The sequence below is a fragment of the Leptolyngbya sp. CCNP1308 genome, assembly GCF_034932455.1.
Classification (GTDB): domain Bacteria; phylum Cyanobacteriota; class Cyanobacteriia; order Phormidesmidales; family Phormidesmidaceae; genus Nodosilinea.
The window spans coordinates 1-57,671 of sequence record NZ_JAYGIH010000006.1 but is presented as its reverse complement, the minus strand read 5'-3'; the positions used below and the strand labels follow the sequence as shown (position 1 = coordinate 57,671).

Below are 57,671 nucleotides of genomic sequence, written 5' to 3'. Positions count from 1 at the left end.
TCGTGAATGACGGCGGCATTGACTACCACTGGAATCGACTCTCCCTGCTTGGTGAGATAGCGCTTTTCCATCTGGTAGGTGCGGGCTGCGCCGCTCATCATGCGCTGAAACCCGGCCCAATCCTCGACCCAGTCGTCGGGATGGGTGATGTCTTTGAAGGTCAGCGCCAGCAGCTCGGCCTCGGTGTAGCCCAGCAGGGTGCAGTAGTAGGCGTTGGCCAGCACAAACTGCCCGGAGGTTGACACCAGCGAAATGCCGTAGGGGGCGTCGTCAAAGGCGCTGCGAAAGCGGGCTTCGCTATGGCGCAGCGCTGCTTCGGTGCGCTTGCTCTCGGTGATATTTTCTACGGTGCCGACCACCCGCACTACCTGGCCCGCCTCGTTAAACAGCGGAAATGCCTTTGACCGCAGCCAGCGCAGGTCGCCCCCGGGGGTGATGTAGCGATACTCCTGATCAAAGTTTTCGCCCCGCCGTTCTCGTTCTAGGGCGGCGATGATGCGATCGCGATCGTCGGGGTGAATGCAGGCGATCCATTGGGCTTCGCTGTCGGGGCCGGGGGCAGCAACGGGGTCTATGCCTCGAATTTCCCAGTAGGCCGAATTGACGTAGGCATAGTGGGCCGTCTCGGTATCGTAGACAAAAAAGCCCTCCTGTACCGCCTCGGCCAGCTGCCGAAAGCGGGTTTCGCTCTCCTGCAGGGCCAACTCTACCTGTTTGCGATCGGTGATATCCATCGAGACGCCCACCAGCTTGACCACCCGCCCCTGGTCGTCGAAGACCGGCTCCCCTCGGGCGTCGAGGTAGTGAACTGAGCCATCGGGATGGATCGGGCGCAGGTCTACCTGATAGGCAAGGCCCTCGGCAATGGCGATTTCTAGGCGCTGGGTGAGGCGATCGCGATCCTCGGTTGGCAGCTTTTGCAGCAGCTCGTCGTAGGTAGGGGCGGCCGAGGCTGGCTCCAGCCCCCAGTTGCGAAAGGTCATCTCCGACCAGGCGATCCCCCGGCTGGCGACGTCAAATTCCCAGTAGCCCACCTGGGCTACCCGCTGGGCCAGAGCCAGCTGCTGCTGACTTTCGCGCAGGGCGGCTTCGGCCCGATGGCGATCGGTGATGTCCCGATGGGTGACAATCAGGCAGTCCTGGCCATCCAAGGCCTGGGCCTCGGCAGAGAGCAGCACGGTTTTAACCTCGCCCGCCTTCGTACTGATTTGAATTTCTAGGTTGCGCACCCGGCCCTGCTGCTCCAGTAGGGCTCGGTAGCGATGGCGCTGGCTCAGGTCGGCCCACAGGTTGAGCTCGATGGCCGTGCGCCCCACCATTTCGTCTCGGGCGTAGCCAAAAAACTCCAGCAGACTGTGGTTGACATCGAGCAGACGGCCCTCGGCCCGAGTGGCAATGGCCATGGGGTCAGGGCTGGTGCGAAAAATGGTGGTGAACTTAGTCTCTGACTCGGTCAGGGTGGTCTGCATGCGCTGAAACGACTGCTGCAGCTGGTCGGCCATCTGGTTGAAGGAGCGCGCCAGGTGGTTAAATTCGCTAATGCGGCTGTTGGTGGGTAACCGCTGGGCCAAATTGCCCGCCGCCAGCTCGCCGCTGACCCGGGCAAACAGCCGCAGGCGGGCCAGTAGTCCCTGGGTAAGCAAGGCCCCAAGGGCGATCGCCCCGGCCAGGGTGAGCAGCGACAGCAGCAAAAATTGGCCCACCCGATCGGGCCACTGCCCAGCCGACAAGTAGCCCACCACCACCATTGCCACCAGCGTAAACACCCCAGCGGCACCGTTAGCACCCAGTGCAGCGGTAGAGGGGGAGGCAGGGGACTCAGTCGGGGCAGGCGCATAGGGTGAGCAGACCGCTAGGATCGCATACATGGTCTAGGGGTCTAGGGCATTGCTCCGGGGCTTTCATAGCTAGGCGATACCGTCTCGTCCCCAGCCGCAAGCAGCAGCGATCGCTTCAGCAGCTCCAGTCGGTTAGTCAGCTGGGGCCGCAGCTGGTGGTGGGGCGCAGAGCGCAGCAGCAGCTCAATCGTCTCCGCCACCGCCGATGCCTGAGTATAGCCAAACAGCCCCAGCCCTCCGGCCAGGCGGTGGGCTTCGGTGATGGCCAACTGCCGCTGTTCAAGGCTGAAGCTGCCAGATTCAAGCGCCTCCATGGCCCTGTCTAAGACCTCCAGCCGCTGCTCAAGGGTAGCTCGAAACCGCTGGGTGGCCTGCTGCATCACCTTGTCCAGGCGGGGCGTGGGCGGGCGAGCCTCGTGGGCCGGGGAAGCCTCAGGCTCGTCTTGGGGAACGGTCTTGAGCCGATAGCCCAGCCCGTAGACTGTCTCAATGGGGCTGGCCACCAGACCCGCCGCCTTCAGCCGCTGGCGCAGGTCTTTGATCAAGTTTGTGACCGAGCCTTCGACCGGGGTGTCGGCCATGGGCCACAGATGATCGATAATGGCGCTGCGGGTCAGCATCCGCTGGGGGTGGCGCAAAAATAGCTCTAGTAATTCGTATTCTTTGGGTCTACAGGCAATGGGCTGGTGGCGGTAGGTCACCTGGGTCAGGGCCGGGTCGAGGCGCAGCTCACCCCAGCTCAGGATCGGCGCGGCAGCGCTGCTGCGGCGCAGCAGTGCCCGCACCCGCGCCAGCAGCTGCGCCGCATCGCAGGATTTAGCCAGGTAGTCATCGGCCCCAGCGTCTAGCCCGGCGACAATGTCGGCGCTGGCCGCCCTGCTCGTCAGCATCAGAATGGGGGTGCGGCTGCCCTGGGCCCGCAGGCGACGACACACTTCGAGCCCGTCTAGGGTGGGCAGCATCCAGTCGACAATCAGCAGATCGTAGGGCCAGCAGCTGGCTAGATCGAGGCCGGTAGCACCGTCGGCGATCGCATCGACGGCGTAGCGATGGGTCGCCAGAGTATCAGCCAGAAAGTCACTGGTGGACGGATCATCCTCTAGCAGCAGTATTTTCATTACAAGGGGGCATCAGCAAAATATATCTAAAGAGAGATGTTATCTTGCCATCTACCATACTCCGGTCGCTCGCAGGCTACAATCCCCTCGTCGACAATGGCAACCGTTTAGACCGGTCTATGGCTATGCTGCTGGATGAATGTTTCGACCTGGTCAGGGGGCAGCGGCGGCGCAATCCAGTAGCCCTGAAACGCGTCACAGCCCAACTGCTCTAGTAGACCGATCTGAAATTCGGTTTCGACCCCTTCGGCGATCACCGTCATGCCCAACGATTTGGCAATCTGAATGATGGCTTTGACAATGCTGACATCATCGTGGTCAACGTCAATATTTTCGACAAACGATTGGTCAATCTTCAGGGTATTGATCGGAAATTGCTTGAGATAGCTGAGGGATGAATAGCCGGTGCCAAAGTCATCAATTTTGATGTCAATGCCCTGGGCCTGAAGGTGCGACAGCGTCGATAGCACGCCCTTTACATTCAGCAACAGCAGCCTTTCCGTCACCTCTAGACCTAAATTAATCGCTGGCAGCGATGTCCGTTCCAGAATGGCCTTGATCTGCTCAAGAAAGTCAGGCTGTTCAAAATGCGCCGCCGCCACATTCACATTCATCGTCAGCCCCTTGGCCACCGGAAACCGATGACACCAATCGGCCATCTGGCGGCAGGCGGTCTCAAAAATCCAATCGCTGAGGGGAATAATCAGCCCCATCTCCTCGGCAAGGGGAATAAATTCGCCGGGGGCAATCAGCCCGCGCTGGGGATGCACCCACCGCACCAGGGCCTCAAACCCCAGCAGCTGCCGAGTGGCCAGGCTGGCGATCGGTTGATAGTAGAGAATGAAGTCTTGGCGCTCTAGGGCCTGGCGCAGATGGGTTTCTAGCTCAAACAGCTCGATCGCGCTGGCGTGCATGGCCGGGTTAAAAACTTCGTAGCCAGCCGCCTGCCCCCTAGCCTTGGCCCGATACATGGCGTTGTCGGCATCTCGCAGCAGGTCTTCGCCCCGGTTGTAGGTGGGGCTAGATAGGGCAATGCCCAGGCTAGCGGAGGTAAAGACCGTGTGGCCCATCAGCGTAAACGGCGCTTTGATGTCTCCCTGAATGCGCTCCACCACCTGGATAGCCTCGTGCAGGCCAGAAATTTGCTCTAGCAGAATGACAAACTCATCGCCCCCCAGGCGGGCCACGGTATCGCTAGCCCTGACGTGGCGTTGCAGAATGTGGGCAATTTGCACCAGCAGCTGATCGCCCACCAGATGCCCCAAACTGTCGTTGATCACCTTGAAGCGGTCTAGGTCGATAAATAAAACGGCAAACAGCTGGTCTGGGTAGCGCTTGACCCGCTGCACCGCCTGATCGAGGCGCTCGGTGAACAGGGTGCGGTTGGGCAGGCCGGTGAGGGCATCGTGCAGGGCCTGGTGGCGCAGTTCTTCTTCGGCTAATTTGCGATCGCTAATATCGATAAAGGTCACCACCACCTGGGTCAGCCCCTGGGCATCGTCAAAGGTGGGAAATGCGTTGACTAAGACCCAGGTGCAGTCTTGGTTTTGGGGGTGACAAACGCCCAGCACATAGTTTTGTAGCGGACTTTGGCTCGCAATCACCTGAGCCGCTGGATGGTGCTCGGCCGTTAACGCCACTCCAGTTTCATCCACAATGGGGCAGGGGTGGTGGACGATTCGCTGGCCCTCCATGGCCTCCATCGGTAGCCCCAAGAGCTGAGCCGCCATCTGGTTACACATCACAATACTGGTATCGGGAGCGTAGACGATTACCCCCGCGTGGAGATGGCTTACCAGCAGGCGATAGTTAGCCTCGCTGTGGCGCAGTTTTTCAAGGGCAACTTCTAAGGAGTGGGTCTGATCTTGCAGCGCTTGATTGGCAGTGGCCAGGGCCTCGGTACGCTGTTCGACCCGCTGCTCTAAGGTTTCTAAGGTTTGCCGCAGCTGGCTCACCATATGGTTAAAGGCCTGGGCCACCGCCGTAAATTCGTTGTCTCCTGCGATCGCCAGGGGCTGGCTCAGGTCTTGCTGGGCAATGCGATCGGCGGCGATCGCCATCAGCGTGAGGGGGGTCATAATCCGCCGACCCAGCAAAACGCTGGCCCAGATCGCCAGGGCCAAGGCAGTTAGGGCCGTGGCCAGCAGGGCGGCGCTGCTCTGGTTAGCAGTGTTGGCTAGTTCAAGTCGGGCCGCAGTGGAGCGGGCGGCCGAGCGATCGCTCACGGTTTGAATAATCTTGTTAATGTCTCGATTGATATTGGCCGCAATGATGCGGTTGACCTGCACCTGCTGATCGAGAAACAGCAGGGCACTGAGGGAGATGCGGTAGGTTTGCATCAGCGCCTGGGCCTCAGGGTCTAATGCCCCAGCTGGCAGCTGCTTCAGGGTGGCAGACAGCTGGTCTAGACCCGATTGCAGATCGTCGAGATAGGCGGAGTCTTGAGTGTTGAGGTAGGTCTGCTGCTGAGCCATCGTCTGCCACACCAGCATCCGTAGGGTCGTAGTCTCTGAGCGCTGGCTGTCGGGTAAGGCGGCGAGCAAATCCTCCAGCTGCTGGTGAACCTCGTGGTTCAGGCTATCCTCCGCATTGCGGCGAGTGGTGGTTTCAAAGGCCGATTCGTAGTTGTTAAACAGCGAGTCCAGCCGGGCAAATTCTTCAGCCAGCTCAGGATTTTGAGCTTCTAATGCCCTCAGATCGGCTAAATGCTGGCGGGCCTGGGCCAAATAGGCCCGGTTTGTTTCTACATGCCCCTGGGCATCAAGGCCAATATTTCCCTCTTGCCAGGTATCAAAATAGGCCTCCTCAGCCTGCCGCGCCAGCAAAAAATTGGTTTTTAGCTCTAAGCTCAGCTCCCGCAGCTGGGCGGCGTTGTCGAGGGTGGTCTGGCTGCGGTGCCGCAGCCGTTGCAAACTGCCGTAGCCAATGGCCGCGCTGATGCCGTGCAGCAGCAAAATGGTGCCAAACCCCAACATCAGCTGGGCCCGAATGGTTTTAAACCACCGCAAACGGTTGATCATGGCGACCCCTCGCCCGCCATCAGCTGCTTCACGGTGGTCTGGAGCTGGTCGGCGGCCAGGGCAGGCTGTGCCCCGTCATAGATTTGGTGAATGGTTGCCGCGATCGCCAGGGCTACCTGGTTCCATTTGGGGTGCAGCACCGCAGTCGGGCGCGAGGTTTGCATCGCGGTTTGCACCGCCAGGGCATAGTCGAAGTTAATCGCCTCGGTGTAAACCGACGGCGTCAACCAGCTCGAAAACCGGGGAGCCCCACCCGTGGCAACGGCAATTTTAGCCTCTACCGCCTGGCTGGTGGCCCATTGAATAAACAGCCAGGCGGCCTGGGGCTGGCTAGACCGCCGGGGAATGCCAAGCCCCCACAGCCAGTGGCCCGTCAGGCTCTGTTGGTGAACCCGAGGCAGCACGGTATAGCCCACCTGACCGGCGATCGCAGAGGTGTCCCCCTGCTCAAAGTCAGGCCCAAACAGACTGGCATCAATGTAAAACGCCGCTTTCCCCGCCTGAAATAGCTGGGTGGCCTCTGGCCAGTCCATCTGTTTGATATTGGCTGGCCCCGCCTGCATCAGCCGGGCATATGTGGTCAGCCCCTCGACAACCCGAGGAGCATTCATGCAGGGCTTTTGCCAGTCGCCGTCGAACCACAGGTTAAAGGGCAGCGGGGTTGGCTCAGCCCCCCAACCGTTGAGCATAATCCCCGATACCGTATCGATAATGGCGTCAGATTTAACCCCGCGCATCACTGCTCCCAACGCCTGGCCGCTCTCGTTAATCTGGGTAGCAGCCTGCACCAACTCGGCCATGGTTTGGGGCACCCGACCCGCCAAAAATTGATTCACCAGGCGCTTGTTATAGAACAAAATATACGCTTCAAAGGTAGCGGGAATGCCAAATAGCTGCTGACTGCTGCGGTTGGGCGGATACATAGCCGCCAGCCGAAATCCTTCGGGGAAATCAAACAGGTTGTAGCTAGCCGTCGTTAGCGTCGGGTTGTTCAGCAACGGCGTTAGCGGTAGCAGCAGATCATCTCCCCACAGACGGTAGGCCGTAGAATCCATCGGCAAGAAAAAGGCATCCGCCTGCACAGGGTCAGCCCGCAGGATGGCTTCCATCTCGGCAAAGTACGCCGGTTCCGCCACCATGCGAGGCTTCAAGGTGATGCCAGTCAAGGCCTCAAATTCTGGCAAGTAAGGCTGAATGCCGCTGGTCCAGGGATGGTCATCCAGCAGTAGTCCAATCTCATCCCCCGCAAACCGTCGCCAGTCAAACTTCTGGCCGAAATCGATCGCAGCCTCCCGGGTAGGGGAACGGGCCAATCGACGGCAGCTGGTGGTCAAGCTCGTCAACATCCCCGACGCCACCGCAAGTTGCATAAATCGACGTCGCCTAAAGCCCCCCGTCGAGGCAGAAAATGGCTTTGGTATCATAGTGACAATTCATCAGGATCGCTGACCAGTGGAAAACTGACCAGCGTTTCCTTAAGAATGCCCCCAATGGGTCAGCGATTGTTTTAAAGGTTCTGTGACATTGTCGGTTTTCAGCAAACTAGAAAATTCCGCTGGCGCATTATGGCGCTTGATGCATGCCTGAAAGCATCCCTGCCTGTCTAGCCCTCACAGCTCTACTGGGCCAAGGCGTATTTGATATCCTCTACCAGCGCATCGATCGCGGCGGTGGTCGTGTTCCAGGCACACATTAGCCGAGCCCCTTCACTGCCAATAAAGGTGTAAAACTTCCACCCTCGGCGGTACAAATTCTCGGTCAACGCCTGGGGCATTTGCACAAACACCCCGTTGGCCTGGCGGGGAAACAGAATTTTCAGCTGGGGAATTTGTCGCAGCTGCTGTTCTAGATAGGCGGCCATGCGGTTGGCGTGGTCGGCGTTGCGCAGCCAGGCACCGGTCTCTAGCAGCCCTAGCCAGGGGGCCGAAATAAAGCGCATCTTTGAGCACAGCTGCCCCGCCTGCTTGCAGCGGTAGGCAAAGTCTTCGGCCAGGGCGCGGTCAAAGAAGAGAATCGCTTCCCCAATGCCCATGCCGTTTTTGGTGCCGCAGCAGCACAGCACATCAATGCCGGCCTGCCAGGTTAGCTCTGCCGGGGTTTTGCCGGAGGCCACCAGGGCGTTGGCAAAGCGCGCCCCATCCATGTGCAGCTTCAGCCCATGGTGGCGCGCTAGGTCGCTGAGGGCCGCTAGCTCGTCGGTGCTGTAGAGGGTGCCCACCTCGGTCGCCTGGGTGAGGCTAATTACCTTGGGTTTGGGGTAGTGGATGTCGGTGCGCTTAGAAATCAGGCGTTCTACATCGGCAGGGTCGAGCTTGCCGTTGTCGCCCTTGGCCAGCAGCAGCTTAGAGCCGTTGCTGGCAAACTCGGGCGCGCCGCACTCGTCGGTTTCGACATGGGCCAGCTCGTGGCAAATGACGCTGTGGTATGACTGGCACAGCGCTGCCAGGGTGAGGGAGTTGGCCGCCGTGCCGTTGAAGACAAAAAAGACCTCGCAGTCGGTCTCAAAGATTTCCCGAAACTTGTCTGCCGCCTTTTGGGTCCATTCGTCGTCGCCGTAGGCGGGTACATCTCCCTGGTTGGCCCGCAGCAGATAGTCCAGGGCTTCGGGGCACATGCCGGAGTAGTTGTCGCTGGCGAACTGAAGGGGACGGGTAGGCGGTGGGGCGGTGAGCATAGTGGGGGCGGGGTAGGAGTGTTTTGAGGATAGCGCGGGGGGTGAGGCGGTGAGGAAGGTGAGGGGTTGGGTGGACAGCATGAGGGAGTGGGCTAGGGGAGAGGCATGGGAGCCGGGGGGATGGAGTAAGATTGGGGGGCTTATGGAAGCATTAAACCGCAACAGAACTGGGTATTGGGCTATGGTGCGTGGGTCTCGCTGGGTTTGGATGGTAGCAGCGGTGGCGGGGGCTTCGGTGGCCCTAGACGGGGGAACCTTGGCGCCCCTCGGCGGGGCACCGGCCCAGGCTCAGGATGGGGGCACCATTACCCTGCGATCGGACATTCAGGAGGCCAATGCCGCCACGGGCATCATCACCGCTCGGGGCAATGTGCAGATTGATTACCCGAGCCGCGGCATTCAGGCCACGTCGGCCCAGGCCGATTATTTCAGCAATGAAGATCGCATTGTGCTCAGCGGCAACGTCGTTGTCACCCAGGAGGGCAACACGCTGCGGGCCGAAGTGGTGACTTACCTAATTGAAGAAGACCGTTTTGTGGCTACCCCTCGCCCCAACGACCAGGTGGAGGCAGTTTACAACCTGCCTGCGTCGCAGTCAGCCCCAGGGCCAAGCGGTGCGGCGGGCGATCGCGCGCCCACCCCCCGCCCCCCAGTGGTGCTAGATGTCAGCCCGGTCGAACCGACTGAACCAGCAGCGCCCTAATTAATTTGTGCGGCACCAGCTTCTCAGTATCGGTTAAATCTTGCAGGGTATAAATCACCGCAAACTTAGGGGCATTTAGATCGGTGAGGGGTCTGGCCCACTTGACGCAAATAATTGCAATGTTACGCTCGATAGGCTGTCTAGGATCGAATTTGCCGATGGGCTGCCAACTATTGTGAAGCTTAAGTTTGTGGAGATGCACTTTATCAAGTTCTTACGAATAGAGGACATTTTGAGAAGTCTTTTCTTGCGATCGCAAGTTACAGACCCAAGACTAGCTAAACTATCTGACAAGCGCACGCAGCAGCAGGCCGGTAGTGAGGTTTAAAGATCGCTAGAGATTAGGTGTTCCGTAGATTATCAAATACTGCTGCATTGTTAACTAGACTGGGTCATTCCCTCCAGAATTAAGCCCGATAAGGTCATCCATGCGTGAAAGAATAATTATGTTTTTAATAAGCCTCTGATGTCGAGCTGCTGAGCCGATACTAAAGCTGTTTTTAGTGTTGGTTAGCTGCTGGCGTCTCGGCTTCCTTTGAATTAATGCAATTCTGGGTCCGAAGGATTTTCAGGCATCGCTGATGCCTAATGGAATTCTTTGCAATTGGAGGCAGTCTCCAGGCCTGTGAAGCGTTGCGAATAGTACTTCTTTATTAAGATCAACATGCTTACCCATTTTCCTCGCGTTCCATTTCTAACGGTGGAGACTCCTGCCGTCAGGCTATTGCAGCGATCGACTAAAAAAATACAGTCCATTCTGCGTCTCCTCTGGGGCGATCCCAGGTTTTTGATGATGAGCTGGCTGGCTCGCTTCATTGCGATCCGCGAGTGGGTCGCCCAGCGGGGCGATTACCTACCCCCAGCGGTGTTTGATGCAACGGTGATTCACGAGGTGGAGGGAGCCTGTCCTTTAGAGAGTCCAGGGCAGGTGGCAAAGCTCATTCAGGCTAACGGCTATTACGTTGGGTTTTCGCTGCAACCCAGCATTTTGAAAGAGTTGCTCACTTTTGCCGAGACTACGCCCTGCTATGCCAACCGCAACCCCTCCCTACCGTTTTATATCAACAACAAAGACCAGATGGCCCAGGAACTGGGGACGCCGCTGCTGGTAGCTGGTTATCTAGATAACCATGAGTCGTGCGATGCCTATCAAAGCATTAAGCATGATCCTTACCTATTAGCGGTGGCGAGTCAGTACCTCAATCACCCGGCGGTTTACCTACGGGGAGAACTGGCCTGGGGGTTTCCGGCTCCCAACACGCTGGCCGATAAAGTTAAAACGGCGCGGGTCTACCACTGCGATATCAACGACTTTAAAACGATCAAATTTTTCTTTTACCTCACCGATGTAGGCGAGGGTGAAGGGCCCCACGTCTATATGAAGGGCACCCACCGCACGCGCAAATTTGGCCACCAGCGCATCGGTCAGGGCTGTGCGGCGATCGCCGATGAAGACCTGGTTCAAACCTACGGTCGCGATCGCGTTCAGGTGGTCACGGGTGCCGCTGGCCTGGGTTTTGTGGGAGACCCCTACTGCCTCCACAAAGGCACTGTGCCCGTCGACAACTCTCGCCTGCTGCTACAGCTAGAGTTTGGCATTATTCCCTACCGAATCTGGTATTTTTAGAGCTGGTTATAAGCGAAATTTCTAGTGCTTATATCGGCAGAAATCTAGCCCGTTTTGCTCTTAGCTTTTATTCAGATATTCAGAAGATGGAACTTACCAACAGTCTTTTCGTCCAGTTTTTTGCCTGTCAATATCAAAACCTATCAGTTGGGAATAGATAGAGATGTCGATCGCTCAACTTAATGCTACTGACCAGGTGCCTAAGACAATAGCCTACCTAGTTAATCAGTACCCTAAGGTTAGCCACAGTTTTATCCGCCGTGAAATTGCTGCCCTAGAGGCCCATGGCATAACGGTAGCTCGGTTCTCAATTCGCTCCTGCGCCGATGAGCTGGTAGATGCCGATGACATTGAAGAGTTAGCCAAAACTCAGGTCGTCTTAGATCAGCGCTGGCCCAGTCTTCTGGCGGGGGTGGGGCGCGTCATAGTGCAGCGCCCGGTGGCCTTTTTGATGGCCCTTAGCTTAGCTTTGAGGCTAGGTTTAAAAGAAGAGTCCGGAGTGTTTTATCATTTGGCCTATTTGGCCGAAGCCTGCGTACTGGTGAGCTGGTTTGAGGCGGCCAATGTCGGCCATGTGCATGCTCACTTTGGCACCAACTCGACGACAGTGGCGATGTTGTGCCGAGCAGTGGGGGGGCCACCCTACAGCTTTACCACCCATGGGCCAGAGGAATTTGATAAGGTGCGCGCCATCTCGTTAGTGGAAAAAATTAAGCGCGCCGAGTTTGTGGTGGCGATCAGCTCCTTTGGCAAGAGTCAGCTATATCGCTGGTCGGCCCTAGAGGACTGGCCAAAAATTCACGTGGTGCGCTGCGGGCTAGACCAGGCGTATTTGTCTCGGGCGTTTGTGCCGATTCCGGAGCAGCCCCACTTTGTCTGCGTGGGCCGACTCAGCGGGCAAAAGGGCCACTTGCTGCTGCTGGAGGCCGTGAGACAGCTAGTGGCGGAGGGCCACCGGCTGACGGTGGCGCTGGTGGGGGATGGCGAGATGCGATCGCAAATCGAGCAGCTCGTGATCGACTACGATCTACAGGCCTGCGTTTCGATTACCGGCTGGGCCTCCAACGACGCAGTTAAGGCTGAGCTGCTGCGGTCTCAGGTGCTGGTGCTGCCCAGCTTTGCCGAAGGGCTGCCGGTGGTGATCATGGAGGCGCTAGCTCTGGGCAGGCCGGTAATCACCACCACCATTGCCGGTATTCCTGAGCTGGTGGAGACGGGCGTCAACGGCTGGCTGGTAGTGCCTGGTTCGGTAGAGTCGCTGCTTGAGGCCATGCGTTCGGCCCTGACTATGGCGGCACCCTCCCTGGAGGCCATGGGGAAGGCGGGGCTTACAAAAGTAGCCCAGCAGCACAATGCTGACCATGAGGCCTCTAGTCTAGCCCGGCTATTTGTCGCTAGCAGCGGTTTTCAGCACCTCAACAGACCCCGCCGTGGAGCCTGGGCCACTCTCCTAACGCCGGGGCAACCGGTCTCGGTTAAGTCCACCTAAGTGACCTGGCTGGGCAGAGCCAACCTTTAGACTGGGCGTCTAGACTGGGCCTCTAGACTGGGCAGCAGCTTTGATACAATTTGCTAAGCTCAGTAGCACTACCTTGGCCCAGGCGCGCCCTTGAAAATCGTACTTGACAACGTTCAAAAGACCTACGGCAAGCGCCAGGTAGTCAACCGGGTCAGCCTGTCAGTGGCCCAGGGCGAAATTGTTGGCCTGCTTGGCCCCAACGGCGCGGGCAAGACCACGACCTTTTATATGGCGACCGGCCTAGAGCGGCCCGACGGCGGCAAAGTTTGCCTCGACCAGATCGACATCACCGATCTGCCCATGCACCAGCGGGCTCGGCTGGGCATTGGCTACCTGGCCCAGGAGCCGAGCATTTTTCGCAATCTGTCGGTGGCCGACAACATTTTGCTGGTGATGCAGCAGACCCGGGTGCCTCCGGAGGAGTACGGCGATCGCCTTCAAAATCTGCTCAAAGAATTTCGTCTGGAGAAGGTCGCCAACACCCTCGGAATTCAGGTGTCGGGCGGAGAACGGCGGCGCACAGAGCTGGCTCGCTCCCTGGCCTCTGGCCCCGAAGGCCCCAGCTTTTTATTTTTGGATGAGCCCTTCGCTGGAGTTGACCCCATCGCCGTGACCGAAATTCAAGAGATTGTGGCTAAGCTGCGCGATCGCGACATGGGCATCCTCATTACCGATCACAACGTGCGCGAAACCCTGCGGATTATCGATCGCGCCTACATTATGAGCGACGGGCAAATTCTCGCCTCGGGCAACGCCGACGACCTCTCCAGCAATCCCCTGGTGCGCGAGCACTACCTGGGCAAAGACTTCGCAATTTAGCCGCCTCCCCCTCTGACTGCTCAGTTTTAGAACCTCAACCGGCAATGGAAACTACGCATCCCTAGCCCCCATTGACCATAATGTAGAGTCAGGTCTCTTACCGTTCCTCTATGGCTTCAGCCTCTTCTCCCGCTACCTTTCCGCGCCCGCGCTCCGGCACCCCGCTGCTGACGGTGATGGATCGCTATATCGCCAAAGAGTTGACCATGCCCTTTTTATTTGGGGTGGGGGCGTTCTCCTCCATTGGCATATCGATTGGGGCACTGTTTGAGCTGATTCGCCGCATCACCGAGTCGGGGCTGGCGATTACCCTAGCGGCGCAGATCTTTCTGCTCAAGCTGCCCGAGTTCATCGTGCTGGCCTTCCCCATGTCAACGCTGTTGGCCACCATGATGACCTACAGCCGTTTTTCCAGCGACAGCGAGCTGATTGCCCTACGGGGGGTGGGGGTGAGCATTCGCCGCATCATTACCCCCGCCGTGGTGCTCAGCCTGCTAGTGACGGGGCTCACCTTTGTGTTTAACGAGCTGATCACCCCCGCCGCCAACTACCGGGCCGCCATCACCCTAGAGCAGGCGCTGAAGTCAGAGCGGCCCCCCTTTCAGGAGCGCAACATTTTTTACCAGGAGTTTCAGCCCGCCAGCGACGACCCCGCCGCCCAAGAGCTGAAGCGCCAGTTCTACGCCCGCCGCTTCGACGGCACCACCATGCACGGGCTGACTATCCTTGATTTTTCCCAGGAGGGGCTCAACCAGGTAGTCAGCGCCGAGTCAGCCAACTGGGATGTGGAGAGCAACGCCTGGACCTTCTACAACGGCACCATCTACGTGGTCGCCCCCGACGGCTCCTTCCGCAACATCATCACCTTTGAGACCCAGGAATTGCAGCTGCCCCGCACGCCCCTAGACCTGGCGGGCCGCACCAAAAACGACACCGAGATGAACATTGCCGAGGCCACCCAGCAGCTGGAGCTGGTGCGCCAGAGCGGCGATGAAAAGATGATCCGCCGCTGGCAAATTCGGATTATGCAGAAGTACGCGCTGCCCTTTGTGTGCGTGGTGTTTGGCCTGGTGGGGGCCTCGATTGGGGTGCTGCCCCAGCGCACCAGCCGCGCCACCAGCTTTGGTATCAGCATTGTGATTATTTTTGGCTATTACCTGCTGTCGTTTATTACCAACGCCATGGGCGAGGTGGGGGTGCTATCGCCCTTTATGTCGGCCTGGCTGCCGACGCTGCTGGGGCTGGCGATCGGCCTATATCTGCTGTTTCGCGCGTCTAAATAGAGGTAGGGGCACAGCATGCTGTGCCCCTACGGAATTCATGGCTGACGAAAGGTTGTACAGAACCTAAAAGAAGAACCCATCCTGCTCGATTTCTTCGATGGTTTGCAGACCCCGCGTGTCGCCCACCTTGAGTAGGGCGGTGCGGGCGTCTTCGCGCACGCCTAGGTCATCTTCTTCGGCGAAGCTTTCGATCAGGGCGTCGATCGCGGTGTGGTAGACCACGTTGGAGGGCAGCTCGCGGCAGAGCTGGCCCACGGCCCAGGCGCAGTTGCTGCGCACCGCCGGTACCGGGTCGCGGCGCAGCCCTTCGATCAGGGGGGGAATAGCGGCGATCACCGACTCGTAGTTGACTTGAGCCATCTGGGCCAGGGCGCTGGCGGCCCACAGCCGCACGGCGGAGATATCGGTGCGCAGGGCTTCGATCAGGGGGGGCAGCGATCGCGCGTCGTGGGCGTTGCCCAAGGCCCACACCAGGCCCTTGCGCACGTAGCCATTCCAGTCGGTGGCGAGCTGGACAATTAGCGGCTCTACCGCCGAGCGATCGGGGTTGCGGCCCAGGGCATAGGCGGCGCTGACCCGCACCAGGGGGCAGAGATCGGTCAGTAGTGCCGTCAGGGGGGCCACTGCCCGCCCGTCTTCTACCTCGCAAAAGGCCCGCGCCGCCAGCATCCGCTGCTGCGGGTCGGTCGCCGTTAGCAGGGGCAACATCGCCTCGGGGTCGAACTGCGGAGTTTGTTCCTCGTCTACGGGGCCAAGGGCATCGAGGGGGTCGGCAAACTCCAGGTCGGGGTTTAGGGTGGAGAGATCGTCATCATACATAGGGCTACTTTATCCGGTTACGCGGCACTTTTAGCGCTGGCAGCGGGCTCTGCAAACTTTCGTTAAGCAGGGGCCAAAGGGCCATGCTCTCTGGGTTGGGTAGTTTTTGAGGGAGGACAATCGCCTGCGATCGCTCGATGCTCCCCCACTCCGCCAAATTTCTCTAACTGCTACGTAAAAAACCGTGTTGGATAGGCCCCCTGGAGGAACCAAGCAATGGTGAAAAGGTGAATTTCCTTCCCCTAGAGAGGGGCAATAACCTACCCCCGAGCAGATTTATCAGCGTTAATTTCCGAAGAATATCCGTAGATACCTGTAGCGTACCCAGGCAGTCGCTAGGATGATGCCATAGACCCAAGCTTGCCGCTTCGCCGCTAAGGAATCTTGGCCGCGCTTCATCCCATCTGATAGAGCACTCTCTACCAGGTCAGCGATGCCCGTTTAGATCGCGGCAGGCTCATCGGCTACATAACCAGGAGTCTCGCAGTTATGGCATCCCAATACGAAGTTAGAAATTTTTTGGCCCACTGGTTCCAGTTGGGCAAACCCGTAGTGCTGGCTGAAAATCGGGGTGCTTGTTTGCCCGACCCGGTCTTTCAAAACGGTGGCTATAGCTCATCCTTTGAAGACTGCTGGCACCGCATTATGGTGACCAGTGGCCAAGACTGCTACCTCCAGGGCACCAGCCAGAGCATTGCCGAGATGCTATCGCCCGCCTGGGATGTGACCCCCTGCGCCCGCTGTGAAATGCCGATCGTTATTCCTACGGCTGGCACAATGACCGAGCTTTGCCCCTGTAATGATCTCCCCACTTGGCCCAATACCGAAGTTCCCATGCCCCGCACGGCTGTAGACAACCAGCAGCAGCTGACGGACTTGCGCCAGCGATTGAGGGTGGTATAGGGCAAACCCGTATCAGAGCCGCCGCCGCCCTATACCGAGGAAGCGGCCAGCACCTTCTCGTCGTGGCGCGGAATGTCGTAGATCATAAAATCGTGGGCCATAGCGGTATTGGGGAAAATGGCCCGCGCCTCGGCCAGTAAATCGGGTAGCTGAATGTCGTTGCCAGGGGCATAGCGGGGGCTGAAGTGGGTCATGATCAGCTGCTTGGCCTGGGCGCTAAGGGCGACCTGGGCCGCCATGGTAGAGGTGGAGTGCAATCGCTGGTAGGCCAGGTCGGCATCGCGGTGGGAGAAGGTGGCCTCGTGGATCAACACATCGGCCTGGGATGCTAGAGCGACGGCGCGATCGCAGTAAATCGTATCGGTACAGTACACCAGCTTTCGCCCCACCAGATCTGGCCCGCAGAGATCAGCTCCGTTGATGGTGCGACCGTCATCTAGCGTTACCCGCTGCCCCTGCTTGAGCTGGCCGTAGATCGGCCCCGAGGGAATGCCCAGGGCTTGAGCGCGTTTAACGTCGAAATGGCCGGGGCGATCGCGCTCCTCAATGCGGTAGCCGTAGGCGGGCACCCGGTGCTCTAGCAGGTCGCAGAACACGCGAAACTCGTCATCCTCAAACACCAGCCCCGGCTCCACCGCGTGAATTTTAATCGGCAGCGAAAAGTGGGTTTGGGAGTAGCGGCGGCTGGCTTGCAGGTAGTCGTTGAGGGGCTTGGGGCCGTAGATATCGATGCGCTGCTGCCGGTTGCCCGCCAGGCCACAGCTGGCCAGCAGCCCCATCAGACCAAAAATATGGTCGCCGTGCATGTGGGTAATAAAAATGCGGCGAATCTGGCTCGATTTAAATTCGCTGCGCAAAAACTGGTGCTGGGTGCCCTCGCCGCAGTCAAACAGCCACACTTCGGCTCGCTGGGGCAGCCGCAGGGCCACGCTCGACACATTGCGGGCGCGGGTTGGCACGCCAGAACTGGTACCCAAAAATGTAATCTGCAATGAAACCGCCTCTGGGGAACTCAATAGGGCATGGGCCGGAGCCCGAAGCCCACCCACCTATCTTGCCATGACCCCGAGCCAATGGCCGGAGCCCGCGGTTGAATCGAAGTCCAGGGAGTATCATCAACACAGCACAATTTGCCCCTGCGCAGGGCACCGATTTGAGGCAGCAACGAGGAAACATCGATGATTTCAATGACCTATTTGCTGACGGCGTTACTAACCGGGCTGGGGCTAGTTGCTACAACTGCCGCCAGCCAGGCAGTTCCGCCCGGCATACACTACGCCTGGCAGGTCTTGGGCATCGACACCGCCCAATGCCTGGGCCAGGCCCGACAGGCACTAGAATCCCAGGGGCTAGAGGCGGTGCAAAACGACGCCACCAGCATAGCCGGGCGCTCTGAGACAGTTACGGCAATGTTTGTGTGTCTCGAGAACCAGCCCGCCACCACCACGGTGATGGTGGTGGTAGCCAGTGACGACGACGCCCAGGCTCTAGCCCTGCGGGAAGCACTCAAGCAAGCCTTCTAAAGCTATGCGCGTCGTCGCCTATTGCTACCGAGAGGTCAATGGCTCGTCTGATCTCTCCCCTGCCCTGGGGGAGGAGATATCGGCAGCGGTGGAACAGGTCTACACCGATGTGGCCCTACCGATGGAGCCGGGATATCGGCCCGAGCGCGATCGCCTGCTGGCCGACCTGCAATCCCAGCCCGCCGATCGGGTTTTGGTGGATACCCTCGCTGCCCTAGGCAACGACCCCGAAGACATTCGCCACTGGGTAAAGGCAATCGAATCTGCCGGGGCTGAAGTGGTCACGGTAGAGAGCGGCGCGATCGACTTAGACAGCATCTTGCAGGGGGCCGATCTCTCTACTGAACAGCGGCGCCGCCGCCTGCGCGAAGGCCATGCCCGCAGCCGCTTGCAGGCTCTACCGCCCCCTGGCAAAGCCCCCTACGGCTACCGCCGCGGCCAGGGCCGCTACCTGATCGATCGCGCCACAGCCCCGGTGGTAACCGCCTTGGTCAACGAATTCTTGCTCTACGGCTCGCTGCGGGGGGCAGTGCGATTCATTGAAGGCAAACTGGGCAAGCGGATTTCGGTGTCCACCGGGCGACGCTGGCTCACCCACCCGGTGTACCGGGGCGATCTGCAATACCAGGATGGCACCGTTCTACGCGACACCCACGCCGCCATCATCAGCCGCGACGAGGCGGCCCAAATCGATCGCCTGCTGCGCCGCAACCGCCCGCTGCCGCCGCGTACCGCTGGGGCACCGCGATCGCTGGCGGGCCTCGTCACCTGCCAGGAGTGCAGTCAACCTCTGACCATTTCCAAAACCGCCCCTCGGGGTCAGGCTAAAACCTACCTCTACCTGCGCCCCAGCGGCTGCCCCAGAACCCCCCGCTGCCCAGCCATTCCCTACGACGACGCGCTCAATCGCATTGTTGATCAAATTTGCCAGGAGTTGCCCCCAGCGGTGGCCCAGTTCACGGCCAAAATTCCCCCTGGTGCCCCTGCCCCCGGTACTGGTTTGCAGGGCGCGATTGCCGCTAAGGAAGCCGCGATCGCCCAGCTACCCACCCTAGAGGAATCTGGCATTCTGGATGCCGAAACCTCAGCTCTACGCCGCTACAAGCTGAGGGGTGAAATTTCGACCCTGCACCAGCAGCTCGCTCAGCTGCCCCCGGTGAACCTGCAAGAGCTATCCCAATCGGTGTCGATTCCCCAGTTCTGGCTTGATCTCTCCGAGACCGAGCGGCGCTTCTTCTTCCGCGAATTCATCCGCGACATCCAGATCGTGCGCGAGAGCGATGATTGGCAGGTGGAATTGGTGTTGGTATTTTGAAGGGGAATCTCTTGGATTTAGCTGCCATTTAGCTTCTGTCACAACGGCAAGTAGAGTACAGTGCCGTTCCACTCGGCTGGCTCGCTGTAGTTGATCAACAGCAGCAGCTCATCAATAGCTTGGCGCATTGGCATGCGATCGTTCACTACAAACATGCCAGCCATTGGCTCTGCTTTTATCAGGCGGGCGTAGGCAAAATCTGGCATAGTAGCCCGGTCGTGGGTCAGAAGAATACGATTATTTGTCACTGCCCAGGCCAAGATTTCTACATCGTCCACCTTTCGCAGACCAACATCTTGAACTCGAATGAGATCAAGGCTGGGACTTCGCAAAAACAGCCCGCGAACTACGTCGCCATTAAAGTTTTCGTCGCTGAGCAAACTTAGCATGACTAATGGTTTCGCTGAGCCAACAAGCGCCTGCGAATTGAGCTTAAATCTGGCTGAACGCTGGCAAGCCGTTGCTGAACCACTTCCGCAAGCTGTTCTCTCTGTTTTAGGTAAGTTTCAACCGCATCTTGATGTCTGAGGTAGTAGCCAATTGTGTTGTAGACATCAGATAGCGAGAGCGTTGAGTACCGCTGAACAATAGATTCCGGCGATGCCCCATCCTGAAACGCTCGAATCACCGTCTCTAGCAATACTCTGGTATGCCCAACACGCATTGCCCCAGTTACATCAGCGTGGAGAGGTGGTGTCTCCTGTTCTAGAACAAGGCTCATGGTTAAATTGCTCTCCTAAAACTCGATGCTGTCGGGGGTGCGAGGGAACGGGATGACATCGCGGATGTTGCCCATGCCGGTCATAAACTGCACCAGGCGCTCAAAGCCGAGGCCAAAGCCCGCGTGGGGAACGGTGCCAAAGCGGCGTAGATCGAGGTACCACCAGTAGTCTTCGATGGGCAACCCGGCCTCCTGGATGCGGCGCTCTAGCACGTCCAGCCGCTCTTCCCGCTGGGAGCCGCCGATGATTTCGCCGACCTTGGGGGCCAGCACGTCCATGGCCGCGACGGTTTCGCCGCCGTCGTTGAGGCGCATGTAGAAGGCTTTGATGCCGGTGGGGTAGTCGGTGACGATCACCGGTTTTTTGAACAGCTCTTCCGCCAGGTAGCGCTCGTGCTCCGATTGCAGGTCAATGCCCCACTCCACAGGGAACTCAAATTTTCGGTCGGTCTTTTCTAGCAGCTTCACCGCCTCGGTGTAGGTGATGCGCTCGAAGGTGTTGTTGATGATGTTGTCGGCGGTGGCCAGTACCGAGTTGTCGATGCGATCGTTAAAGAAGGTCATGTCTTCCGGGCACTGCTCTAGCACCGAGTGGAAGATGTATTTGAGAAATTCTTCGGCCAGATCCATATTGCCTACTAAGTCGCAGAAGGCTTGCTCTGGCTCCACCATCCAAAACTCGGCCAGGTGACGGGAGGTGTTGGAATTTTCGGCCCGAAAGGTGGGGCCAAAGGTATAGACATTGCTAAAGGCCATCGCCATAATTTCGGCTTCGAGCTGGCCGCTGACGGTGAGGTAGGCGGGCTTGCCAAAGAAATCCTGGCTGTAGTCCACGGCCCCCTCTTTGGTTTTGGGCGGGTTCGCCAGGTCTAACCCCGTAACGGCAAACATTTCCCCTGCCCCCTCGCAGTCGCTGGCGGTGATGATCGGGGTGTGCATCCACAAAAAGCCGCGCTCATTGAAGAACTGGTGAATCGCCTGGGCGCAGGCGTTGCGTACGCGAAAGACCGCTCCGAGGGTGTTAGTGCGCGACCTGAGATGCCCCAGCGATCGCAAATACTCGAAGGAATGCCGCTTTTTCTGAAGTGGATAGGTCTCTCCATCCGCCGTGCCGTAGACAGTGATGCTTTCACCCTGGAGTTCCACTCGTTGGCCTTTCCCCGGCGATTCCACTAGGGTGCCGCCAATCTCTACCGACGAGCCGGTGGTCAGGTCTTTGACCACGGTGTCGTAGCCCGCCAGGTCAGCACTCAGCACCACCTGCAACCCAGCCATCGACGAGCCATCGTTGACCTCCACAAAGGTAATGCCCTTGGCCTCGCGCTTGGTGCGCACCCAGCCCTGAATGGCGGTGCTCTGGCCCGGTTCGCCAGCGTGCAGAATGTCTCGAATGCGCGGCATAGCTCTGCTAAATCTGTAGTGGGTTTACGCGGAATGTGATCTATTCTGACCCACGGCGGCGCGGAAAGGGGACTCAGCGCCGACAAAACGGCTGCTCTCTAAACCAGCTGAGGGGTTAAACCGTAGCAGATACCATCTTTACGGAATCCGAATTAACCGGTAAAAGTATTGATAGCTACAAAAGCCCCCTGCCTTTGCCTCTACTATCCATAATGCAAATTTCTATGGGTTTTTAAGACTGATCGCTGGCAGAAACTAATGGATTGCAGTGGTGATTTTTGGATTGTTCCCAGGGCACAGCTTTTCGAGTGTAATGTTGGTTAGATATTGAGGTTTTAATTCCTCAAAGTTAACTGAGGGTGACAGCGTTAACGATGGCTCAAAGAGCGTTAGGTATAGGCCCATGAGCCATTTGCCCTTAGCACTTTTGAGGCATTTATGATTGTCTGAGGGGTTTGTTTAGGCCGCTGAGACAATAAGCATTGTAGACAGAAATTTCCCATTCGTTGGGGTTGCCAGTTTCTGATTTGGCAATGTGGTTTTTCAAGGATGTCTAACAGCTGAGCCTCTCAGGCTTTTCTACTGCATGGGCGATCGCGATGACCCTTTAGGGTCGGTCTTTGACCATCGCCCCCAAGAGCCCATCTTACCTATCTCGGTTTCCATAGCGGGCTTTTCTGATTTCCTCGGTTTAGAGTTGCCCCGCACCAGTGACAGCTTTGCTTAATTTCCCATTTAACTAGGAGACTTCTATGAGCGGAAACGAATTGCGTGCCCAGGCGATCGCCAGTATTGCCTGCCGCCCCAAGGTAGCCGTGAGCACGCCTGGGCGGCTCGAAGACCTGTGGGCCAAGGACGTTTTTAGCCTCAGCAAAATGCAGGAGTGCCTGCCCAAATCGGTGTTTAAATCGGTGCAAAAAACCATCACCACGGGTTCCGCTCTCGACGTATCGGTGGCCGATGTTGTGGCCGTGGCCATGAAAGACTGGGCCATCTCCAAGGGGGCACTCTACTACTCCCACATGTTCTACCCCCTGACCAACGCCACCGCCGAAAAGCACGACGGCTTTATCTCGGTGCAGAGCGATGGTTCAGTAATTTCAGAATTTTCTGGCAAAGTACTGGTGCAGGGTGAGCCAGACGGTTCGTCTTTCCCCAACGGCGGCATTCGCTCCACCTTTGAGGCACGGGGCTACACCGCCTGGGATGTGACCAGTCCCGCCTTCGTCATGGAGACCGAGAACGGTGTCACCCTCTGCATTCCCACCGTGTTCGTCTCTTGGACGGGAGAAGCACTGGATAAGAAAACTCCGCTGCTGCGCTCCAACGCCGCCATGAGCAAGGCCGCCACCCGTGTGCTCAAGCTGCTGGGCCACAGCGAAGTCGCCCCGGTCAACTCTAGCTGCGGCGCTGAGCAAGAGTACTTTTTGGTGGATTCTAGCTTTGCTAGCGTGCGCCCCGACCTGCTACTGGCGGGTCGTACCCTGTTCGGCAAGGCTCCAGCCAAGGGCCAGCAGTTTGACGACCACTATTTCGGGGCTATCCCTGAGCGGGTGCAAATCTTCATGCAGGATGTGGAGGAAAAGCTCTACCGCCTCGGCATTCCGGCAAAAACTCGCCACAACGAAGTGGCTCCCGGACAGTTTGAGATCGCTCCCTTCTTTGAGGCCGCCAACGTCGCCAGCGACCACCAGCAGCTGATTATGACGGTGCTGCGCAACACGGCCAAAAAGCACGGCTTTGTCTGTCTGCTCCACGAAAAGCCTTTCGCGGGCATCAACGGGTCGGGCAAGCACGTCAACTGGTCGGTGGGCAACGCCACCCAGGGCAACCTGCTGGATCCGGGCGATACGCCCCACTCCAACGCGCAGTTTCTGGTGTTTTGCGGCGCGGTGATTCGCGGCGTGCACAAGTATGGGCCGCTGATGCGGGCGGTGATCGCCAGCGCCAGCAACGACCACCGACTGGGGGCCAACGAAGCGCCGCCAGCGATCATCTCGATTTACCTGGGCAGCCAGCTCCAGGATGTGTTTGACCAGATTGCCTCGGGCGAGGTCACCGGCTCCCAGTCGAAGGGCGATATGGATCTGGGCGTGCCCACTCTGCCGGTGTTCCCGAAGGACGCGGGCGATCGCAACCGCACCTCGCCCTTTGCCTTTACCGGCAACCGGTTTGAGTTTCGCGCCGTGGGCTCGGGCCAGTCGGTCTCGGGGCCACTGGTGGCCATGAACACCATTCTGGCCGACTCCTTAGACTGGATGGCCGACCAGCTTGAGGCCAAACTGGGCAGCGGCGTCGAACTCAACGTCGCCATCCACGACATTCTACGCGATGTGATTCGCGACCACGGGGCCGTGGTGTTTAACGGCAACGGCTACTCTAGCGAGTGGCACGAAATGGCCGTCAACGAGCGTGGACTGCTCAACCTACGCACCACCGCCGACGCCCTGCCCGTGCTGCGCGAGCAGTACATCGAAGATCTGTTTTCTAAAGAGAATGTGCTTACCCCGGTGGAGCTAGGCAGCCGCTTTGAGGCCTACTCTGAGCAGTACATCCAGCACATTGAGGTCGAAGCCAAGCTGGTGATCAGCATGGCCAAGACCATCATTTACCCCGCTGCCGTGCGGTATATGGGTGAACTGGCCAAGACCATCGATAGCCTCAGTGAGATTGGCGTTGAGTTTGGCAAAGATAGCGTCGTCAAGGTAGCAGAACTCACCAAGTCGATGATGGCCTCGGTGGGTGAGCTAGATGACATGCTGACCAAGCACTTCATGTCGGTGGAAGAGCACATGCAGTTCTGCGCCCAAACCATTCGCCCCCTGATGGATCAGGTGCGCGAGTACGCCGATGCCCTGGAGGGTGAAGTGGCCGACGACCTCTGGCCTCTGCCCACCTACCAGGAGATGCTGTTCATCAAGTAGGGGCAAAGCAACAAAGAATGAGGGGTTGAAGATACTGGGTATCAGGTTCAGGGCATACCCCTTGAACCTGATACCTTTTACTTTGACCCCTTTTTTTGACGTTTCAGAGATCTACCGTTGCCCTGTGAGCAAGACCAACGCCGCCCGCATTCTCGATCGCCTCAAGCTGCCTTACCAAATTCTGGAGTACGAGGTGGATCCTGACGACCTGGCCGCTGAGAGCACCGCCGAGAAGCTGGGACTGCCATCAGAGCAGGTGTTTAAGACTTTGGTCGCCAAGGGCGATCGCAACGGGGTGTGTCTCGCTGTTATCCCCGGCAGTGCCCAGCTCGACCTCAAGGCGTTGGCGGTGTTGGCGGGCGATCGCAAAACCGATACCGTGCCCCTCAAAGATGTGCAGCCCCTTACCGGCTACATTCGCGGCGGCGTCACCGCCCTGGGCACCAAAAAAGCCTACCCCGTCTACGTGGATGACTCAATCCTCACCTTTGAGACCGTGGCGGTATCGGCGGGCAAGCGGGGCCTGATGCTGTGGCTCACGCCCCAGGCTTACCTGACCGCTACTCAGGGGCATCTAGGGGCGCTGACCAAAGGCTAGTACCGGCTTCTGACAGGCCAATCCATCGGGCTTACGACCCAGCACTTTTTGCCTGGTGGGCATTTACCAGAGCGCACGCGCTGCCTGCTCTAGAGCTTTGAGCCCCCGCAGGGATCCACGGATGAAGGTTGCAGCGGCCAGCGGGTTTTTGAGAAAACTCAGGGCTAGAACGACGGGCTGCAGATTGCCGTCTGGGCCGATCGCCCCCGCAATATCCGGCAAATCATGGCCACAGTCGTCACTGATTACCCGCAGAATGGTGACCTTGGCCTCAGGCATGACGGCCAGCAGAACGGCGCTTTCCATATCCACCACATCGGCCTGGTAGCGATCGCCCAGCTGCCACTTTTCTGTGACTGTGGTGATGATGCGATCGCACGTTACCCCCGTCCCAATGGGAACCTTGAGCCGCTGGGCTAGGGAATCGGTAAGGGCGCGATCGCAGAAGTAGTCTTGCAAACTACCCCCCCCAGCAGCATCCCAAACCTGCTCAAGTAGGATAGCGTCGCCTGCTGAATGCCTGGGCGACAGGCTGCCGCCCAGGCCCATCAGCAGAATTTCCTGGTTGGCAAAGCGCGATCGATCTTTCCAAGTTTTCAAGAACGCTCGAAACGCCATTGGCCCCGCCGGAACAGCCACCACCGGGGGCGCATGGGGAACCGCCTTCAGGCCCCTCATCACCGCCTGATATTCGGCCCCAGCAGGTACAAGAATCACCTGAATTGGCATCAGGCCGACCGCTTAGTGAGCTTAAGCCAGCCATCTTCGAGCAGGGTGTAGAGTACCGGCACCACCACCAGACTCAGCAGGGTTGAGGTCAGCAGCCCGCCAATGATGGCTACGGCCATCGGCTGCCGCAGCTCGGCCCCAGCCCCAAGGCCGATCGCGATTGGCACCATGCCCAGCACCGTTGAGGCGGTGGTCATGAGAATGGGGCGCAGCCGCACCAGGCCCGTTTTCATAATCGCGTCGGTGCGATCGACACCGGCACGGCGCAGCTGGTTGATGTAGTCCATCAGCAAAACGGCGTTTTTGTCGAGTAGGCCCAGCAAAAACAGCAGGCCTAGCAGCGAAACAATGCCAAAGTCGCTGCGGGTAATCCACAGGGCTAGCATGGCACCCACGATCGAGAGCGGCAGCGACAGGCCCACCACCGCTGGTTCTAACAGCCGCCCAAAGGGCACCAGCAGCACGAGCATCATGCAAATCACGGCCAGAATTAAAATGCGGCCAAAGCTGCCCAGCACCTCACCCGCTCGCGCCGAGTCGCCCGCCAGATCAATGCGCACACCGGGGGGCACTACCGTTTCCGCAATGGCTACCACCTGGGCGGTGGCGTCGCCCAGGGCCTTGCCGTCACTCAGGTTGGCGCTGACGATCGCGATCCGCTCGCCATTCTGCCGGTTGACCTCCACGATCGCATCGGCGGTATTTTCCGCCCCCGAAATGCGCACATCAGCAAAACCGGGCAGCGCTTCCATCTGGGCCTGAATCTCAGCGGCGGCGGTTTGCAGCGCCGTCAGGTCGTCGCCCACCAGGGCCACCTGGAGGGGCTTTTCGCCGCCGGTATCGACAAACTGAAGGTCTTCAACGCTAGTTTCTAGGCCCGCCCGCGTGGGCAAATCTTGGCGTAGCTGAGCCTGCACGGCGGCGGTGTCGCGATCGCGCCCCTCCCGCAGCTGAATGTAGAGACTGCCTTCGTTGGGTCGCCCCCGACCGCCCACGGTAGTCAATACTGACTCGACCTCGGGCAGCTGGGCCACCGCTGCCTCCAGATCATCGGCCTGCTGAAGGGTTTGCTGCAAGAGCTGCGATCGCCCTGCGGCAGCGGCGGCCTCTGCGGCGGCGGCAGCCTGGGGTGCGCTCAGCCCTGGCGGTAGCTGTCCGGCTGACGGTAGCTGAGCCCCGGCGGGGCGCTGGGGCAGGGGCACCCGGTAGTTCAGCAAAAACTGGCCCTGGTCGAGCTGGGGAATAAACCCCTGGGGAATCAGCGGAATGATGGCAATGCCTGCGACTAGGCTGGCGATCGCCAGCCCCACCACAATCCAGCGATGGTGCAGCGACCAGGCCAGCAACTGGCTGTACCGCTGCTCTAGCCAGGAGTCTGCCACTGTCTCTGCCAGGGGCGCGGGGACGATATCAGCAGCGGGGTCAGAGGTCGTGGGGTCAGAGGTCTGGGGCGAGTGGGGAGACTTTAGCCAATAGACCGCTAGCACTGGCGTCAGGGTGCGCGCCACCAGCAGCGAGAACAGCACCGCCGCCGACACCGTTAGGCCAAAGGGTTTGAAGAACTGCCCCACGGTGCCGCCCATCAGCGCCACAGGCAAAAACACGGCCACGATGGTCAGCGTCGAGGCCGACACCGTGAGCGCAATCTCGTCCGTTGCCCGCAGAGCCGCCTGTTGCGGAGTCGCGCCTGCTTCCATGTGGCGCATGATGTTCTCGATTTCGACGATCGCATCATCGACAATGATGCCAATCACGATCGCCAGCGCCAGCAGCGTAATCGTCTCTAGGTTAAAGCCGTAAATGGCCATGACGATGGCTGTGCCCAGCACCGACAGCGGAATCGCCAGCGCCGTAATCACCGTGGCTCGCCAGCTGCGCAAAAAGCCCAAAATCACCAGCACCGCCAGCACGATTGCCCCCACCAGCGCATCGATGGTGGCCTGGGTTGACGAGCGAATGAAGTCGGCCTGGGTGGCGGCCAGGGCAATCTCGACTTGGGGCTGCTGGTCACGGATTTGCGCGATCGCCGCCTCGACGCGATCGACCACCTCCAGGGTGTTGGCCGCGCCCTGCTTCACCACCTGCACCGCCAGCGCCGCTTCGCCATTGAACCGAATTAGCGTCGGTGGGTTTTGGAGCTCCGCCAAAAAACCGCCACCGCTGCTGGCGGTGGCCTGGGTGCCGGTGCCGCGCAGATCGACCCGCAGCACGCCGGGAATGTCCCGCAGGGTCGGCAAGATCTCCGACTCTACCAGCGCCGCCAGGTCGGCTGGGGGCAGCGCCTCACTGGTCAGGGCGTAGCTAATCGCCGTCGCCTCATTCAAATTGAGCGGAATGATCTCATAGTCAAACCCGGTGGCCAGGTCAGTCTGGGCGATCGCCTGCTCAACCGCTGCCGTGGTTTCTTCCAGAGCCGTGTTCACCTCAAAATTAAGCCGCAGAATGGCCCGCCCCGGAGAGGTGGTGGAGTTGAGTTTGGTCAACCCGGCCAGGGGTTGCAGCTGGGCCTCTAGGGGCACGGTGAGCTGGGCTTCGGTGTCTAGCGCCGTTTCGGCTGGAGCAGTGGCGTTGACCAGCACCACCGGAAAGGTGATGTCGGGAAACAAGGCATACTTCAGAGAGCTAAAGGCAAACAGCCCGGCCACCCCAATCACGATCCAGCAGAAAATTGTCAGCCCCCGGTTTCGCAGGGCCAATCGAGAGATATTGAGTTGTTCTCGCAGCTGGTTGAGGTTGGGGCGAGGCATCTTAATGAGGAGAACAGAAACGCAGATATCATAGCTTGTTCGACCTGCCGATCAGCCCAGGCCTGTGCCTGTCACCCCCAGCGCCGATCGCCCGTCAGAGCGAACCACCATCGTCAGGCGTATCCTCCGAGTTGCGAGACTGCCATGAGCTTACTGTTATTTCTCTTGCAGACCTCTGGGCCAGCCCTGGGGATTGCCCTGGCCACCGGCCTGGTGAGTGGCGGCTGTAGTGCGGCGCTGATTGCGCTGATCAGCTACACCATCGCCCAGGGGGTGACCGGGGGATTGGTGGCGGCGGCGTTTGTGGGCCTGGGGGCGATCGCCCTGATCACGGCGATGGTGTCGCGCATTTTGCTGGTGCGGTTTTCTCAGGCGGCGGTGGTTGAGCTTCAGCTCCAGCTCTGTCGTCAAATTTTAGCGGCGGAGCTGAAGTCTCTAGAAAACCTCGGCCTGCCCAGCCTGCTGGTGCTGCTGACTGAGGATATTCAGGCGATCGCCGCCGCCGCCAGCATCCTACCCGTTTTGATGATCAACATTGCGGGCACCGTCGGCTGCATGGTTTACGTGTCGTGGCTGTCGTGGCAGGTGCTGGCCTTAGTGCTGCTGATTACCCTGGTGGCCTCGGTTAGCTGCCGCTGGTTTTTGGTGGCGGGGCGGCGCGGTCTAGCCGCTGCCCGCGACCACCAAGAGCGGCTGTTTCAGCATTTCCGCAGTTTAATCGACGGCATTAAAGAGCTCAAGCTGCACTATCTGGGCCGCCAAGACTTTTTTGCGATCGATCTTCAGCCCACCGCGCTTCAGGTCAAGCGCTACAACCAGCGGGGGCTTAGTCTGTTTGCCGTGCTCGATAGCTGGGGCAAGTTCATCTACTTTTTTGCGGTGGGGCTGGTGCTGTTTGCCCTGCCCCACTGGGTGGGCATTAGCCCCAATACGCGGGTCGCCTACGTGCTCACCTTTACCTACCTGCTGGGGCCGATGGAAAACCTGGTGAACAAGCTGCCGCTGCTGGGCCAGGCTAGCGTCGCCCTCGACAAGCTCAAAGCCCTGGGCCTGAGCATCGATGCCGCGATCGCCACGGCCCCCGTGCCGCCCATCGACCCAGGCTGGCAGCAGCTAACGCTCAAGGGGGTCACCCACAGCTATCGCACCGATCGCGACGCCACCGAATTTACCCTGGGGCCGGTGAATCTCACCGTGCACCCCGGCGAGCTGATTTTTATCATCGGCGGCAACGGCAGCGGCAAATCGACCCTGGCAAAGGTGCTCACCGGCCTCTATCAGCCCCAGTCGGGCGAAATCTGGCTCGATCAGCAGCCTATCGATGAGCACAATCAAGAGTGGTATCGGCAGCATTTTGCGGCGGTGTTTGCCGATTTTTACCTGTTTGAGCGGCTGCTGGGGCTAAGTGGCGAGGCCGACGACAGCAAAGCCCAGGGCTATTTAGACCAGCTCCAGCTCAGCCACAAGGTGAGCATCGACCAGGGCAAATTTTCGACGGTGAATCTCTCCCAGGGGCAGCGCAAACGCCTGGCTTTGCTAAGCGCCTACATGGAGAATCGCCCCATTTATCTATTTGACGAATGGGCTGCTGACCAAGACCCCGCCTTCAAGCAGGTGTTTTACACCCAGTTTTTGCCCGATCTAAAGGCGCAGGGCAAGACAGTGTTTGTGATCAGCCACGACGATCACTATTTCTATGTGGGCGATCGCATTCTCAAGCTCGACTACGGTCAAATTGAATTTGAGCAGAGCCCGGCATCGACCAAAAATCTGTCCTGAAGACAGCCTTCGCCTTAAACACTTACAAACACCTGGTTTCGCCCATTCTTTTTAGCCCTGTACAGAGCCACATCTGCCATTTCTAGAATGTTGTCAAAGTTTATGTAATCATTCATTGGAGCTACCCCTATACTTACGGTTATAGTGATGGTGTTTTGATTCGTTTTGATGGGGCATGCTTTTATTTTTCTTCGGACGCGATTGAGCACATCAACAGCTTCTTCAATCGGCGTTTCTCGCAGGATAACGGCAAATTCATCACCACCGATTCGGCCAAAAATGTCAGATTCACGCAATTCACTAGAACAGACCTGAACCAAATGGACTAAGGCTTTGTCACCCATAGCGTGTCCATAGGTATCGTTGATGGTCTTGAAATGATCGATGTCAAACAGAGCTACGGCAAGCGTTCTCCCATTGCGCCTGTGAACGGCCATCTCCTGCTGACACAACGTCATAAATTGCCGACGATTGCTAATGTTCGTGAGTGGATCACATGTAGCTTCTTTGTACAATCGCTCTTCAAAGGCAATCCGGTCAGCATAATCCAGTTTCAGAAAATGTCGGGTCAAGAATATAGCCAAACAGAAAAACGGTGTCACGATGCCAATAACCTTCGGTGCAATGAGCAGACTTGGCTTTTCCACAAACCACGTCAGACATCCAATGGCTTGATTGGAGGCATCAAGCAGCACCTTAGAGTTCATAGGGCCTTCTATCTTGTTAGCAAGGCGCAGACCTGGAAGCTCATAGGAAGATTCAAGTTTCCCAATATATTCGGCATCCAGCCGTCTACCCAGAGACAAGTAGCTATCAGGCCTAATTTCCTCGGTTTTCTCATCTTTGAACGGGCTCAGGGCGACTAAATAGATATCAGTCCCGGCAAGAACATATCCAGCAACCGAACCCTCATCGCCTTCTTGATTTTGCAAAGACTCCTCAATCAGATCTTCCAGTCCACCTGACATAAGTCTTGCAAACTCAAGTCCCTCAACTTCGTCGTTGATACTCAGGTTTGCCAGTTGCCTGTTTGCCTTGATGGCCAGAGTGAAATCAAACCCATGTTGATTGAGTAGGTATTGGCCAGAATTACCTTCGATCCAGGTTTCGTCCAGATCAACAATGAGATTCTCGTAAGCCTCATCCCAGCCGGAGTACTCGAGTAAGATCGCTTTCAAATAACGGGTTTCCAAATTCAGGGCTATATCTACCTGTTTGGATCGAGCCAGCTTGGCTGCTTGATCCAGAGAAGTTAGCAAAAAAAGGATGCTGAACACAACTGCAAAGCCAGTCGCAATATAAAGCCCACTGATTAAGGCAATAACAGATTCGGTTGTGACGAAATTTTTTGAATCAGGCATTTTTTGAATCAGCCGTAAAGATAAAGGCCATATATTCTGAAGTGTTTCTTCACTAAGTTTTGCAAATAAGCTTGATTCATTAAGTAAAACCGCCTCGTATGCTGCACAACTATGTTTTGAAAATTTAGATCTAACGCTTAAGATTCCCCATGCTCCATATTATTCACCATTTCTGGAAAGCAATATTTCAGCACTTAAAGTATTGATCATAATTTTAAAGATTAAGCTAAGTTTCAGGAAAGCACCCCACTTTCGATGAAACAGTCAGCTGGCGAACTGCTTATCGAGGTAGGCATAGCGCAGGCTCAACATGGCATTAACGGATGTAGTCTCGTCATGGGCGATCGGACTCCGCGAGGTTACGTAGACGGACTTTGCCGCCATCAAGGCTGACTCCCCTGACGCCTTGATTGGCCTCGGCGCACTCGAAAATTTCTGCTGTACGAGCTTCCAATTGCTTTTGGTCTTCAGGTGTGATGGCGAGTGCAGCCCTGGGGCTACTCTTCCATTCTCCCTCTTCGCACTGTTTTCGTGAAAGTGGGATGCTCCCAAAAGAGTCTGGCAGGCTGCAAGACTCTGCTGATTAGAAAAACTTGGCAAGTAATGCTCAAACTAGAGCTCCAAAAGACGAGTTAACTCCTATCTAAGAAAGCCACCCTAGCTGTACCGTTGTTAACGAAAAGCAGACTTTCTTAAAAGAGCCTATAAGCTGTAATCCCAGCGTTGAATGTAGGGAAACCAAGCATTCTCGATCGCATTAACCGTCTCAGCATCTAGAGAATACTGGTTCTGCTGGTAGTCTTCTAGCCCCGCTAAATAGGTTTCAAAATAGGGGCGTGCCGCCTCAAAATCAGGCAGTTCTAGTTGCTCAAACAGAGTCTTTAACTCCCCCGGCGGATCGCTCTGAAAATCTTCAAAGCTGAGTTCGGCAAATTGATTGGGGGGCAGATCTGCCGTATCGGTTTTGAGGGCGTCCAAAAGAAACGGGTAGCTTTCTAACACCAGCGACTCAATCGGCAGGTCGCCGTAGTCTTGCAGTGCCAACTCAGGCAGCAGCCGCGTAAAGTAGTGCCGCGCCGAGACAAATACCCGGTAAGGGTTGCGGTAGATGTGAATGAACTTCGCCCCCGGCCACAGCTCTCGCAGATGGCGAATATAGCCCGTGTAGACCGGGTTTTTAATCAGCAGCGGACAGTGCCCCTGGTGCACCGAAACCTTTCGCAGCAGGTGGCGATGCAGGCGTTTCCACCGTTCCACATCGGCCTCTTCGACTTCCCCAAATACATCCCGCCGAAAGTGAGTTTCAAACTGCCGGGGAAAATACATGCCGTGGTAGTAGGAGGCCGCCCCCATCGTCGCCAGGGGAATGGAATCTTCCTGGGGCGAGGTGGGCGTGACCGCCACATTATCGACGTAGCGATCCTGGGGCAGGGCCTGCTCTAGAAGCGGTTCCAGCGATCGCACTATCCCCAAAATATCCCACGGCATTCCCGTGGCCAGCGGCGTAATGTAGCCAAAGGCCGGGCACTGGGCCATCACATTGTGCAGGTGGGTGGTGCCCGATCGCCAGTAGCCCAATATAAAGACGGGGTCGGGCATCGGCTGCTGGGGTGCCAGCGCAAACGCCACCTGTTCCGCCGTCGAAAAGGGCCAGCGGGCCAGCGACACCGCCAGGGCCAGAGCCACCTGGGGGCAGCGGTTAGCCGCAGGCAATCCATTTTGGAGCAGCAGCCTGAGCAGGGTCGGCGGGTTGCTGCCGCACAGCGGATGAAACAAGCTCGCCATGGCTGAGGCTACCGGGCTCCGGCTTTGGTTTTCATCGCCTGGGTGGCCAGGGTTTTGCCAAATTCCCAAGCGGCACCCGGCACCCGATGGGCATCGGCTACTACATCGGTGACGGCCTCGACAATCCAGCGGCGATCGCTCTCCTGCAAAGTCAAAGGCGGAATAAACTTGACCACGTTCATGCCATAGCCCGCCACCTGCGACAAAATCCGGTGGCGGGTGAACAGCGGCACCGTAATGATTTGAGAAAACAGGCCCCGGTTGGCGGTTTCGAGCATCTTCCACGACATTTTTAGCGTCAGGCTCTTGGGTTCGCCAAATTCCAGCGCCATCATCATGCCTAGACCCCGCACCGCTTTCAGGCACTCGTACTGGCCGACTAGCGGCTGCAAATCGGCCACAATCTGCCGCCCCATCTGGGCCGCGTGGTTAATCCAGCCCTCGGTTTCGAGCACGTCGAGGGTGGCCAGACCGGCGGCCATGGCCAGGTTGTTTTTGCCAAAGGTGCTGCCATGCACCACGGCACGGTCCATGCGGTTAAACACTTTGTCGAAAATCCACGACCGACAGGCCACGGCCCCCACCGGCACAAACCCGCCGGATAGAGCCTTGGCCATGCAGAGCAGATCGGGCTCGACGCCAAAGTGCTCGACCGCCCACCATTTGCCCGTGCGGCCCAGCCCGGTCTGCACCTCGTCGGCGATGAATAGGCTGCCGTATTGGCGGCAGAGCGCTGCCGCCCCCGGTAGGTAACTGGCCTCCGGAATCCATACCCCGTGGCCCTGGATGGGCTCGGTGATAAAGGCAGCCACGTCTTTGCGAGACAGGGCCTTTTCCAGAGCAGCCAAATCCCCAAACGGCACTTCGATAAAGTCGGGCAGAAAGGGGCCGAAACCCTCCCGAAAATGCGGATCCCCCGTGGCCGATAGGGATCCTAGGGTGAGGCCATGGTAGCCCCCTTCGCAGTAGACAATCTTGCTGCGCCCGGTGGCGTAGCGGCTAAATTTAATCGCCGCCTCAACGCTTTCGGTGCCGGAGTTGGCGAAGAAGATGCGGTCTAGCCCCGGCGGTGTGATCTGCTGAAGCTTTTCGGCCAGCAGCCCCGACAGAACCGACACATCCAGCTGCACCAGGTTGGGCAGTTCTGCCGTCAGTACATCCAGCAACGCCTGGACGACTTTGGGATGGTTGCGCCCCAGGGCAAAGACGCCAAACCCGCTGAGCAGGTCGAGGTAGCGATCGCCCTGGTCGTCAAACAAATAAGGTCCCTCGGCGCGCACATAGTGGCGATCGAACCCAATCGTCTTGAGCACGTTGACCATCTGCGGGTTGAGGTACTGGGCGTGCAGCGAGAAATTGTCTCGCTGCCGCTCGGCGATGCGATCGAGAATGTTCATTCACTAGCGAGGTAAGGGGGGCCGTAGTCGAGCTAAGAGGATGTTTGAAAAGTCTTGTTTCTTGTAGCAAAAGTGGAGATCCCCCTAAATCCCCCTACCCTGCGGGAAGCCGCAAGCGTCTATAAAAAGGGGGACTTTTAACCCCCCTTTTTAAGGGGGGCAGGGGGGATCAGCTGGTGACTCAAGCTACAGCAATTCACTTTTCAAACACCCTTTAACTAGACTTTAGTCATAAGTTCGATCGATTTGCCAACACCGAGCAGCGGCGTCACGATCGCCATCACATCGGCTCGGCTGAGCTTCTCGCGGCCCTGGGCTAGGGCATCAATGGTAGCAGTAGCCAAGGCGAGGGGAATGCGGCAAAACAGCAGGGCTGGCCCCTTGGGCAGGGCCTGGGTATAGGCATCGGCCATCTCGAGGTTGCGGCGGGCGTAGCGCTGCATGTCGTCCGCCGTCCAGCCCTCCGGGAAAAAGTCGACGCCGCGATCTTTGTCTTCCAGGTGGTTGCGCAAAATATTCACCGATTGCAGGCCGCGCCCAAAGCCGATCGCCTCCATGCGGCTGGTTTCGGTGCCGTCGTACCAGGCCCAGAGGTCAGACAGCATCAGCCCCACGGCCCCGGCCACGCTAAAGGTGTAGCGATCGAGATCAGTCTCGGTTTTGATCCGCCAGTTTTGCTCGGCCCAGTAGGCCATGCGATCGGCCATAGAGGCCGTGGCATCCCAGATGCGAGGGGCGATGGTGCTGGGGGCCAGCAGAGCCCATTCGCCAAGGCGCAGAGTCACTTCCTCCAGCTCGCCGCTGTAGCCATCGAGCCCTGCCGCAAAATCAGCCACCGCTGAGGCTTCTGTGCCCGCTTGCAGGTTGAGGCTAATTTGGCGCAGCAGCCTGGTTTTGGTGCCGCTGTCTAGGGTGGGATGATCCTCAACCTGGTCGATCGCCCGCATGCACAGGTAGGCAGAGGCCACCGCTTCCTGAAGCCCAGGGGGGAGCAGGCTGATGGGGATAAAGAACGTTCGGCTGGTTTCCTTTAGCAAGTCCAACGCAGATTTAATAGACGGCATTGATCGCTCTCCTCACGTGGCTTTGGCTTTCAACCATACTGGTTGACGTTCACTCTGGCGGCATTAATAGAGCATTAACGATGAATAAATTCGCGTGGATGGTGTCCAGGGCTACTAAGCATCTGGGGCACCTGTAGGCAACCTCGCGGCCAGGGCAAGGTCAACCGGATCTTACACCGTCAACCCTGGCAACGTGTCATGGGGGCAGGCCACATACCAGGGCGATAGAGAGCCTGCTCTGAAGACAACTGTTTTTGCAAAAATGAATTACGGTAGTTGGGTATCAACATCGGGGTTCGAAGCATCGGCACCCGTCGTGGCCTAGGCGCGACCCAGCCCGGCCCTGCTTTCGGATTCTCCCCAACCGAGGAGTGAAGAGAAATGGCAATCAGTTTGCAGCAGGCCCTGGGCGTGGGGCAATATCTTGTCACTCAGCGCCTTAGAGGACGCAAGCAGTATCCTCTGGTGTTGATGCTAGAACCGCTGTTTCGCTGCAATTTGGCCTGCTCGGGCTGCGGCAAGATTCAGCATCCCAAAGAAATCTTGAAGCAGAATCTGTCGCCCGCAGACTGCTTTGCGGCAGCGGAAGAATGCGGTGCCCCGGTGGTTTCGATTCCCGGCGGGGAGCCGCTGCTGCACCCCCAGATTGACGAGATTGTGCAGGGTCTGGTAGCGCGCAAAAAGTTTGTTTACCTCTGCACCAATGGCCTGCTGCTCGAAAAAAGTCTCGATAAGTTTACGCCGTCGCCCTACCTCTCGTTCAGCGTGCACCTAGACGGCATGAAGGATCTGCACGATCGCTGCGTCGATCGCAATGGCGTCTTCGATATTGCCATCAGCGCCATCCGAGCCGCCAAAGCGCGGGGCTTCCGCGTCACCACCAACACCACCGTGTTTGAGGGCACCGACCCCCAGGAAATCCAGTCTCTGTTTGACTATCTCACCGAGCTGAAAGTAGACGGCATGATGGTGTCGCCGGGCTACAGCTATGATTGGGCCCCCAATCAGGAGCACTTCCTCAAGCGTGACCAGACCAAGGCGCTGTTTCGAGAAATCTTGGCCCCGTTTACGGCGGGCAAAAAGAAGTGGGAATTTAACCACAATCCGCTCTTCTTAGACTTTCTGACCGGGCAAAAAGACTACGACTGCACCCCCTGGGGCAGCCCCAGCTACAGCGTGCTGGGTTGGCAAAAGCCCTGCTACTTGCTGAACGAAGGCCACTACGAAACCTTCCAAGAACTGCTCGACAACACCGACTGGGAAAAGTACGGCCACAAGAGCGGCAACCCCGAATGCGCCGACTGCATGGTGCACTGCGGCTACGAGCCGACGGCGGCAGAGGCGGCCCTCCAGCCGCAAAACATGCTGCGAGCGATGGGCAGCCTCTTTTAGGAAGCTAGGCAGCGATCGCCCCACACCTATGCCCCACTGGTGGTAGAGGTGCCGGGCGATCGGCGGATCATTGCCGACAAAACGTCGTGATGCCTAATGATGTCGGCTGTGGCTATATCAGCGACTCCGTCAACTGATGGCAGAGATCTACGGGGTGGCGATCGCTGAAGGGGCAGTTGCAAATCTGCCCTGGTTCGCTGCAATGTATCTGGTTTCTCATGCCTGCGGTACAGGTCAAGGGCAGGGTGCTCTGCCTAGGATGAGGAGTATTTGCCTTGGAGGAGCAAGTGATTCTCGATCAACTTCCGGTATCCCGCGTGAACGCTCGTAAGACCGATGCCTTTGATATTCACAATAGTCGGCTCTGTGAGGGCAGCAATCCTTACTTAGATACGGCGGCATTCGTTTTTGACTTCGCCCTTACCGGAAACAGCGACCCACTGCCGATCGAAGCCTATGTCGATGCGGTGGGCGATCGCTATCCTCACCTCAGCGATCGCACCTACGAATCCTATGCCCATCTCTTTGCCCAGGTGGCCGCCGAGGTCAACCAGCTCGATATTGGGCTACACCTGCACCAGTGGAGCGTGACCCAGCGGGGCGCTCGCTGCTGCTTGGCGGTCGAGGCGCTGCACGGGCGCACAACGCGATCGGTGATCTATGCCGTGTGGGATTGGTTTGAGGCGATCACCCAAGGCCAGCGCTTTTACATCGAAGACCAAATTGAGATGTTTCAGCAGGTCTTTCGGCAGTCGGTCTATGGCGGCCCCACGGTGTATGCCCTGCTGCGCACCGCCCACGAAAAGGGCATTCCCACGTTTTACCTGTGGGATGAGGGCTTAATGCAGTACGGCTACGGCAAAAAGCTGGTGCGCGGCGTAGCCACTACCTTTGACACCGACAGCCACCTAGACTCAGACTTCACCACCCGCAAAGACGACTGCAAAGCCTTTCTCAGCACCCTGGGGTTTCCGGTACCCAGCGGAGAGATTGTAGTAACTCGCAGCGAGGCTCTAGCCGCTGCCGATCGCATCGGCTACCCCATTGCGGTGAAGCCGGTGTCGGGGCATAAGGGAGAAGGGGTCACCGCCGACGTAGGCGACAGTGAAGAGCTAGAAGCCGCCTTCGATCGCGCCGTTGAGGCCATTCCTGGTGACCAGCCGGTGGAGGTGATTGTCGAAACGAGTATCGCTGGCTCCGACTTTCGAATTTTGTGCGTCAACGGTCGATTTGTGGCGGCCATGGAGCGCAAACCCGCTTCGGTCACCGGGGATGGCCAATCGACCATCAGCGAACTGATTCGCGACGCAAACCGAGCTGCCGCCCGCAGCGACACCCCAACCTCTCCCCTGGGCAAAATCAAAGCCGACAATGCCATGGAGGTCTATCTAGATCAGCAGGGGTTCACGCTAGAGAGCATATTGGAGGAAGACCGCACCGTCTACCTGCGCAAGGTGGCCAACCTGTCTGCCGGGGGGGTCAGCATTGACGCCACCCCCACTATTCACCCCGACAATGTGATTTTGGCGCAGGATATTGCGCAACACTTTCGGTTGACCTGCTTGGGCATTGATGCGATTACCCGCGATCTGTCGCGATCGTGGAAAGACGGCAATTTTGGCATTCTTGAAATCAACTCGGCCCCAGGGATTTCGATGCACCTCAACCCGTCGGTGGGCGATCGCGTCGATGTCACCTCACCCATTTTAGAAACCTTCTTCCCCGCCGAAACCAGCCCCCGAATTCCCATCGTGACCTTTAACCGGGTTTCCATGGGCGATTTGCAAATGTTGATTGACCATCTCCTGTTGCAGTACCCCAACTGGGTGATCGGGGCGGTGTGTCGGGATGGGGTGCTGATCAACCGCTCTGAAAAGGTTTTGAGCCCAACCTACAACGTCAATGTGAGCAACCTGCTGCGCAACCCCCGACTCGACCTGTTGATTGCAGAATATCGCGGCGAGACCTTTGAGCAAGATGGGGTGTTCTACTCGGGCAGCGACATGGTTGTCTTAGACAATCCCACCGAAACGGAAGCCCTGCTCACCCGCGATGTATTTCCCCATTCGACGGTGGTGGTGCGCGAGGGGGGCAATGTCTCGATTCGCCGCCAGGGGCTGATTGAGCAATACCGTTTGGGCGGCAGCGAACCCTTTAGCCGTGTTTACCTCAAGGAGATTGGGACAATCTTGGCCTAAGGATTCTAGTAACCACCATCTCGGGAAATTCAACGCTGAGTCGGGACGAGAGCCCAGCCTGCGATCTCGTGCTCTAACCAGGTTGGCAGACGAAGGCCAGCAGTCGCTATCTGGAACGGCAGGGCGATACAATAGGCTCTGCTTCCAGGCGCAGGCTGATACGAAATCCGATTTGGGAGCCCCCGATTCATGATCAGGAACCCCGTAGGGGCGCAGCAGACTAAGCCTCTAGAAATCGGGGGTATTCATTCGGGATTTGGGCTGAGAGTTCAATCTGGGCTGCTTATCTTCTTTTAATCAAGAGCAGTCCCTGATGCAATTTAATGATCTCTACAGGCAAAATTTTTCTATAGAGAGAGAAGACGGGCATGAATAGATTCCGCCTCAAAGGCTGGCTGAGCGCTTGGCTGGTTGGATTGCTGGCTCTGGTTGTTGTCGTGGCCTGTGCGCCCCCGTCCGACAACCAAACCGCTGCGGATTCGGCCCCTGAGGTGACGCTGGCGGAGCTCAAGTTTGGCGTTGGGCCTTACTTCCCCACCCCCAATGAGAACCGCAAGCAGTTTGAGCCGCTGTTTGAGGAAGTGGCTCAGCAGCTAGATTTACCCGCCGATGTAACCGTGGCCGACGACTGGATTGGCATCTCTGAGGCGCTGCGATCGGGCACCCTGGATGTCGCCTGGCTGGGGCCTTGGGGCTATGTGCTGGCCCACCACAACGAGCCGGCGCTGGAGGCGATCGCCACCGTCAAGTACAAAGACAAACCCACCTACTCCTCGGTGCTAATGGCCAAAGCCGACGCGCCCTTTGACACGCTCGATGAGGCTATTGCCCTCAGTCAGCAGGGGCAAAAGCTCAAGCTCAGCCTGGCCGACGTGGGGTCAACCTCGGGCTGGCTGATTCCCCAGGCGGAGTTTAAGCGGCGGGGGCTAGACCCCGAAGCGGTGTTTGACTACAGCGAAGGGGCCAGCCACGCGGCCCAGGCGATCGCAGTTTTGAGCGATCAGACCGATATCGCCTCTGACTACGATCGCAACCTGGACGTGCTGACCGATCAGGGCAGAATCGACAAAAGCCAGCTCAAGATCATCTGGCAGTCTGAGCCCCTGCCCAATGACCCCATCGTCGTACGGGGCGGCTTTCCCGCCGAGCTAAAGACCAGGCTGCAAGATGCCCTGGTCAACCTCACCCCAGAGCAGACCCAAACCCTGTTGCCCAAAAACTACACCGGCTTTGTCGTCTCCGACGGCAGCAACTACAGCCCAATCGAGACGGCTGGCAAATCCGTAGGCAAGCTGGAGTGATGGAGCCACCCGCCAACAACGGCAGCAGCCCTGTCACCGATTTTGACACGCTCTTGCAGCGCGAGTGGCAGCGCCAGGGTGGCCTCTGGCGCATGCTCCACCAGGGCTTTTGGGGGGTGCTGGCGGTGGCGGTGGTCATCGCCAGTGCCCACGGGGCCGAGGTCGATGTGCAGCAGTTTTGGTCGCGGCTGCCTCAGCTGGGCGACTGGCTGGGGCGGCTGTTTCCCCCCGATTTTTCAGAGCTGACCAGCTTTTTGGGGGCAATTTGGGAGACGCTGGCAATCGCCATCATCGGTACCGGCGCGGCCATGGTGGCGGCGCTGCCCCTGGCGGTAATGGTGGCTCGCAACGTCACCCCGTTTAGGCTGTTAGCTCTGCCCTTACGGAGCCTGCTCAACCTGCTGCGGGGCATTGACACCGCCATTTTTGCCCTGTTCTTTGTCTCAATTGTGGGCCTGGGACCCTTTGCCGGGGCGCTGGGGGTGGCGCTGCACACCACCGGGTCGATGGCCAAGCTCTACGCCGAGGTGCTAGAGACCCTGCCGCCCGAGCCGATCGAGGCGGTAGAGGCGACGGGGTGCGATCGCTTTCGGACCTTTACCTTCGCTGTATTGCCCGAAGCCTTGCCCGGCCTGATCGGCATCAGCCTCTATCTGTGGGAGTTCAACGTGCGATCGTCGGTAATTTTGGGCATCGTCGGCGCGGGCGGCATTGGCTATGAGCTGCTAGTCAGTCTAAAGCTGCTGGATTTTCCTCGGCTCTGCACCATTTTGCTGCTGATTTTGGCCATGGTGACGCTGATCGATGCCCTGAGTGCCCGACTGCGGCAGCGGTTAGGATGACACTATGCTGAGCATTGAGCACCTTTCTAAGGTTTATGACCGCAACCGCACGGCCCTGGACGACATTAGCTTTGAGATTGAACCCCACACCTTCACCGCCATTTTGGGGCCGAGCGGGGCGGGCAAAACGACGCTGATGCGCTGCATTCTTCAGCTGATCAAGCCGACCCAGGGCCAGGTGTGCTTTCAGGGCCAGAACCTGACCACCTGCTCAGCCCGTGAACTGCGGCAGGCTCGTACCCAAATGGCCACCATTGCCCAGCAGTTCAACCTGGTGCGTCGCCGCACAGCGCTGGAAAACTGTCTGGGCGGACGCCTGCCGGAGCTGCCCCTCTGGCGCTGCTGGCTCAACCAGTTTCCGCCGGAGTTGCTGCGGGAGGGCATGGCAGCCTTAGAGCGGGTGCAGCTCTTGGATGCGGCCTTTCAGCGGGCCGATCGGCTCTCGGGCGGACAGCAGCAGCGGGTGGCGATCGCCCGCGCCCTCACCCAGCGAGCCAGCCTGATTTTGGCCGATGAACCCGTGGCCAGCCTCGACCCCGAAATAGCCCACACGGTGCTGGGGCTGCTGCGATCGCTCTGCCGCAACGAAGGGCTAACCGTGGTGTGCAACCTGCACCAGGTCGATCTGGCACTGAAATACGGCGATCGCATCCTCGGCATCCAGGCGGGGAAATTGGTGCTCGATCGCCCCACCAGCCAGGTCAATGCCACCAGCCTAGATTTGATCTACAAACCCTAAAACCAAAACCATCCCCCGGCCGCCTATAACTTCGCCAGATCGATGATGCGGATGGTGTCTCGGGCCTCCTCGGGCTTAACCTCTAGCTCGGCTCGTCCGGCGATCGCATCAGCGATGTTCTGATAATGAATCGGGGTTTTCCAAATCGGATTTCGTATAAACCCTATCCTGACTATCAGATCTGGCTATCGGAAAGTGGCCAGTAGATCCTGCGCTGAGGCCAGGGTATCGGCCTCGGCGGCGGGCTTGTCTTTGCGCCAGCGCAGAATGCGGGGAAAGCGCACCGAAATACCCGACTTGTGGCGGGTCGATGCAGCAATACCCTCAAAGCCAATCTCAAACACGTGAATCGGCTCGACCGATCGCACTGGCCCAAACCGCTCCGTCGTGTGGCGACGAATCCACTTGTCTAGCGCGTCAATCTCCGCATTGTCCAGACCGCTGTAGGCTTTGGCGAAGGGCACCAGGGTGTCGCCCTGCCAAAGGGCAAAGGTGTAGTCGGTAAAGAGGTTGGCCCGTTTGCCGCTGCCCGCCTGGGCGTAGATCAGCACCGCGTCGAGGCTCATGGGGTCAACCTTGTACTTCCACCAGTAGCCGCGCTTGCGGCCCACCAGGTAGGGGCTGTCGATCGCCTTCACCACCAGCCCCTCGGCCCCCTGCTGGCGAGAGCTTTCGCGCAGGGCCGCCAGCTCGGCAAAGGAGCTGAAGGGGAAAAGAGTGGACTGGTGCAGGTTGGGGGCGGTGTGAACGGCCAAAAGGGTGGAAAGGGATTGGGTGCGATCGCCCCAGCTTTTCTCCCGAATATCCACCCCACCGTACTCCAGCAGGTCGTAGGCGATGAAATGCACCGGGCTTTCTTCCATCACCTTTTTGCTGACCTTCTTGCGGCCCAGGCGCTTTTGCAGATGGTTAAACGACAGCGGCCTGTCGTCTTGCCAGCAAAGAATTTCCCCATCCATCACAATGCCGTTGGGGAACGAGGCCATCATCGCCTCTACTTCCGGGAACTGGGCCGTGACTAAATCTTCGCCCCGCGACCAGACAAACACCTGATCGTCCCGCTTAATCACCTGGGCGCGAATGCCGTCCCACTTCCACTCCGCCCGCCAGCGAGAAAAGTCCTCCGTTTGAAATTTTTCCTCATCCAGCGACGTGGCGAGAAAGAAGGGGTAAGGCTGGCTAGGGGCATTCTGGGTGGCCTCCTCACTGGTGAGGTTGGTGTAGAACTCCACCGTGGGGCTAAAGTCGCCCATCAGCCGGTGGGTGAGCACGGCTTCGGAAATACCCGTGGCGGCGGCAAGCCCCTTAATCACCAGCTTGGCCGACGCGCCGACGCGAAAGGCCCCGGTGAGAATTTTGTTGAGCACAAAGATCTCGGTGTTATCCAGCGCCGCCCACCAGGAGACGATTAAGTCGCGCCGCTCGTCGTCGGTCTCCACCGCCTTGTACATGGGGATAACCTCCTCCATCCACTGATGCAGGGGGATGGGGGCCGCAGGAGGTTGGTTCTCAGCATGGCCTGGGGTAGGGGCGCAGCATGATGCGCCCCTGCGGGGCAAATCCACATCGCGCAGCAGCAGGGCGATCACCTCCGCCGAGTCGCCCACCTGGGCGTAGCAGTCTTTAAATAGCCATTCGGGAATGTCGGAAATTTGCAGAAACACATCCCGCAGCACCCGTGAGGTCACTGTGCGGCGACGGGTTTTGCCCAGCAGCAGGTAGAGAGCCCAGACCTTGTCGGCGGGGTCGGCCTCTTGCGTTTGGAAGTAGGCTTGCAGCGATCGCACCTTCTCATTGGTCGAGGTGGTGGCATCAATATCCAAAAAAAGCTGGGTAAAGCGCTGCATAGAAAAGTTTGCGTCTCGGCTCAAAAAACTCAGCGGTGCAGAATCTGAACCCGTCAGCTTTTCTACGTCGCTTTTCTTTTTTCGTTTTTCGTTCTTCAGCTATATCCTACTGTTCTGGCTCAATCGCTGCCCTCACACTGGCGACATGGACTAAGGCATCGCCCTGGTTGACCAGCGGGTTTTGGCCGTGGCCGATGACAATGCCCGCCATGGGGCTACGCACCTGCACCGGCTTATCCCCAAAGGTGTCGCTGATAAAGCCCAGGGGCTGGCGCTGCTTGACCTCGTCGCCTAGGGCGATCGCCCGGTGCCAGATGCCGCCGCGCGAGGCCCGCACCCAGCGGGTTTCTTGCGCTTCTACCGAGGGGGGGGGCGGCGTGCCGGGCGGGGCGTACATGCCCAGGTAGGCCATCACCCGGTAAATGCCATCGACCCCGGTTTGAATGGCCTCTTCGTCAAACCGCAGGGCTTCGCCTGCCTCATAGAGCAGGGTGGGAATGTGGCGCTTGGCAGCGGCCTGGCGCAAAGAGCCGTCGCGGTGGGAGGCATGGAGAATCACCGGAGCCCCAAAGGCCTGGGCAAAGGCGTAGGTGGCCGGGTCTTGCAGGTCGGCCCGCACCTGGGGCAGGTTGATGCGATGGATCGCCGCCGTGTGCAGGTCGATGCCGTGGGTGCAGTGGCTGACCACCTCGCGCATAAACAGCGCCGCCAGCCGACTGGCCATCGACCCCCGCGCCGAGCCCGGAAACGAGCGGTTGAGATCGCGGCGATCGGGCAGGTAGCGCGATTGCTCTAGCAGGCCAAAGATATTCACCACTGGCACGGCAATCACCGCCCCGTGGAGCCGGTGGGGCTGAATCGCCCTGGCCACTCGACGAATAATATCGACCCCGTTGAGTTCGTCACCGTGGATGGCCGCGCTGAGCCACAGACGCGGCCCCGGCTTTTTACCGTTGATCACCGTCACTGGCAGCGGCAGCATGGTGCCAGTGGGCAGGCGAGCCACCGGCAAGTCGAGCCGCACCCGCTTGCCCCGGGGAATATTTTCGCCCCCAATCACCAGCGGAGTGGGGGGAGCCGCATCGGAAGGCATAAGCAGCGGGCTAGCGGTACCAACGCGCCGGAGAGAATCTGGCGTAGGTTTTACCATGGTGACTATCAACCAGGGGCAGCCCTAGCTAGGCGGGGCAGTGTCTCGCCACTATAGCCAATTCGCCTAGGGATAGGATCAGCAGATTTCTGATTTTGGCCTGATTTCTGAATATGGCAGACCACAAAGATAGCAAAAGAATGGAGCGTGAAAACCACAGGGCTCTGGGGGCGCAACACAGACTAAAGGACGGGGCCAACGGATTTGAACCTGGTTACTTAAACCTGGCCCAGCCGATTGCTGACCTTCCACAGCAGTAGGTCAGCATCTTAGGAGACTTTTGAAAAAGAGTTTCCCTAATGGTGGGCAGTGCCCACCCTACAGCGGCTATAGTCGCTGGATTGAAGCTGATATCTTCTTTCCTAGAAATCTCCTTAGCTCGGCCTCCTTACAACGCTTGACAAATTGCTGCAAATCTCGTTAACTTGAAGTCATTACGATTATGACTAAGCAGTTAAGAGGTATGTCATGGTGAAGTTTGTGGGCATTGCCGGAAGTTTGCGGCCCAATTCTTACAGTCAGCTGGCGCTGGGGCTAGTGGGCGATCGCCTCCGCGCGTTGGGTGCCGAATTCGAACTGCTCGATCTGCGCGAGATGAACCTGCCCCTCTGCCACGGCGGCAAAGATTACCCCGACCATCCCGATGTCGAGCGTCTGCGCCAGGCCTTTCTAGAAGCCGATGGTTTTGTGCTGGTCACCCCCGAGTACCATGGCAGCGTCAGCGGCGTACTCAAAAATGCGCTCGATCTGATGAGCTTTGACCAACTCGATGGCAAAGTTGCCGGAGCGGTCAGCATTCTCGGCGGCCAGTCTAACAACAATGCTCTCAATGACCTGCGCACCATTCTGCGCTGGGTGCACACCTGGGTGGTGCCTGAGCAAGTGGCGATCGGCCAGGCCTGGCAAGCCTTTGACGACCAGGGCAAAATCGTCGACGAAAAACTCTCCCAGCGTCTCGATGGCCTGGCCCAGAGTCTCTACGACAACACTCGCAAACTGCGCGGAGTAGACTGATCGCCGTCTTCCCTTGTAAAGAGTTCTCGTCTACCTTGCTCACAGGAATGATGCTTTTGTTACTCAAAGCAAAATTTGCTTTAACCTCTAGTCACGCCAGAGGTTAAAGCAAATTTGTGGTTGCGGTATACAGAAATACCTTTGCTTATTTACTGATGCTTAGTCGCCTCACTGCGCTTATCGACGATGATGACTTCTGGCTCACCATCGCTGTCGATATCCCGAGTCCCCACAGAGGCACTGTGCCCAGGGGTGGTCTGCTTGCTTTGCGCCAGGTCAGGGGCATCGTAGACGCCCAACTCCTCAGCGCGGCGATCGCGCAAAATAGACGCGACCTGGCGCAAATTGTCAGGCGTGCCGTCGACCATCAGCAGGTAATCTCCAGCCTCAAAACGCTGGTTGTAAACCTTGGCTTTGTCTTCAGGAATGCCAGCCCCAACTAGGGCACCTACAAGTCCACCACTGGCGGCACCAATACCGGCACCAGCCAGAGTTGCTGCAATCTCAGAGATGCCAGCACCTGCGGCTAACACAGGCCCCACCCCCGGAATTGCCAAAACTCCGGCACCAATGAGAAAACCACCAATGCCACCTAAGACGGTACCCGTAGTAGCGCCAATGCCAGCACCTTCCTTAGCCTCGTTGCCTTCGCCATCGCTAATCTCCTCAGCACCTTTGACATCTTCTATATGTCTGGCTAGAAGAGAAATTCTCTCTTTTTCAACACCAGCATCTTTCAATGCTTGAAGCGCGCTTTCAAGATCTTCGCGTCGCTTAAAGACACCCATTACTCGCTTGTACTGAGTGTTATTTTGATTGGCTATTGTGCGTACCATACTTTCCTTTAGATTATCATCAGGTTTGACATGGGCAAATCTGCCTGCGTCAATGCGGGGTATTGTTGCCTTGCCCCGCAGTTTTCAGGCTAGCGGCCTGAAAAAAACTCTCTGCTACTCGTCGAGCTGAACTGCTTTCGTCAGACGCTAGGGTGGGGCGGCACCGCCGACGGATAAATTTGTTCAGCGATAATTACAGGCCGATTTTCATACCTCGACAAGAACTCTTGAATTTGGTCATCGTCCCAGCCAAATTCTGCCTCTCTCAGCAAATTTTCATCTAGCTGTCGTGCCTGCCCTGTAACCACAATGTTCTCACCAGCCTCTAGGTCTGCGGCATCTACTAATTGCCCCACTCCAATGATCAAAACTCCGGTATCACTAACCCAGCCTTCTTCAAACAAGGCAAAGGCATTTGCCGATTCCTCTAAAGGTCGCAGATCGCCCTCAACGGCAATTATTTCTTCGTAGTATTCATCGGGAGCATTCCAAAGATCTTGGGGCCGGGGTGCCAAGGCAAAATTGTCGGCGATAATTACCGGCTGCTGATCATACTCATCATAAAGTTCAGGTTCTAACTCTATCCCGTACTGCTCGGCTGAGTCAGCGGCACTAAAGGTATCTAGCTGCCCAGTCACTTGAATAGGAATAGCCGCTTCGGGCTGAGTGAAAGGGGTGCCCGTGCGGTTGATGACTAAAATTAAATCGCCGTTGTTAGATTCCATGACGAAACCATTATCATCCAGCGTTTCAACTACGCCACTTCTGATAGTGACTAGTTGCCCAAGGGCAGGATCTCCGGCCTCAATCTGGGTGACATCATCAGATGTTACGTTGTCTTGCTCTGCCTGATTGGTTTGGGTCTGCCCGTTACAAGCTGACAGTACGGAAAGGGATAGACCTAGGGCAACCACTCCTTTCCACAATCCATTCTTTGAAATCGGCTTCAAAGACTTGATGTTGCGACTATTCTTCATTGAGCTAAGCTCCTTTTTTCTAGATAACTCTCTTCAAAGGATTTAGCTTCAGAATCTATATGTGGCTTTGAGAGGCTGAGCAACTCAATACCTTAAGAAGAGATGAAAATCTTAAATAGTGAGTGCAGCCGTGGGGTAACTTGCACTTATATCTAGACGTCCTTATTACTCACCGTAGAGCCAATCTGGCAAAACCATCTCTGTCAGAGGGAGTCATTTAACCTCTGGCCAATGAGGGATACTTAATCATTAATGCTTTTATGCCTGTAAAAAGTAATTCAAAAGTAATACCCGGGGTGCGGCACTCTGGCGCGACGCAGGATGCATACAACGGCTAAGAAGACTTCCCTTCCTACCTGTGCCAGCTATTGCGGGATTTTCGCTTCAGAGAGGGGCAATCGCGCTAGGCTGAAAAGCGGCCCTTACCCACGTTTCCATGCCGACCACCGAGTCTTCAGCGCCCCCCGCTTGGCCTACTGCCGCTAGTGTTGCTAACGGGTTCGACACCCAGCACCCCCCTGACCCCAAGCTAATCGATGCCTGCGTGCACTGCGGCTTTTGCCTCACCACCTGCCCCAGCTACCGCGTGCTCGGCACCGAAATGGACTCACCTCGGGGCCGGATCTATCTAATGGATGCGATCAATACGGGCGAAGCACCCCTGTCGGCCACCTCGGCCAAGCATTTTGACTCCTGCCTGGGCTGCCTGGCCTGTACTACAGCCTGCCCCTCCGGCGTCCAGTACGACCAGCTAATTGCGGCGGTGCGGCCCCAGGTAGAGCGCCACCATCAACGTTCCTTGGCAGAACGGGCGGTGCGATCGCTGATCTTCAGCCTCTTTCCCTACCCCACCCGGCTGCGGGCGATCGCCGGGCCGCTGTACCTGTACCAAAAGCTGGGGATTTCTAAGCTGGTGCAGAAGACCGGGCTACTGACCAAACTCTCCCCCAGCCTGGCGGCGATGGAGTCGCTGCTGCCCCCGATCACCGCCGAGAGCTTTCAGGACGATCTGCCAGAGCTGATCCCCGCCGTGGGCAACCAGCGCTATCGGGTGGGCATGGTGCTGGGCTGCGTGCAGCGGGTGTTTTTCTCCGATGTCAATGCCGCCACGGCGCGGGTGCTGAGCGCCAACGGCTGCGAAGTGGTGATTCCCCACGAGCAGGGCTGCTGCTCGGCGCTGCCCGCCCACCAGGGGCAAGAGGCCCAGGCCCAGGCGCTAGCCCGCCGCATGATCGACTGCTTCGAGGCCGCCGAGGTCGATTTTGTGGTGATCAACGCTGCAGGCTGCGGTCACACCCTGAAGGAGTACCACCACATCTTGCAGGATGACCCGGAGTATTCTGAACGGGCCAAGACCTTTGTGGCCAGAGTCCGCGACGTGCAAGAGTTTCTCGCCCAGGTGGGTTTGGTCACCCCGCTGCATCCCATCACCGAGGGCACTTTGCCGATCGTGTATCAAGATGCCTGCCACCTGCTCCACGGCCAGAAAATCAGCCTTCAGCCCCGGCAGTTGCTCAAACAAATTCCCGGTGTCACCCTGCGAGAACCTCTGGATGCGGCCCTCTGCTGCGGCAGCGCCGGAGTCTACAACATGCTGCACCCCGAGGTAGCCACCGAGCTGGGCCAGATGAAGGTGAGAAACCTGCTGAATACCGGTGCTGTCCTGGTCGCCTCCCCGAACCCTGGCTGCTCGCTGCAAATTCAGCAGCATATGGCTGGGCAGGCGCGGGCCATCCCTCTGTTTCACCCGATGGAGCTGCTCGATTTCTCGATTCGCAACCTGCCGCTGCCGCTAGAGACGACTGTTTGACTTGACGGGGGTATTCTAAGAGGGTGTTTGAAAAGTGAGTCGCTATAGCTTTAGTCACCGGCTGATCCACCCTGCCCCCCTTAAAAAGGGGGGTAAATGTTCCCCTTTTTAAGGGGGATTGAGGGGGATCTTCACGTTTGCTACAAGAAGGATAACTTTTCAAACGTCGTCTAAAACTCTAGGCCCAAGTCAGGCCATCCCCTTCGTTTCCTGCTGCTATGACTCCTGTTCATCACCGTCGCCTTCAGCTCAAAATCCAGCTTTTCCAGCAGATCGACCGGCTAGAGCCCGAAGAGGCCATTCTGCCCGCCGAGCACCCGACGATCGACCAAATTATCTGCGAGTTAGAGACGCTCAACCCTATCGATCAGCCCCTGCGGCCAGAGCACTGGCCTCTGCTGCTGGGGTCTTGGGCACTGGTCTATGCCTCGCGGGGCACGGTGGTCACGCGCCGCATCAATCGCCAGTTTCCTCTCCCCGTGGGCATTCGCCGGGTATGGCAGCGGTTGAACAACCCCGAAGGCCACAGCGCCGAAATTGCCACTGAAAATGGGGCCGTGCTCTCAATCCCCTTTTTTGGCGAACTCACCGCCACGGCCCAGGGCATTTGGAAGCCCTATGAAGAAGGCGAAAGCGCCCAGGTCAGCTTTGGAGCGTTTACGGTGCAAGCCACCCGTCTGCTGGGCATTGCTGGGCTAAACCTGCCCCAGATCACCGTGCCCGTGCTCGAGTTTCTCCGCCAAGAGGCGCTATGGATCACCTCTTACCTGGACGAAGACCTGCGGTTTGGACGCGGGGCCACGGGCAACTTGTTTGTGTTTCGGCGGTAGGTAGCGATCGCCCCATCCCGTGATCTATCTAGCTCTCGTTTCCCTGCGATCGCCCTTTATCCACCATCGACCGCAGACTGGGTCAGCGAACCGAGCAAACTACAGTCGCCGCAGTAGACTGGGGCCGTGGGTATCGGTGCCGCAGGTGGTGAGCAGGCCGTGGTCTCGGGCCAATTGCTCCACGGTGGGGGTATGGCGGGGGCAGGGCACCCAGTCTTCGGGGTTGGCATAGGCGTAGTAGGTTTCGACCCCATCAATGCCGAGGCTAGCCGCGACGGGCACCAGGGTTTTAGCTGAAGTGCGGTAGCGCGCGGGGTGGGCCAGCACGGCTATTCCCCCCGCCAACTGAATTGCCGCAATGACGGCCCCCGCGAGTTTGGCATCGCCCCGAGGCGCATGGCCCTGCAGGTAGGGCGCGATCGCATCGTGGCTGGGCGCAAAGCCGTAGCCCAAAATGTGCACTTCGGTCTCGGCCAAAATGGCGGTGATTTCTACGCCGGTAAACAGCCGGGGTACAGCTCCCGCTCTGCCCCGCTGGCGGCTGCGCAGGGAGGTGGGGTTGCGCCACTGCCAATCTTCGAGCCAGGCCTTGGCCTGCTTGTAGCCTCTGACGGTGTGGTGGTCGGTAATGGCAAAGGCGTTGAGGCCAATATCAACCACCTGCTCCATTAGACCAGCGGGGGTGAGCTTGCCGTCGGAGCAAGCAGTGTGCATGTGAAAATTGTAGGTGTAGGGGCAGCTGGTTGCGTCTACAGCGGCGAAAATTTTTCTCAGCGATTCCGCATCCCCGGTGCGGGGGCGCTGGCTAAGGGTGCTGAGACTAGGAGTGGCAACCATGAATCTTGAGGATGAATGCTGCGTTTTACCAAAGGTTCTTTATTAAATATATAACTTTGCCCCGTTGACGGAGGAAAATTCTGTGCCTAGAAGACTGTTATGGCGTAAATTTTTGATCTAGACGGGCGTTTTCGGAGAATTACATAGAATCCAACTTATTGCGTTGTATTCCCATTTACCCTAGCGAAAGTAACGCTGCCAAAGTGTTCGTCGCTGACCAATAGCAGAGATACTGTGGGAAAATTTTGCCTATTGCCCCGGTTTTCAGGCTTTGACCCATGGCCAGCGCCCCGCAAAGCGACCCGTTCCAGAATCGCTCCAACAATGCCTTCGCCTTCGATCAAACTACCCAGTTTCAGGCGATCTATTGGCAGCGGGCTCCCACCGACAATACTGACTCTATGCTGCGAGCCACAGGTTATCTCAGCGTGCTGCGCGATCTGTCGATCGAACCCGGCTGGATTAGCCTGGCCCATGTTGCCGACCCGCCGGGGGAAGCCCTGATCTGGATCGGCCAACACATTCACCGGGTAAACCAGCGCCTCCAGGCCATCTTAAACGACCTGCTGGGCTGTTTTGAGCCAGCGTTGCGCCCCAGCGTACAAATTTTTGCCGCCCCCATTGGCCCCCAGGCGGGGGTAGACGGATTTTGCTGCAATGTCCCCAACGTAGCTTTCCGGCGCGATTCCCCAAGGGGGACGCCTTGCGAACGCCCCAGCACTATCACCCTGATGGTCGATCCGGGGCGGATTGTGCCCGCCGACTGGCCGGGGCTGGTGGCCCACGAGCTGGCCCACGGCATTGCCAGACTACCGGGGCACGGGGCCGAATTTCGCCGTGCGATCGCCCATCTGTGCCTGGCCCAAGACCTGCCGCTGCCGCCCCCCCCGCTCGATGCCGAGGGCCTAAGCTCTTGGCCCCCCTGCCGCCACAACCCCCAGCCCGAGCTGTTTTGGCTCGGGCAACTGCCCTTTTAAGCGGCCTGGGGACTCGCCCTGGGTTAAGCCACTCTGGGTACCCCCCAGGTACCCCATTGAGTGGGAGAATAGCCAAGACCCGCCTTACAGGACTTGCTGCCGACTATGAAACGTCTACTGGCCATGCTGGCCCTCGCCCTCATGATTTGGGGCCTGAGCTTTGCCCCCGCCAAAGCCGCCATTCCCGACGATGTACAAAAGCTGCTCGACACCAAAAAGTGCCCGGTGTGCATTCTCAACGAGGCCGACCTCAGCAACACCGACCTCAGTGGTGCCAACCTCAAAATTGCGGTGCTCACCAGGGCCAATCTAGCTGGGGCTGACCTAGACAAGGCCAACCTCATGCTCAGCGAAATGGAAGGGGCCAACCTCAGCGGTGCCCATCTTGTAGGTGCTCAGATGAACGGTGCCAACTTGCCCAGTGCCAACCTATCTGGGGCCGATCTCTCGAACGTAGAAATGACCCAGGCCAACCTTACCGACGCCGACCTCACCGACACCAACCTCAGCGGGGCGGTCATGCTCAGCGTCACCCTCGGCAGTGCCAATCTCAGGGGGGCCAATCTCAAGGGCGCTAACCTGCGCGGCGTCAACCGCAGCATGGTGCTGTTTTGCAATACCACCATGCCTGACGGTGCGATCGAAAACCGCGACTGCTAAATCTCGCTCGACAACATTGCCCTAAAAACAGCCGCTGGCTTCGCCTCCGCTCGGTCAGCAGCTGTTTTTGGGCAGGGTGGTATGTTTTTTTTGCCCAGGCTAGTTACGAACAGTCAGGGATTCTCTTTGCCGTAGGCCTGCCAGGCCAGGTCTACCAAACCATTGACGATCGCAGCGGCGACCACAGGGCTACCCTTTCGCCCATTGATCGTCACGTAGGGCACCATCGTGTCTTTCAGACGGTCTTTGATCACAGCGGTTTCAATAAACCCGGCGGGGGTTGCCACTACCAGAGCCGGGCGCACCTTCTCGGCGTCGATTAAATCTACCAGACTAGACAGGGCCGCCTCTGAAGCCCCAATCACAAAGATGCCTTCGGGGTAGCGCTGGGCCAGGGTTTCTACTCCCCACGAGGCCTGGCTTTTGCCCTTCTGGGGCCGAGTCAGGGCATCCATGCTGCAATAGACCGGGTTGGCAAAAGTGTGCTGAATGGCGGGGGTAATGCCCACCTGCACCATAGGCACATCCACAATGATGGTGGTGCGGGCCGCTAGGGCTGCGGCCCCAGACTGTAGCGCCTGATCAGAGAAATGGATGTGGTCTTTAAAGTCAAAGTCGGCGGTGGCGTAGATTACCCGGCGCACAATTTCGTATTCCGACGGCGAGAAGCTGTGGTCGCCAATTTCGGAATCGATCACTCGCAGACTTTGGGCATCGGTCACATGCCATTCCATAAGGCGGCTGGGTAAGGGTCGGTTTGCTGGGCTTAAGTGTATCCAGGTCTGGGGTGCAGCGCAATGGGTAAAAGGCGATGGAAACCCGCAGGTTTTGCCCCGTCACGCGTTGCCCTCAACAATGGCACGAATTGCCTCCACCAGCCGCTCAATCTGAGGCGGCTCGATCCAGTAGTGGGTGACGGCTCGCAGACGGCGATTGCCGTAGCCGCCGATATGTAGCCCGTACTCAGCCCTTAGCGTTTTAATCAGCGCTTCGGGAGAAATGGCTACCTCCTCGGCCAGGTCAAAAAACACCATATTGGTTTCGACTACCACCGGGGCGATCGCAATGCCTGGAATGGTCGCCAACCCCTGGGCCAGAGCCTGGGCGTTGTCGTGGTCGGTCTGCAATCGCTGGGTCATGGTCTTGAGGGCGATGATGCCCGCCGCCGCCAACCCCCCGGCCTGGCGCATACCGCCGCCCAGCAGCTTGCGGTGGCGACGGGCCTGGTGAATAAACGCCTCGCTGCCCACCAGCACAGAACCCACCGGAGCGCACAGCCCTTTGCTCAGGCACACGCTCACCGAATCGACGTGGGCCGTAATCGCCGTTGGGGCAGTCCCTAGGGCGGTGACGGCGTTGAATAGGCGCGCCCCATCCAGATGCACCTTGAGCTGATGCGCCTGGGCTAGGGTGCCGATGGCGGCGAAGTAGCCGGGCTCGATCGCCGCGCCGTTGTTGCCGCCGGAGCTGTTCTCTAGCAATATCAACCGACTGTGGGGCAGGTGCGGGTTATCCACTCGAATTGCCGATTTGATCTGATCGATCGCCATGCGACCCCGGCTGTCGGTGGGCAGCGGGCGGGTGGCAATGCCGCCCAGTACGGCGATGCCACCCGCCTCCCAGCAGAAGGTGTGGGCGTCTTCGCCGAGGATGGCTTCGTCGCCGCGCTGGGCGTGGGTGAGGGCGGCAATTAGATTGCCCTGGGTGCCGCTGGTGACGAACAACCCCGCCTCTTTGCCCAAGAGGGTGGCAGCCAGGGTTTCTAGCTCGTTGACGGTGGGGTCTTCGCCGTAGACGTCATCCCCCAGTTCGGCGGCGGCCATGGCTTCGAGCATGGCCGGGGTGGGCCAGGTGACGGTGTCGGAGCGGAAGTCGGTGGCGGGGTGGATGGTAGCCATGGGAGAGGTAGTGGGGGGGAGGGGAGTTGGGTTAAGGGGGGAGATCTCGTTGTGAGTCGGAATGCGTTGAAGGTAGGCCGCCCAAGGTGATCTAGAGCGTACTACGGTAGTCATCCCTGGCGCAGCGGCGGTGCCCAGCGGGCTAATTACGCCTGCTAGCACGATTGCGGTTCAGGCAATGGTGAGTGCGATCGCGGCAGGTCTGGTCGGCGAGTCCCAGATTTGTTCCCTAAAGTTCCTTAACGGATGCTTTGCTTTGCTTTGCAAGATATTAATGCAGAGCTGAAGGCGTTAGCTGGCTTGCCCCAGAACTATACTTTGGGCCTGCAACATCACACTGCCATACCAGTGAAGCTTACTGCGGGGTCAGTAAGCTTCACTGCGGGGTCAATATGCTTGATTTCCCAAAGCTGATTGCACCCGCTAAGCACTATTGTTAAAACCTTGGACAAAGTCACTTAATTACTTAGGGATGCCTTAATGAACTATATGATGCTCGACACTTGCGTCCTATTGGATATATCCACTCGGAAAAGTGATCTTCCTGTAGTGTCAGCGCTAGAGGAGCTAGTGTCGAGTGGCAACGTCAGACTTCTCATCCCGGATATCGTCGTCACTGAGTTTGCCAGGAATAAAGATAATATTGCAAATAAAACGAGAAGGCGGTTATCTCAAGAATTCAAGCAAGTTCGAAGTGTTGTTGAAGAGTTTGGCGGCGATAACAAAGATGACGCCATAGAAGTTCTTAAGGAGGTAGGAGCTAGGCTCCCCCTGCTATCAGAGGCTAATTATACAACAATCTCAAGGGTTGAGAATCTGATAGAAAATTCTCTGAAGGTTGCTGTAACAGACAATGCGAAGCTAGCGGCGTTAACAAGAGGGCTTGATAAGCGAGCTCCGTTTCATATCAGCAAGAACTCCACAGCAGACGCAGTTATTATTGAAATGTTTGCTGAGTTCGTTTGTAGTGGTCGAACCGGCGCGGAGGCTTTTATTTTTGTTACGCACAATCATAACGATTTTTCTTCCAAAGATCATCGTGAACCTCATCAGGATTTTGCTGAGATTTTTTCTGGCGACAACGTCCACTACTTCAGCACTATATCAACAGCCATCAAATTTTTGGATGAAGATATATTAGATGATGCGCAGTTCGAGCATGACTTTACAGAGGAAACTCGTAGTCTCCAAGAAATTCTTTCCGCAATGGACGAGCTAGTAGACAAGGTATGGTACAACCGTCATTGCAATTGGGCTTATCACATAGAAGATGGCACCATTCAGATCATTCCTGACGACGAAAAGAGATACGGCGATGATGTAATCCATAAGAGCATATGGAGAGGCGCTCTAGCGGCAGCTAAGAAGATCGAGGAGAAATATGAGGACACGGGGCCATGGGATGACTTCGAATGGGGGATGTTAAACGGGAAACTATCAGCACTTCGCTGGGTCTTGGGTGACGAGTGGGATATGTTAGATACCTGATATGCTTGCGTCAATTGTAGTCTTCTAACAAAAGAAGAACCCGACAATCCCTCCATGCCCTTCGGGCGATCCGGTTTGTTCAGTGTTATGTCAGAGGATCATTTATGAAAGCGATCGCATGTACAGAATATGGATCACCCGAAGTTCTTCAACTAAAGGAGGTAGAGAAACCTACCCCAAAAGAAAATGAAGTACTGATTAAAGTCTATGCAACAACCGTTACTTCAGCAGACATACGCATCCGTAGGGCTGACCCATTTGGTGTCAGATTGTTCTATGGTTTCAGAAAACCTAACAAGAACACAATATTGGGGGGTGAACTCGCTGGAGAAATTGAGGCAGTTGGTAAGAATGTAAAACAGTTCGACATTGGCGATCAGGTATTTGCTGGAGCAGGAACCAGCCTTGGTGCTAATGCCGAATACATTTGCCTGCCCGAAACGGGGGCCATTGTACTAAAGCCAAGCAACATGACCTACGAGGAAGCTGCTGCTGTGCCTTTTGGGGGAACAACTGCACTGATTTTCCTAAAAAATAAAGGAAAGATTCAAAAAGGACAAAGCGTTTTGATTTACGGGGCTTCTGGATCTCTAGGTACCGCCGCTGTGCAACTTGCCAAAGCTTTTGGAGCAGACGTTACCGGGGTATGTAGCACAGCAAAGCTGGAGTTAGTGAAATCTCTGGGAGCCGACGAAGTTATTGACTACACCAGAGAAGATTTTACCAAAAGCAACAAGACCTACGATATTATTTTTGACACAACAGGCAAGAGTTCGTTTTCAGGCTGTTTAAAGTCACTTAATCAAAATGGAATCTATCTCAGAGCTGTTCACATAGACTTGCTCTCGATACTTCGAGGGCTATGGGTTTCAACGACAACTAGTCAGAAAGTCATTGGTGGTGTAGCGATCGAGCGAAAAGAAGATTTGCTTTTCCTCAAAGAGCTAATTGAGACAGGGAAATTTAAAACGGTCGTAGATCGGTGTTATTCGTTGGAACAGACGGCTGATGCTCACAGCTATGTCGAACAAGGACTCAAGAAAGGAAATGTAGTGATCACCGTGCAACACAGCGGCAAAGCCTAAGAGGGTGTTTGAAAAGTTAGGGCTTGAGTAAAAAAGCTCACTCCGTATAAGTTGCAGATGAATGTCAGCAATGCCGGAGTGAGACGATGAGTAAAGACTACCCCAGCAACCTAACCCGAGACC

General features: G+C 57.7%; 46 protein-coding genes (1 of these 46 running past the window's edge). 23 read left to right on the top strand and 23 right to left on the bottom strand.

The features are described 5' to 3' along the window. From VB780_RS04725 to VB780_RS04705, 5 genes are all read right to left on the bottom strand, one after another. Positions 1-1,868, bottom strand: partial view of a PAS domain S-box protein gene (locus VB780_RS04725; RefSeq protein ID WP_323349986.1) — the 5' portion only. Its footprint begins 784 nt before the window's first position; 1,868 of the gene's 2,652 nt are visible here — the first part of the coding sequence; its start codon is at positions 1,866-1,868; its stop codon lies off the left edge, out of view. Between the two features lie 11 nt (positions 1,869-1,879). Then, positions 1,880-2,956, bottom strand: a complete 1,077-nt coding sequence (locus tag VB780_RS04720; protein WP_323349985.1) for a response regulator — start codon at positions 2,954-2,956, stop codon at positions 1,880-1,882. Between the two features lie 107 nt (positions 2,957-3,063). After that, positions 3,064-5,976, bottom strand: a complete 2,913-nt coding sequence (locus VB780_RS04715; protein WP_323349984.1) for an EAL domain-containing protein — start codon at positions 5,974-5,976, stop codon at positions 3,064-3,066. Further along, entirely contained in the window at positions 5,973-7,322 is a 1,350-nt protein-coding gene (locus VB780_RS04710) for an extracellular solute-binding protein (protein ID WP_323349983.1), read from the bottom strand. The genes VB780_RS04715 and VB780_RS04710 overlap by 4 nt, the downstream gene beginning before the upstream one ends. 272 nt (positions 7,323-7,594) lie before the next feature. Then, positions 7,595-8,731: a low specificity L-threonine aldolase gene (locus VB780_RS04705; RefSeq protein ID WP_323349982.1), complete on the bottom strand. Its 1,137-nt coding sequence runs from the start codon at positions 8,729-8,731 to the stop codon at positions 7,595-7,597. Between the two features lie 100 nt (positions 8,732-8,831). Between VB780_RS04705 and VB780_RS04700 the strand changes: the two genes are divergently transcribed. The 5 genes from VB780_RS04700 (at position 8,832) to VB780_RS04680 (ending at position 14,601) form a co-directional block, all read left to right on the top strand. Beyond that, a complete protein-coding gene (locus VB780_RS04700) occupies positions 8,832-9,353 on the top strand; it encodes an LptA/OstA family protein (RefSeq protein WP_323349981.1) in 522 nt (173 codons plus the stop codon). A 664-nt stretch (positions 9,354-10,017) separates the two neighbouring features. After that, complete coding sequence (locus VB780_RS04695; RefSeq protein ID WP_323349980.1) at positions 10,018-10,980, top strand: hypothetical protein; 963 nt, start codon at positions 10,018-10,020, stop codon at positions 10,978-10,980. A 163-nt stretch (positions 10,981-11,143) separates the two neighbouring features. Next, positions 11,144-12,469: a glycosyltransferase gene (locus tag VB780_RS04690; protein WP_323349979.1), complete on the top strand. Its 1,326-nt coding sequence runs from the start codon at positions 11,144-11,146 to the stop codon at positions 12,467-12,469. Between the two features lie 120 nt (positions 12,470-12,589). Then, complete coding sequence (lptB, locus tag VB780_RS04685; protein WP_323349978.1) at positions 12,590-13,318, top strand: LPS export ABC transporter ATP-binding protein; 729 nt, start codon at positions 12,590-12,592, stop codon at positions 13,316-13,318. A 110-nt stretch (positions 13,319-13,428) separates the two neighbouring features. Next, entirely contained in the window at positions 13,429-14,601 is a 1,173-nt protein-coding gene (locus VB780_RS04680; protein WP_323349977.1) for an LptF/LptG family permease, read from the top strand. Between the two features lie 63 nt (positions 14,602-14,664). Here the strand turns inward: VB780_RS04680 and VB780_RS04675 are convergent, their stop codons facing one another. Next, on the bottom strand, positions 14,665-15,420 hold the full coding sequence (locus VB780_RS04675) for a HEAT repeat domain-containing protein (protein ID WP_323349976.1): 756 nt from the start codon (positions 15,418-15,420) through the stop codon (positions 14,665-14,667). 489 nt (positions 15,421-15,909) lie between these two features. Here VB780_RS04675 and VB780_RS04670 point away from each other — a divergent pair, with 489 nt between their 5' ends. Next, positions 15,910-16,323 carry a hypothetical protein gene (locus VB780_RS04670; protein ID WP_323349975.1) on the top strand — a complete coding sequence of 138 codons (414 nt, stop codon included), beginning with the start codon at positions 15,910-15,912 and terminating at the stop codon, positions 16,321-16,323. Between the two features lie 29 nt (positions 16,324-16,352). Here VB780_RS04670 and VB780_RS04665 read toward each other — a convergent pair whose 3' ends face one another. Further along, on the bottom strand, positions 16,353-17,372 hold the full coding sequence (locus VB780_RS04665) for a ribonuclease Z (RefSeq protein WP_323349974.1): 1,020 nt from the start codon (positions 17,370-17,372) through the stop codon (positions 16,353-16,355). Positions 17,373-17,501: 129 nt separating this feature from the next. Here VB780_RS04665 and VB780_RS04660 point away from each other — a divergent pair, with 129 nt between their 5' ends. Together VB780_RS04660 and VB780_RS04655 are read left to right on the top strand one after the other, a co-directional pair. Continuing rightward, positions 17,502-17,846, top strand: a complete 345-nt coding sequence (locus VB780_RS04660; RefSeq protein ID WP_323349973.1) for a hypothetical protein — start codon at positions 17,502-17,504, stop codon at positions 17,844-17,846. 4 nt (positions 17,847-17,850) lie between these two features. Continuing rightward, entirely contained in the window at positions 17,851-19,161 is a 1,311-nt protein-coding gene (locus VB780_RS04655; RefSeq protein ID WP_323349972.1) for a recombinase family protein, read from the top strand. A gap of 38 nt (positions 19,162-19,199) precedes the next feature. On the opposite strand, the gene VB780_RS04650 is transcribed toward VB780_RS04655, so the two are convergent. From VB780_RS04650 to asnS, 3 genes are read right to left on the bottom strand one after another with little or no spacing between them, the layout of a single operon-like run. Continuing rightward, complete coding sequence (locus tag VB780_RS04650) at positions 19,200-19,550, bottom strand: DUF5615 family PIN-like protein (RefSeq protein WP_323349971.1); 351 nt, start codon at positions 19,548-19,550, stop codon at positions 19,200-19,202. A gap of 2 nt (positions 19,551-19,552) precedes the next feature. Continuing rightward, positions 19,553-19,882: a DUF433 domain-containing protein gene (locus tag VB780_RS04645; protein ID WP_323349970.1), complete on the bottom strand. Its 330-nt coding sequence runs from the start codon at positions 19,880-19,882 to the stop codon at positions 19,553-19,555. A 15-nt stretch (positions 19,883-19,897) separates the two neighbouring features. After that, entirely contained in the window at positions 19,898-21,283 is a 1,386-nt protein-coding gene (gene asnS, locus VB780_RS04640) for an asparagine--tRNA ligase (protein ID WP_323349969.1), read from the bottom strand. Positions 21,284-22,035: 752 nt separating this feature from the next. Here asnS and VB780_RS04635 point away from each other — a divergent pair. Together VB780_RS04635 and ybaK are read left to right on the top strand one after the other, a co-directional pair. After that, on the top strand, positions 22,036-24,207 hold the full coding sequence (locus tag VB780_RS04635) for a glutamine synthetase III (protein WP_323349968.1): 2,172 nt from the start codon (positions 22,036-22,038) through the stop codon (positions 24,205-24,207). A 124-nt stretch (positions 24,208-24,331) separates the two neighbouring features. Then, positions 24,332-24,805 (top strand): Cys-tRNA(Pro) deacylase, encoded by a 474-nt coding sequence (gene ybaK / locus VB780_RS04630; RefSeq protein ID WP_323349967.1) that lies wholly within the window; start codon positions 24,332-24,334, stop codon positions 24,803-24,805. 63 nt (positions 24,806-24,868) lie between these two features. On the opposite strand, the gene VB780_RS04625 is transcribed toward ybaK, so the two are convergent. Both VB780_RS04625 and VB780_RS04620 read right to left on the bottom strand, forming a co-directional pair. Further along, positions 24,869-25,534, bottom strand: coding sequence for a phosphorylase (locus tag VB780_RS04625; protein WP_323349966.1), 666 nt, complete (start codon positions 25,532-25,534; stop codon positions 24,869-24,871). Then, positions 25,534-28,281: an efflux RND transporter permease subunit gene (locus tag VB780_RS04620; protein WP_323349965.1), complete on the bottom strand. Its 2,748-nt coding sequence runs from the start codon at positions 28,279-28,281 to the stop codon at positions 25,534-25,536. Before VB780_RS04620 ends, VB780_RS04625 begins: the two co-directional genes overlap by 1 nt. Positions 28,282-28,425: 144 nt before the next feature. On the opposite strand from VB780_RS04620, the gene VB780_RS04615 reads away from it, so the two are divergent. Beyond that, positions 28,426-30,060: a cyclic peptide export ABC transporter gene (locus tag VB780_RS04615; protein ID WP_323349964.1), complete on the top strand. Its 1,635-nt coding sequence runs from the start codon at positions 28,426-28,428 to the stop codon at positions 30,058-30,060. A 14-nt stretch (positions 30,061-30,074) separates the two neighbouring features. On the opposite strand, the gene VB780_RS04610 is transcribed toward VB780_RS04615, so the two are convergent. The 4 genes from VB780_RS04610 to VB780_RS04595 form a co-directional block, all read right to left on the bottom strand. Further along, the gene (locus tag VB780_RS04610) at positions 30,075-31,421 is read right to left on the bottom strand and encodes a diguanylate cyclase (protein ID WP_323349963.1); all 1,347 of its coding nucleotides are present in this window, start codon (positions 31,419-31,421) and stop codon (positions 30,075-30,077) included. Between the two features lie 702 nt (positions 31,422-32,123). Then, positions 32,124-33,206 (bottom strand): sulfotransferase, encoded by a 1,083-nt coding sequence (locus tag VB780_RS04605; RefSeq protein ID WP_323349962.1) that lies wholly within the window; start codon positions 33,204-33,206, stop codon positions 32,124-32,126. Positions 33,207-33,214: 8 nt separating this feature from the next. Beyond that, on the bottom strand, positions 33,215-34,603 hold the full coding sequence (locus VB780_RS04600) for an aspartate aminotransferase family protein (protein ID WP_323349961.1): 1,389 nt from the start codon (positions 34,601-34,603) through the stop codon (positions 33,215-33,217). A gap of 218 nt (positions 34,604-34,821) precedes the next feature. Then, on the bottom strand, positions 34,822-35,667 hold the full coding sequence (locus VB780_RS04595; protein WP_323349960.1) for a phytoene/squalene synthase family protein: 846 nt from the start codon (positions 35,665-35,667) through the stop codon (positions 34,822-34,824). Positions 35,668-36,048: 381 nt separating this feature from the next. On the opposite strand from VB780_RS04595, the gene hpnH reads away from it, so the two are divergent. From hpnH to phnC, 5 genes are all read left to right on the top strand, one after another. Next, entirely contained in the window at positions 36,049-37,059 is a 1,011-nt protein-coding gene (gene hpnH / locus VB780_RS04590) for an adenosyl-hopene transferase HpnH (RefSeq protein ID WP_323349959.1), read from the top strand. Between the two features lie 275 nt (positions 37,060-37,334). Continuing rightward, on the top strand, positions 37,335-39,257 hold the full coding sequence (locus VB780_RS04585; protein WP_323349958.1) for an acetate--CoA ligase family protein: 1,923 nt from the start codon (positions 37,335-37,337) through the stop codon (positions 39,255-39,257). Positions 39,258-39,625: 368 nt separating this feature from the next. Continuing rightward, complete coding sequence (locus VB780_RS04580) at positions 39,626-40,558, top strand: phosphate/phosphite/phosphonate ABC transporter substrate-binding protein (RefSeq protein WP_323349957.1); 933 nt, start codon at positions 39,626-39,628, stop codon at positions 40,556-40,558. Beyond that, positions 40,558-41,400, top strand: a complete 843-nt coding sequence (gene phnE / locus VB780_RS04575) for a phosphonate ABC transporter, permease protein PhnE (RefSeq protein WP_323349956.1) — start codon at positions 40,558-40,560, stop codon at positions 41,398-41,400. The genes VB780_RS04580 and phnE overlap by 1 nt, the downstream gene beginning before the upstream one ends. Positions 41,401-41,404: 4 nt before the next feature. Then, the gene (gene phnC / locus VB780_RS04570) at positions 41,405-42,139 is read left to right on the top strand and encodes a phosphonate ABC transporter ATP-binding protein (RefSeq protein ID WP_323349955.1); all 735 of its coding nucleotides are present in this window, start codon (positions 41,405-41,407) and stop codon (positions 42,137-42,139) included. A gap of 185 nt (positions 42,140-42,324) precedes the next feature. Here the strand turns inward: phnC and VB780_RS04565 are convergent, their stop codons facing one another. Then, positions 42,325-43,986, bottom strand: coding sequence for an ATP-dependent DNA ligase (locus VB780_RS04565; RefSeq protein WP_323349954.1), 1,662 nt, complete (start codon positions 43,984-43,986; stop codon positions 42,325-42,327). Positions 43,987-44,092: 106 nt separating this feature from the next. After that, entirely contained in the window at positions 44,093-45,136 is a 1,044-nt protein-coding gene (locus tag VB780_RS04560; protein WP_323349953.1) for a succinylglutamate desuccinylase/aspartoacylase family protein, read from the bottom strand. A gap of 468 nt (positions 45,137-45,604) precedes the next feature. Here VB780_RS04560 and VB780_RS04555 point away from each other — a divergent pair, with 468 nt between their 5' ends. Further along, the gene (locus tag VB780_RS04555; protein WP_323349952.1) at positions 45,605-46,150 is read left to right on the top strand and encodes an NAD(P)H-dependent oxidoreductase; all 546 of its coding nucleotides are present in this window, start codon (positions 45,605-45,607) and stop codon (positions 46,148-46,150) included. Positions 46,151-46,299: 149 nt separating this feature from the next. On the opposite strand, the gene VB780_RS04550 is transcribed toward VB780_RS04555, so the two are convergent. Together VB780_RS04550 and VB780_RS04545 are read right to left on the bottom strand one after the other, a co-directional pair. Continuing rightward, positions 46,300-46,986 (bottom strand): signal transduction histidine kinase (STHK), LytS, encoded by a 687-nt coding sequence (locus VB780_RS04550; protein WP_323349951.1) that lies wholly within the window; start codon positions 46,984-46,986, stop codon positions 46,300-46,302. 140 nt (positions 46,987-47,126) lie between these two features. Then, on the bottom strand, positions 47,127-47,963 hold the full coding sequence (locus VB780_RS04545; RefSeq protein ID WP_323349950.1) for a hypothetical protein: 837 nt from the start codon (positions 47,961-47,963) through the stop codon (positions 47,127-47,129). A 436-nt stretch (positions 47,964-48,399) separates the two neighbouring features. On the opposite strand from VB780_RS04545, the gene VB780_RS04540 reads away from it, so the two are divergent. Further along, positions 48,400-49,773 (top strand): (Fe-S)-binding protein, encoded by a 1,374-nt coding sequence (locus tag VB780_RS04540; protein ID WP_323349949.1) that lies wholly within the window; start codon positions 48,400-48,402, stop codon positions 49,771-49,773. Positions 49,774-49,991: 218 nt separating this feature from the next. After that, the gene (locus VB780_RS04535; protein ID WP_323349948.1) at positions 49,992-50,603 is read left to right on the top strand and encodes a PAP/fibrillin family protein; all 612 of its coding nucleotides are present in this window, start codon (positions 49,992-49,994) and stop codon (positions 50,601-50,603) included. 99 nt (positions 50,604-50,702) lie between these two features. Here the strand turns inward: VB780_RS04535 and VB780_RS04530 are convergent, their stop codons facing one another. After that, entirely contained in the window at positions 50,703-51,440 is a 738-nt protein-coding gene (locus VB780_RS04530; RefSeq protein ID WP_323349947.1) for a PHP domain-containing protein, read from the bottom strand. A gap of 278 nt (positions 51,441-51,718) precedes the next feature. Between VB780_RS04530 and VB780_RS04525 the strand changes: the two genes are divergently transcribed. Both VB780_RS04525 and VB780_RS04520 read left to right on the top strand, forming a co-directional pair. Then, positions 51,719-52,417, top strand: coding sequence for a hypothetical protein (locus tag VB780_RS04525; protein WP_323349946.1), 699 nt, complete (start codon positions 51,719-51,721; stop codon positions 52,415-52,417). Between the two features lie 105 nt (positions 52,418-52,522). Continuing rightward, a complete protein-coding gene (locus VB780_RS04520) occupies positions 52,523-53,077 on the top strand; it encodes a pentapeptide repeat-containing protein (RefSeq protein WP_323349945.1) in 555 nt (184 codons plus the stop codon). Positions 53,078-53,190: 113 nt separating this feature from the next. Here the strand turns inward: VB780_RS04520 and VB780_RS04515 are convergent, their stop codons facing one another. Both VB780_RS04515 and ltaE read right to left on the bottom strand, forming a co-directional pair. Further along, positions 53,191-53,811, bottom strand: a complete 621-nt coding sequence (locus VB780_RS04515; protein ID WP_323349944.1) for a precorrin-8X methylmutase — start codon at positions 53,809-53,811, stop codon at positions 53,191-53,193. Positions 53,812-53,913: 102 nt separating this feature from the next. Beyond that, the gene (gene ltaE / locus VB780_RS04510; protein ID WP_323349943.1) at positions 53,914-54,975 is read right to left on the bottom strand and encodes a low-specificity L-threonine aldolase; all 1,062 of its coding nucleotides are present in this window, start codon (positions 54,973-54,975) and stop codon (positions 53,914-53,916) included. 480 nt (positions 54,976-55,455) lie between these two features. Here ltaE and VB780_RS04505 point away from each other — a divergent pair, with 480 nt between their 5' ends. Together VB780_RS04505 and VB780_RS04500 are read left to right on the top strand one after the other, a co-directional pair. After that, complete coding sequence (locus VB780_RS04505; RefSeq protein WP_323349942.1) at positions 55,456-56,463, top strand: PIN domain-containing protein; 1,008 nt, start codon at positions 55,456-55,458, stop codon at positions 56,461-56,463. 104 nt (positions 56,464-56,567) lie between these two features. Beyond that, entirely contained in the window at positions 56,568-57,548 is a 981-nt protein-coding gene (locus VB780_RS04500) for an NAD(P)-dependent alcohol dehydrogenase (RefSeq protein ID WP_323349941.1), read from the top strand. Positions 57,549-57,671 lie beyond the last annotated feature (123 nt).

Bases quoted from the DNA above. Each gene is read 5' to 3' on its own strand.
- asnS (WP_323349969.1), bottom strand. From the start codon at position 21,283: ATGCCGCGCATTCGAGACATTCTGCACGCTGGCGAACCGGGCCAGAGC.
- VB780_RS04625 (WP_323349966.1), bottom strand. From the start codon at position 25,534: ATGCCAATTCAGGTGATTCTTGTACCTGCTGGGGCCGAATATCAGGCG.
- VB780_RS04565 (WP_323349954.1), bottom strand. From the start codon at position 43,986: ATGCAGCGCTTTACCCAGCTTTTTTTGGATATTGATGCCACCACCTCG.
- VB780_RS04610 (WP_323349963.1), bottom strand. From the start codon at position 31,421: ATGCCTGATTCAAAAAATTTCGTCACAACCGAATCTGTTATTGCCTTA.
- VB780_RS04550 (WP_323349951.1), bottom strand. From the start codon at position 46,986: ATGGTACGCACAATAGCCAATCAAAATAACACTCAGTACAAGCGAGTA.
- VB780_RS04605 (WP_323349962.1), bottom strand. From the start codon at position 33,206: ATGGCGAGCTTGTTTCATCCGCTGTGCGGCAGCAACCCGCCGACCCTG.
- VB780_RS04515 (WP_323349944.1), bottom strand. From the start codon at position 53,811: ATGGAATGGCATGTGACCGATGCCCAAAGTCTGCGAGTGATCGATTCC.
- VB780_RS04535 (WP_323349948.1), top strand. From the start codon at position 49,992: ATGACTCCTGTTCATCACCGTCGCCTTCAGCTCAAAATCCAGCTTTTC.
- VB780_RS04580 (WP_323349957.1), top strand. From the start codon at position 39,626: ATGAATAGATTCCGCCTCAAAGGCTGGCTGAGCGCTTGGCTGGTTGGA.
- VB780_RS04525 (WP_323349946.1), top strand. From the start codon at position 51,719: ATGGCCAGCGCCCCGCAAAGCGACCCGTTCCAGAATCGCTCCAACAAT.
- hpnH (WP_323349959.1), top strand. From the start codon at position 36,049: ATGGCAATCAGTTTGCAGCAGGCCCTGGGCGTGGGGCAATATCTTGTC.
- VB780_RS04655 (WP_323349972.1), top strand. From the start codon at position 17,851: ATGCGCGTCGTCGCCTATTGCTACCGAGAGGTCAATGGCTCGTCTGAT.
- VB780_RS04520 (WP_323349945.1), top strand. From the start codon at position 52,523: ATGAAACGTCTACTGGCCATGCTGGCCCTCGCCCTCATGATTTGGGGC.
- VB780_RS04690 (WP_323349979.1), top strand. From the start codon at position 11,144: ATGTCGATCGCTCAACTTAATGCTACTGACCAGGTGCCTAAGACAATA.
- VB780_RS04505 (WP_323349942.1), top strand. From the start codon at position 55,456: ATGAACTATATGATGCTCGACACTTGCGTCCTATTGGATATATCCACT.
- VB780_RS04620 (WP_323349965.1), bottom strand. From the start codon at position 28,281: ATGCCTCGCCCCAACCTCAACCAGCTGCGAGAACAACTCAATATCTCT.
- VB780_RS04545 (WP_323349950.1), bottom strand. From the start codon at position 47,963: ATGAAGAATAGTCGCAACATCAAGTCTTTGAAGCCGATTTCAAAGAAT.
- VB780_RS04680 (WP_323349977.1), top strand. From the start codon at position 13,429: ATGGCTTCAGCCTCTTCTCCCGCTACCTTTCCGCGCCCGCGCTCCGGC.
- VB780_RS04660 (WP_323349973.1), top strand. From the start codon at position 17,502: ATGATTTCAATGACCTATTTGCTGACGGCGTTACTAACCGGGCTGGGG.
- ltaE (WP_323349943.1), bottom strand. From the start codon at position 54,975: ATGGCTACCATCCACCCCGCCACCGACTTCCGCTCCGACACCGTCACC.
- VB780_RS04530 (WP_323349947.1), bottom strand. From the start codon at position 51,440: ATGGTTGCCACTCCTAGTCTCAGCACCCTTAGCCAGCGCCCCCGCACC.
- VB780_RS04595 (WP_323349960.1), bottom strand. From the start codon at position 35,667: ATGCCGTCTATTAAATCTGCGTTGGACTTGCTAAAGGAAACCAGCCGA.
- phnC (WP_323349955.1), top strand. From the start codon at position 41,405: ATGCTGAGCATTGAGCACCTTTCTAAGGTTTATGACCGCAACCGCACG.
- VB780_RS04710 (WP_323349983.1), bottom strand. From the start codon at position 7,322: ATGTTGACGAGCTTGACCACCAGCTGCCGTCGATTGGCCCGTTCCCCT.
- VB780_RS04715 (WP_323349984.1), bottom strand. From the start codon at position 5,976: ATGATCAACCGTTTGCGGTGGTTTAAAACCATTCGGGCCCAGCTGATG.
- VB780_RS04675 (WP_323349976.1), bottom strand. From the start codon at position 15,420: ATGTATGATGACGATCTCTCCACCCTAAACCCCGACCTGGAGTTTGCC.
- VB780_RS04635 (WP_323349968.1), top strand. From the start codon at position 22,036: ATGAGCGGAAACGAATTGCGTGCCCAGGCGATCGCCAGTATTGCCTGC.
- VB780_RS04695 (WP_323349980.1), top strand. From the start codon at position 10,018: ATGCTTACCCATTTTCCTCGCGTTCCATTTCTAACGGTGGAGACTCCT.
- VB780_RS04700 (WP_323349981.1), top strand. From the start codon at position 8,832: ATGGTGCGTGGGTCTCGCTGGGTTTGGATGGTAGCAGCGGTGGCGGGG.
- VB780_RS04615 (WP_323349964.1), top strand. From the start codon at position 28,426: ATGAGCTTACTGTTATTTCTCTTGCAGACCTCTGGGCCAGCCCTGGGG.
- VB780_RS04650 (WP_323349971.1), bottom strand. From the start codon at position 19,550: ATGCTAAGTTTGCTCAGCGACGAAAACTTTAATGGCGACGTAGTTCGC.
- VB780_RS04720 (WP_323349985.1), bottom strand. From the start codon at position 2,956: ATGAAAATACTGCTGCTAGAGGATGATCCGTCCACCAGTGACTTTCTG.
- VB780_RS04540 (WP_323349949.1), top strand. From the start codon at position 48,400: ATGCCGACCACCGAGTCTTCAGCGCCCCCCGCTTGGCCTACTGCCGCT.
- phnE (WP_323349956.1), top strand. From the start codon at position 40,558: ATGGAGCCACCCGCCAACAACGGCAGCAGCCCTGTCACCGATTTTGAC.
- VB780_RS04600 (WP_323349961.1), bottom strand. From the start codon at position 34,603: ATGAACATTCTCGATCGCATCGCCGAGCGGCAGCGAGACAATTTCTCG.
- VB780_RS04555 (WP_323349952.1), top strand. From the start codon at position 45,605: ATGGTGAAGTTTGTGGGCATTGCCGGAAGTTTGCGGCCCAATTCTTAC.
- VB780_RS04645 (WP_323349970.1), bottom strand. From the start codon at position 19,882: ATGAGCCTTGTTCTAGAACAGGAGACACCACCTCTCCACGCTGATGTA.
- VB780_RS04560 (WP_323349953.1), bottom strand. From the start codon at position 45,136: ATGGTAAAACCTACGCCAGATTCTCTCCGGCGCGTTGGTACCGCTAGC.
- VB780_RS04500 (WP_323349941.1), top strand. From the start codon at position 56,568: ATGAAAGCGATCGCATGTACAGAATATGGATCACCCGAAGTTCTTCAA.
- VB780_RS04705 (WP_323349982.1), bottom strand. From the start codon at position 8,731: ATGCTGTCCACCCAACCCCTCACCTTCCTCACCGCCTCACCCCCCGCG.
- VB780_RS04670 (WP_323349975.1), top strand. From the start codon at position 15,910: ATGGCATCCCAATACGAAGTTAGAAATTTTTTGGCCCACTGGTTCCAG.